Here is a 42,856-nt window from a genome sequence, read left to right on the forward strand (position 1 = left end):
CGTCAACAGCAAGCGCGAGCAGTACGGCAAGGCGCTGAAGGCAATCGTTCCGCCGCTGGCGCTGATCCTGGTGGTGTTGGGCTCGATCTTTGCCGGTGTCGCCACACCGACCGAATCCTCCGCGTTGGGCGGCGCCGGAGCGCTGCTGCTGGCACTGCTCTACCGCCAGTTCAGCTGGAAGATGGTACTGGATTCAGCGACCGAGACGGTCAAGGTGACGGCGATGGTGTTTGCCATCCTGCTGGGCGCCACCGCGTTTTCAATGGCATTTACCTATACCGGCGGCGACTACATCGTCGAAGAGGTGTTGTCCGACCTGCCGGGCGGCCAGATGGGCTTCCTGTTGCTGTCGATGCTGGCGATCCTGGTGTTGGGCTTCTTTATCGACTTCGTCGAGATCAGCTTCATCATCGTGCCGATCCTGGCGCCGGTGGCCGATGCGCTCGGTATCGCGCCGCTCTGGTTCGCGATTCTGATCGCCATGAACCTGCAGACCAGCTTCCTGACCCCGCCGTTCGGCTTCGCGCTGTTCTACCTAAAGGGGGTGGCGCCGCCGCAGGTGCGCACGGTCGATATCTACCGCGGGGTGATGCCGTTCATCCTGATGCAGGTGGCGATCGTGGTGTCGATCCTGCTGTTCCCGGACTTCTACGGACTCAGCTGAGGACGACACTCGAAAGGGCATGGGGGCGAGAGCCCCCGGCAGGCGGTCGCCGATCAGGCTGGCGCTCGCCATCGGAAGCCGGCAAAGCGGCAGCCATGCCGGCCTACCCAACTCCTTCCATCATCAATCTGGTGAAACCCTGCCTTCAAAGGCGGGGTTCTTTTTTTCAAAGCAAACAGTTAACCGTTTGGAGCTGTCAGTGCTCCCGTAGGCCGAGATTTTGGCTGGCTGCGATTCTCGGGCCTGCTCTGCAATGCTCATCACATTTTGTGGGCGTCCCGTCCGGGTGGCCCGGCACCCTGGCAGCAATTGCTCACTCGCGTTAGGTTGGGATGAAGGACGAATCCCGACATTCGTATCGGTCGAAGCCTTGCTAAACACTAACGCTTGAAGAGGTCGCTGATGAGAAATCAGGCCAGCGCGGTCAATACCTTCATCAACCCGGCCTGTTTCAACAGCGTGGCCTGCTCGTCATTCTTGACCAGCAAAGCGCCGACATAGCCCAGCGCATTAACCGAGATCCCTTGGTAGGCCTCGGCGCAACGCGGCACCATCAGCATCCATTCGCGGCTCAGCAACAGGTTGTAGGGCGGCATGGCACCGTCGCTGCCGGGCTGCAGTGCCAACCGGTCGCACAGCTGCCGGTAGTCTGACAGCAGTCGGTCGGCGGCCGTGGCCGGATCGTCGAACAGCTGCTCCGGCAACGCCAGCGCGCCGTGGCAAAAGGGTAGGGCGGTTAGCCGTTGCGGTTCAGGGCTGTCCAATTGATTGAGCTGCGGCGAGAACGGCAGTGGTCGGTCGGCAAGCATCGGTAGCGGGATCAGCTGCAGGTGCTTGTGCGGCTGGCTAGCGCCGGCCAAAGGGCCGCCGTTAAAGAACATCAGCGCATCACCCTGCTGCAGGCAGAGTGCCACCGCCTGGAAGTCGGCGCGGTTGAGCGGCGCCAGCTGGGATTCATACTCGCGGGTGACCAGCAGCAGATGTTGCTCCAATACATAGAATTTGTTCAGCAGGCAGAGGTGGTCCGGGCCGAGTTCACTGACCAGCAGCGCCGGCTCATGGGGCTTGAACGGATTCCGTCGGGTGTCACCGGCCTGTTTCAGCCGATTGTGCGCCTGCTCCTTGTGGCGCAGGCTGTCGAGGGTGCGTAGCAGGAACCGGCAGCCGCCGTCCCGCAACTGCTCGCAGCGGGTCTCGATCGGTAGCAAGGCACCGCTGGCCAGCGCCTGCCGGCTGCGCTCACGGGCCTGCTGCCAGATATTGTCGGTCATCTTGTCATCCATTGCGTCAATGCTGATTAGCGGGCCATATCCGTATTACTACGCAGATCGCCCTATCGGCCGGGCTTATTGGGTATTATTGAACAGATCATAATAATAGCGTTGAATCCATGTGGCCCAACCAGACACTGTCCCTGAAAACCAAGATCCTGCTGCTGGCGATCCTGCCGCTGATCCTGGTGACCGCGGTAAACACCCTGATCAGCCAGAAGCAGGCGCAACTGCTGTCCGAGCAGGAGATCCGCACCTTCGAAGAGAACCTGCTGGCCTCCAAGCGGAATGAGCTGCAGAACTATGTCTCGCTGGCGATGACCTCGATCGCCCACCTGGTGGCCGAGGCCGACCCGCACGACCGCTACGCCCAGCAGGAAATCAAGCGGGTGCTGGACGGCCTGACCTACGGCGAGGACGGCTATTTCTTCGTCTACGATCGCAACGGCGTCAACCTGGTCCACCCCAAGCAACCGGAGCTGGTCGGCAAGAACCTGTACGACATGCAGGACCGCAACGGCGACTATGTGATCCGCAATCTGCTGCGGCTGGCCAGCGAGGGCGGCGGTTTTCACCGTTACCTGTGGCGCAAGCCCTCCAAGCATGATCTGGAGGACAAGCTGAGCTACGTGGTGCAGATCCCGAAGCTGAACTGGATGATGGGCACCGGGCTCTATATCGATGATATCGCCAGCGAAGTGGCGGCGATCCGCAATGATGTCCGGCGCAATATCCGTAATACCTTCTTCACTGTGCTGGCAATCGTGTCGGGCGCGGTGCTGCTGGTGGTGATGATCGGTATCGCCATCAACGTGCATGCCAGCCAGTTGGCCGACGCCCGCTTGCGCGAGCTGGCGCAGAAGTATGTCCAGTTCCAGGTGGCCCAGCGGCGTCGCTTCGCCCGTGAACTGCACGACGGCATCAACCAGCTGATGGTGTCGGTCAAGTTCCGCATCGAGCTGGCACTGGAAAAGTTCGGCAGGCAGGATCAGAGTGCGGTGGCGGATCTGGACAAGGGGCGTGAGGTGTTGAATCGGGCGATCCAGGAAGTGCGCCAGATCTCCCACGACCTGCGTCCCAGCATGCTGGATGATCTGGGGTTGGAGGCCGCCCTGCAGGGCATGGCGGAGGACTTCGCCGAACGCACCGGCATTCAGGTCAGCCAGCGGCTAAGGCTGCCGCCCGAGCGTTTGCCGGACGATATCGAGATTACCCTGTACCGGCTGGCCCAGGAGGCGTTGACCAACGTGGAACGCCATGCCGAGGCCGACCGGGTGCGGATCGGTATCTGGCCACAGGACGGGCTGATCTGGCTGGAGGTCGAGGATGACGGTCGGGGCTTTTCCGCCCCGGGGCATGACGGGCCGCAGGGGATCGGCCTGATCAATATGCGGGAGCGAACCGAACTGCTCAGTGGCAGCTTCGAGCTGGTCAGCAAGCCTGGCCAGGGTACCCTGGTCCGGGCCGGCTTTGCCTGGATGGCGGACGCGGCGAAACATAACAGGAGGCGGGTCTGACGATGACGGAAACCAAGGTGATCCGGGTATTGCTGGTGGATGACCACCCGTTGGTGCTGGAGGGGATCAACGCCCGGCTGGAGAGTGAAGAAGGCATCGGCGTGGTGGGCTGTGCCGGCAACGGTCAGGAGGCGCTGGAGGCGGCCAAACGGTTGCAGCCGGATGTGGTGCTGATGGATATCTCGATGCCGGTGATGAACGGGCTGGAGGCGGCGCAGCGGTTTCACACCGATTACCCGCAGATCCGGGTGTTGATTCTCAGCATGCACGACAAGCGCGAGTATATCGTCAAGATGATCCAGAGTGGCGCCGCCGGTTACGTGTTGAAGGATGTCTCCTCCGGCGAGCTGATCAACGCCATCAGAACGGTGCACAACGGCGGCACCTACTTCAGCGCCAGCGCCTCGCAATCGCTGTTCAGCAGTTTTGATCAACCGCCGGCGGAAACCGTCTCCGAGGACAAGCTCACCCAGCGCGAACAGACGGTATTGAAGTTGCTGGCTGAGGGCAGCAGCAACAAGGAGATCGCCCGAACGCTGGATATCTCGGTACGCACCGTGGAAACCCACCGCCAGAATATCAAGCAGAAGCTGAACATCCAGACCGCCGCCGGGCTGACCAAATACGCTATCGAGCACCGGTTGGTGGAACTTTGATTTTTTAATCCTCTGCCGGCGAAACTTAACGCTGCTCAGGCTCTCGCGGGGTGCGGATCGGGGCAGGCGCCTCGCAGCGGTATTTTGCTATAATCGCCTGCTTGGTTCAGCGTGGGTGAGGGTATGAAAGAACGTTTTAAGGTCCACTCCAAATTTGACCCGGCCGGCGATCAGCCCGAGGCGATCAACCGGTTGGTCGATGGTATCGAATCCGGCCTGGCGGCTCAGACATTGCTCGGGGTAACCGGTTCCGGCAAGACCTTCACCGTTGCCAACGTGATCGCCCAGGTGCAGCGGCCGACCATCGTGATGGCCCACAACAAGACCCTGGCCGCCCAGCTGTACGGCGAGTTCAAGGAGTTCTTCCCGGATAACTCGGTCGAGTATTTCGTCTCCTACTACGATTATTACCAGCCGGAAGCCTACGTGCCGGCGTCCGATACCTTTATCGAGAAGGACGCCTCGATCAACGAACATATCGAACAGATGCGGCTGTCCGCCACCAAGGCGCTGCTGGAACGGGACGACGCCATCATCGTCGCCACCGTGTCGGCGATCTATGGCCTCGGCGATCCCAAGTCCTACCTCGGTATGATGCTGCACCTGGATCGCGGCGACCAGGTTGACCAGCGCTTTCTGCTGCGCCGGCTGGCGGAGCTGCAGTACACCCGCAACGACGTTGAGCTGCATCGCGGCACCTACCGGGTGCGCGGCGACGTGATCGACGTGTTCCCGGCCGAATCCGACAAGGAAGCACTGCGCATCGAACTGTTCGACGAAGAGATCGAACAGCTCAGCTATTTCGACCCGCTGACCGGCGAGGTGCTGAAGAAGATGCCGCGCGCCACCATCTACCCGAAAACCCACTATGTGACGCCGCGCGAGATCCTGGTCGAGGCGGTCGACTATATCAAGGCGGAACTGAAGGAACGGCTTGAGCAGCTGCGCAAGGCTGACAAGCTGGTCGAGGCGCAGCGGCTGGAGCAGCGCACCATGTATGACATGGAGATGATCATGGAGCTGGGTTACTGCTCCGGCATCGAGAACTACTCCCGCTACCTGTCCGGCCGCCAGCCCGGCGAAGCACCGCCAACGCTGTTCGATTACCTGCCGGACAATGCGTTGCTGGTGATCGACGAGTCCCATGTCACGGTGCCGCAGATCGGCGCCATGTACCGTGGCGACCGGTCGCGCAAGGAGACCCTGGTGGAATACGGCTTCCGGCTGCCGTCGGCGCTGGACAACCGGCCGATGAAGTTCGAGGAGTGGGAGCGACAGGCGCCGCAGATGATCTTCGTGTCGGCAACCCCGAGCAAGTACGAAGCGGCCAGCCAGCAGCAGGTGGTCGAACAGGTGGTGCGGCCGACCGGACTGGTCGACCCGGTGGTCGAGGTGCGGCCCGCCTCGACCCAGGTGGACGACCTGCTGTCGGAGATCCGTAAGGTGGTCGCCAACAAGGAGCGGGTGGTGGTGACCGTGCTGACCAAGCGGATGGCGGAGGACCTGACCGAATACCTCGACGAGCATGGCGTACGGGTGCGTTATCTGCATTCCGATATCGATACCGTGGAACGGGTCGAGATCATCCGCGACCTGCGGATCGGTGAGTTCGACGTGCTGGTGGGGATCAACCTGTTGCGTGAGGGGATCGACATGCCGGAGGTGGCGCTGGTGGCGATCCTCGATGCCGACAAGGAAGGCTTCCTGCGGTCAGAAACCTCGATGATCCAGACCATTGGCCGTGCCGCCCGTAACGTCAATGGCCGTGCTATCCTCTATGCAGACCGGGTGACCGGCTCGATGCAGCGGGCGATCGATGAAACCGAGCGCCGCCGCCAGAAGCAGATCGCCTTCAACGAAGAGCACGGCATCACGCCGCAGGGGATCCGCAAGTCGGTCGCCGACATCATGGAAGGCGCCTCGACGATACCGGGACGCAAGGTTTCTCGCACTGCCAAGAAGGTGGCCGAGCAGGCTGGCGAATATCGGACCGAAGAGCTGCAGGCGATGTCGGCCAAGGAGTTGGCGCGGGAGATCAGCAAGCTGGAAGACCAGATGTACCTGGCGGCCAAAAATCTGGAGTTCGAACAGGCGGCGCACTATCGGGATCAGCTGCAGCAGCTTAAGCAGCACGCATTGGTGGAGTAACTGTTTCATACCGGCCTGAGATGCCGGGTTTAAACAGGGGGCGGTCGTCATCTGGCTGATTTGAAACGGGTTTCAGATCAATAGTTGGATGGGGGGTTATGGCCAGGACAAGGGCCGGTGGTGTATAACGGGTTACACAGACATCGGCGGTAAGGATACGCGCAAGGCATGAAAACACGCATCATTTTACTGTTGCTGGCCTTGCTGACCTGCCTGACGGCAGGGGTCAGCGCGCTGTTTTATTTCTATCATGCCGCCGATGCGGCCTCGCGGGATGCGCTGCAATCGGTTGAGCGCCATGCCCAGCAGGTCGCTTCAAAAGTGGAGATTGCGGCACAGTACCATAGCCGTACCGCCGACGCCTTTGCCAAATTACCGCAGGTAATCGATTTCTTTGAACGGCCCGGTTCAAGTGCACCACAGCAGCTGGCCAAGCTGCTCAACCCTCTTTGCGGTGCGATCAGTGCCGACGTCTGCTATCTGATGGACCTGGAAGGCCAACTGGTGGCTGGCGACAGCTCGACCCTTGAACTGAACATCCTCGACAATAACTTCAGCTTCCGGCCTTATTTCCAAGACGCCCTTCGTCAGGGGCGCGGACTCTATCTGGCCCAGGGGGTGGCGACCCAAAAGCGGGGCGTTTATTTCAGTCACCGGGTCGATGACGCCGATGGGCGTCCTCTCGGGGTGGCCGTTATCAAGATGCCGCCGCGAATGGCGGGCCTGGAGTTGGCAGGGCTGAGCGGGACGGCATTGTTGCTGGCGCCCAATGGCGTGGTGTTTGCCAGCAACCGGCCGGAATGGGTGCTCAAGCCGCTTTGGAAGACCGAGTTGCCACAGCGACGAGCGCTGTCCAACAGTCGTCAGTTCGGCGACCAGATGGGCGACGGATTGGGCTTCCAGGCGATCGACCAGAGTACCCTGCGGTCTGGAGATAACCAGAGTTTTCTTGTCGGCACGGGTTGGATTACCGCATTGCCCGGTTGGCAGGTGCTTTATCTGGAGCCGGATCAACCGCACGGCGTTCCGTTGGCCGAGAGTTGGGCTGCCTATGGTTTTGGGGGGATGTCGCTGGCGATGCTGGTGGCGGTAGTGCTGCTGTACCGGGCCGGCCGCGAGGATCTGTCGCGTCGACGTCATGCTGAACTGGCGTTGCGGGAGTCCGAGAACCGGCTGCGACGGTTGACCGAACTGTCCAGCGAGGCGATTGTTATCCACTGCCAGGGGCAGGTGGTCGATGCCAATGGTGCCGCTGAAGGGTTGTTCGGCTACAGTCGGGATGAGCTGCTGCAGATGCAGGTCTGGCAGTTGCTGGATGAGCTGAGTGTGGCCACTGCCCAGGCCCGTTACCGGGAAGGCTATGAGCTGCCCTACGAGGTCACCGGCCGGCGCAGCAATGGCCAGCATTTTCCGTTGGAGATCATCGCCAAGGGGACGGTCATGGACGGCCAGGAGGTCAGGGTTTCCTGTCTACGCGATATTTCCAAACGCAAGGACCAGGAAGCGCACATCCGTTACCTGGCGATGTTCGACGGCCTGACCCAGTTGCCCAACCGTCACCATCTGCTCGACAAGCTGGATCAGGCGATCCAATCCGCCACGGAATCGGGTACCGGCCTGCATCTGATGTTCATCGACTTGGACGATTTCAAGAAGATCAACGATACCCTCGGCCATTCCGCCGGCGACCGCCTGCTGGTGGCCGTGGCGGCCCGGATGCGCCAGTTGGTGCAGGCGCAGGAGTTGTTGGCACGTTACGGTGGCGACGAGTTCCTGGTGCTGCTGACCGACAGACCCGAAGAGCGGGTTCAGCAACTGGCCGACCAGATTCTTAATGCTCTGCGCCAGCCGTTCGTGGTGGACGGAAACACCTTCTATATCTCCGGCAGTGTGGGTATCGCCCGTTACCCCGAACATGCCTCCAATACCTCCGAACTGCTGCAGCGGGCCGATACCGCGATGTACTCCTCGAAGGAGGAGGGGCGAAATACCTACAACTTCTTCGAAGAGACGATGAACCGGTTTGTCGCCGAGCGGGTGGAGATCGAGCGGCATCTGCGTGGCGCGCTGATGCGCAAAGAGCTGCATCTAGAGTACCAGCCGGTCTGTTTTGCCGAGGACGGCACGGTGATTGGCGCCGAAGCCCTGCTGCGCTGGAACAACCCGACCCTGGGCCGGGTGGGGCCGGACAAGTTCATTCCGGTAGCGGAGGATACCGGCATGATCGAGGAGATTGGTCGCTGGGTGCTGGAGCAGGCCAGCCAGCAGGCCAAGCGGTGGCTGAACTATGGCATCGAACCCTTCTACATCAGCGTCAACCTGTCACCACGCCAGTTCCGCGATCCCAGCCTGATCAGCTATGTGCAGGGGATCCTGCTGCAGACCCACCTGCCGGCCAGTGCCTTGGTGTTCGAGATCACCGAAGGGGTGTTGGTGAAGAATGACACTGCCACCGTGCAGGTGATGAACGACCTGTCCGAGCTGGGCATCGGCCTGGCGATGGATGATTTCGGCACCGGTTACTCGTCGCTGAGTTATCTGAAGCGTTTTCCGTTCAACACCATCAAGATTGACCGTGAGTTCGTTCGCGACCTGGAAACAGATCCCGGCGACCAGCAGTTGATCGTCGCCACCATTGCGATGGCGCGCGGCCTGGGGATGCGGGTGGTGGCCGAAGGTGTGGAGAACCGGGAGCAACAGGCCTTCCTGAAGGATGCCGGGTGTCATTATCTGCAGGGTTATCTGCTTAGCCGGCCACTGCCGGCGGCGGAGTTTCAAGCGGCTTTCGTCGAGCCGGTCCGTCAGGAAGGCCGCAGGAGTGAAACAATGGATACGCTGTTGGAGTGGGAGTAATGGTACCGCTGCTAACCTGCCGGGCAGTTTTTGACGGATCGTTATTTATTACGATGGAGCGATCTGCCGTGGCTTGATAGGCTAGCAGCCTTTCGGGCTTGGCCGATCGTAGCGAGGGAAAGACGTTTTGAGCCAGGTTTTATGCTCTTTTGAGGCGAATAGTAGTTCTGTTTTACGCAGAAGAGCTTAAAAATGGCCAAAATCGGCTTTTCCGCAGTAGGTCAGTGCTAAGTCTGACAGGCTGCTAAATCGCCGCATTATCGACAACTCGAACTGTCGGAGACCGGAGTGAAGCTTTCAATAACCGCTGTCGCACTATCCATCGCCAGTCTGGCGTCCTCGTTATCGTTTGCCCGGACACCGATCGAGCAGCTCACCGGTTTGGTAAATCAGGGCAGCATGACTGAAGCCTATGCGCTGGGTCAGCAGTTGCTGGACCGTTACGAGGGCGAGCCGGCCTTCGATCTGCAGTATGGCATCGCGGCAATCGACAGCGGCCATATCGATTTTGGTATGTTTGCGCTGGAGCGGGTGTTGATCCTGCAGCCCGACATGCACGTGGCGCGGCTGGAGCTGGCGCGGGCATATTTCCTGAAAGGTGACGATCAGCGGGCGCGGCAGGAGTTTCATGCGGTGCTGGAAAAGAATCCGCCGCCGCAGGTGGTGGAGCAGATCCGCACCTTCCTGGCGCTGATCGACCAGCGCGCCTACCAGAGCCCCTGGGCCGGCAGCGGTCGCTTGCAGTTGGCCTGGGGCTACGATGACAATATCAACTCCTCCCCCGATGGCCAGACCTCGCTGGTGACCCTCAATGAAGCCGCGCTGGGACGTGGCGACCAGTTCGGGTTGCTCAAGCTGAATGGCGAATTCAGTTATCGGGTCGATAAAGCGCGATCCTGGTATGGCAACGGTGGTCTGGAAACCCGCGGCTATCGGGACGAAGACCAGCAGAACTTCCAGAACTACAGCCTGGCCGGCGGCTCTCGCTGGCAGTTGGGTGCCCACCGCCTGCAACTGGGGCTGAACGCTCAGCACTATGTGCTCGATAACGAGGACTATCGCGACAGCTACGGCATCGCCGGCGAGTGGACCTATGGCCTGAGCCCGACTAGCATCATAACGACAGCCCTGAATTACAGTCAGCTCGATTACGATGCCATCGACTGGAAGGACAGCGATCAGCTCAGCCTCAGCCTGAGCATGGTCAAAGCAGGCAACGGACGCTGGTCCCCTCTTTATTTCGCCGGAGCCTTCATTGGCCGAGAGAAGCCTGACACAGCGGGCCTGCTGGCCGATGCCGGTGTCGACCGGCACTTCTACGGCGGTCATATCGGGCTGCGGTTGCAGCCGACAGCGCAGTTGCAGGTGACCTCGACGCTGGTGGCGCAGCTAAGCGACTATCAGGGTGAAGACTGGTTGTACGGCATCAAGCGTAGCGACGACTACCTGTCGCTGGCGGTCGATTTGAGCTGGCAGTTCGCGAACGCCTGGAGTGCCATTGCCGGGTACAGCTATACCCGCAATGACTCCAATATCGAGCTCTACGACTACGATCGCAACCAGTTGCGCCTCGGCGTGCAGTACCAGTTTTAAGGACAGGGAGAGATATGATGCGCCTGTTAACCGCTCTGGTTACTTTAATTACGGTACTGGCCTCCCTGCCGGCCTCGGCAGCTGAAAGTGTCGGCAAGGTCATCCTGAGTTTCGGCAAGAACCTGGCGATATCGCCCGACGGCGAGCGCCGCCGCCTGAAGCGTCAATCCGATCTGTACTCCGGCGAAACCCTGCAGACCGGCGGCAAGGGACGGCTGCAGGTCCGTTTCAGTGACGGGGCGATGCTGTCTCTGAAACCCAATACCTCCTTCGAGATCTCCGACTACCGCTTCGAACAGGGCAAGGCCGAAGAGGGCCGTGCGTTCTACAAACTGATCGAGGGTGGCATGCGGACCATCAGCGGCCAGATCGGTAAGGTTGACCGCGACGACTACCGGCTGGAGACGCCGGTTGCCACCATCGGTATTCGCGGCACCGCCTTCGAGATTTTCCAGTCGCCGGAAGGGATGTGGTTCGCGGTCAGCGAAGGGGCGGTCTATGCGGTGTCGCAACAGGATGCCCAGCTGATCGAGGCCGGCGGTTACGCGTTTGTTGCCAATGACGGTAATTTGCAGGTTCTGGAGGAGCGCCCGGCGGAACTGGATAGGGATACCTCCAGCGAGGATGATTCGGAGGAATCGTCTGACGAGAGCGGTAGAGAAAACGGCAAAGATAAAAGCAAAAAACAAAACAAAGACAAAGGTAAAAAGGACGACGATAAAGAGCAGGGTCAGCAGCAGGACGGCCAGGATGCCGACGATGAACAGTCGGAGGAGGCTGCCAGTGACAAGGATAGCCACAGCAATACCGGATCCCGCAAGAGTACGGCTGGCAATCGGTCGGGTGATGACAGTGCCGCTCAGCAGGACGCCCCGGTTGATGACGGTGCTGGCAGCTTTGCCGCCGCAGATGATGATGCTGCCGCATCGGATGACGAAGCTGTAACCACGACCGGCTCTGATGCCGAGACTCAGTTCGCCACGCGGAGTGAGACGGAGAACGAATTTACAGCCGGTGATGGGGCCCTGTCGGGCGGGGTTGCCGAGTCGGATGCCAAATTGGCGAGCGATGGAACCAGCACGAACAGCGAATTGACGGTGGCCACGGGCACCACCGTCACCAGTACCGAACTCAGCCTGTTGGCCGATGCCCGGATTGCCGAGCAGAATTTCGTACCGGCCGGTGACCTGACCCAGGAAACGGTGCAGACGACCGATCAGCAGATTGTCGTTGATGATGGCAGCGATGCGATAGACGACAGCACCGATAGTAGCGATGGCGCCGATAGTATCGATGGCGGCGATACAACCACTGGCGGCGATGGCACCGATACCGCGGACGGCTCCACCGACGGCACCGATAGTACTGGTGATACCGGCAATACCGATGGCACAGATGCCACTGACGGTACCGATGTGACAGACGGTACCGATGTCACGGATGGTACCGATGTGACAGATGGTACCGACGTCACGGACGGCACCACTGACGATACCGCCGGTACCGATAACGGCAGTTCGAGCGGCGGTAGTTCGGGCGGCAGTAGTGGTGGTTCCAGCGGCGGTAGTTCCGGCGGTAGTTCTGGACCGGCCTTTACCGGCACCCAACTGCCGGATGGCGGCCGGGTGCAGATCGCCTACCAGTCGGATCAGGGCAGTGGCCTGCAGGCCGCCGGCCTGACGGTTGAGGCCAGTGGTAGCGGCAGCCGGATCTATCTGCGCAGCGGCGCGATCGAAGGAGTTGATGCCAAAAGCAGCGGCCTGAGCGACGGCAATGCCTGCAGCGGCGACTGCCTGATCGACACCGGCGGTTCTCCGCTCGAAGCGGTGGCGCTGACCGGTGATCCGGACAAGGCGGTCTATTATGGCATCTGGCAGAGTGGGGCGATCGAGCGCTTCACCGATGGCGGCAGTGCGATGACCAAGCCGTCCTTCCTGCACTATATCTACAGTGACAAGCTGACCCCCAGCGCCGCCCTGACGGTTAAACGCGGAAGCTATAGTTACGAATTCCTGCAGGGCAGCAGCATCACCACCGAGACGCCGACGGTGTCCGGCGAGATTCTCGAAGGTGGGGTGGAGATCGATTTCGATAGCGCCAGCGTGGCCAGTACCTATCTGTCGATGGGCAATTTCACCGATGGCCGAACGCTAACATTATCCGGCAGTGGGGAGTCGCTGAACGATCTGCTGAACGGTACAGTGCTGCGGCTACACCTCGGGATCGGCGGCCTCTGCAGTAACGGCGGCTGTGACGATAGCGGCTCGCCGACTTCGGTCAGCGGCGCCATGGCGATCGACTTCGTTGGCAACGACGCTGACCGGTTGATCTCCAGCTTCTGGCTGGAGGAGGACGGCTCGCTGCTGGATCTGGCCTTTGTCGGTACCGCGGTGTTCGACAGCCTGTATGTCGCCAACGGCAATGACTGGCCGGCGGGAACCAAGGTTCGGCTGGCATCGTTCGACAGTGACGGCGACCGCGGCGTCATCCAGGTAATGCGCGATGATGACAGCATGATCGACATCATCGTTGACGACAGCGATTCACTGAACCCCCGTTTCGTCGGTTACTTTATCACCTCCCATCACGGTTTCCTGTCGGCCGCCGTGCCGGGATGCAGCGGCTCGCAGCCCTGTACACTTGGCCTGACCGGCAACCTGGCGGACGGTGCCTTTGGCAGTGACGGTGAGGTCTGGTACGGCCGCTGGAACACCGATGCGCTGGAGTACGCCAACGAGGGGGGCGACAGTCTGGCGGCCTCGGCGCCGATCCACTACGTGATGAGCGATCTGCTCAGCGGCAGCGATGTGGTGACCGCGCGGCGCGGCGTGTATCGGTTCGACTTGAGCGGCGCTACCGTGCCCACCTCGCTGAACAGCGATAACAGCCTGGCGGAGGGCACCGTCGATAATGCCAAGCTGATTATCAACTTTGGTAGTCAGGAGGTCACCGACGCCTACCTGGGGCTGACCATGAATGATGGCCGGGTGCTGGTGATGGAGCTGGCTGCGCCGTTTGCGATGAACCTGTCCGGCCAGGACACCGCGCTGAACCTGTCCGGCAACTGTACCGGCGGGCTCTGCACCGACAGCTCCGGTACGCCGCTGTACACCGAGATCGCGATGGAGGGCGTCTGGGCGTTCGATCTGGTCGGCCGCTTCGATACCGGCAAGCAGGATGGCGCCAGCAACCCGATCTATGCCGGCGCCGACCAGGCGATGGCCGAATATACCCTGCATGAAAAGGACGGCGAGTCGGTCGTATTTACCGTCAACGGGGTAACCGTGCTGGAATCCTCTCCGGCGCCGTCGATGGTGATCGGCTTTATCGAGGACGATCCGGATCAGCTGACCGACGAGACCAATACACCGGTCACCGACGCCAATGGCGACCCGGTGATCGCCGGGATCGAGGGGGAGGCCGGTACCGCTCAGCAGGATGGTCACAACACCCAGATCCAGACCGTTCAGGAGGGTGGCATCGATGTGATCAGCCAGGTCTCGGTCGCTGATGACGACTGTGTGCCCAACTGCTCATTCGACAAGGGCGATGCGACACTGGTGGAACCGGCATCGACCACCACGGTCGGCGGCACCACGGTCAACTGGGGACGCTGGGATATCGAGGGTAGCACCGCCCAGCTGGTGGATGATGGTCAGACGCTGACCACCAAGGGTCCGCTGCATTTCATCTTGACCACGGACCTGACCCCTTACGATGTGGTGCAGGCCAAGACCGGGGCGGTGACCTACAGCTGGGACAGCGGTACTATCCCGACCCTGTATGACCGCAGTGGCAGCGGCGTTATCGATGGCACCGTGAATTCGGCCTCCATCGATGTCGATTTCGATACCCAGGCTGTCACCAATGCGGCTCTGTCGCTGCAGTTCATCGACGGCGGGACCATTTACGATGTCAATGCCGCGATGGCCGGCGGCAGTCAGCCGCTGGAGCAACTGCTGTACGGCGCTGGCGATATCAAGCTGGACGGTACGCTGGATATCACCTCGCTGCCGCAGGCGCAGATGCATGGCCATATGTCGATGGATTTCGTCGGCGCCAACGCCGAGGGGATCGTTACCGGCTTCGGCCTGCAGGAGGCGATAGACCCCAGCACCGTGGCACCGACCTCCAATATCGGTGTGACCGGCGCCGGCCTGTTGAAGGCGCCTTGATAATAAATAGACAACGCCCGGCCGGTCAGGCCGGGCCAGACAACCAGGATCTGGCTGATCAATGACCGCAGATATCTCCACCCATACCGACCAGTTCTACGCCCGGTTGACGGCCATTCTGAGCAAGATACACGAGTTCAAGGATTTTACCGCCGCCTTTCCGGTGGTGGAGAAGGCGATTCTGGCGCTGTTCGGGGCCGAGCGGGTCACGGTCTACCAGCGTAACCGGCACAGCGGCGATATCGTGTCGCGCTACAAGACCGGTGACGATGTGCGCGAGATCCGGGTGCCGATCAGTACCTCGTCGATCGCCGGTTTCGTCGCCTTCAGCCGGCACGCCCTGCTGTTGAAGGACGTTCGGGACCATGCCGAACTGAAGCAGGCACATCCCAACCTGCATTTCGACGACAGTTACGAGAAAGGTATCGAGTTCAAGAGCCACGCGATGGTGGTGGTACCGATCGAGCACAAGGGGGTACTGCTTGGCGTATTGCAGATTATCAACCGGCGTGATGGCGGCCATTTCACCGAAGACGACCTGAAACGGGCGGAGCAGTTCGCTGCCCTGGTCGGCCAGAAATTCCGTTACGATTTCGGCTGTACCGAAGGTCCGTTCGAGTACCTGGTCGACAGCGGTCTGCTGGATGGCCAGACGCTGGCAAGGCTCGAACAGAAGGCCAGCGACAAGCTGCCGATGACCCGCTTGCTGAAGGAGCATGCCAAGATCAGTTCGGCACAGCTCGGCAAGTCGCTGGAGTGCTACTACCAGGTGCCGTTCCTGTCGTATCAACCGGATCGCTACTACACCCACCCGATTGCCGACCAGCTCAACAAGGCCTACCTGCGCAACAGCCGCCTGGCGCTGCTGACCGATGGCAAGAGCGACCGGGTACTGGTACTGATCGACGACCCGAATGACAGCCACCGGGTGATGGAGATCGAGAACGTGATCGGCAGCCGGCACACCGAGATCTGTGTCGGCCTGCTGGACGATATCCAGCAGTACCTGGGGGTGACCGATCCGAATGGCGGCAGCGCCGGCAACCTGTCCACCATCGTCGATGAACTGGAGGATGACGGCGAGCTGCTGGAAGACACCCTGTCGGACTCCGAGGAGGTCAGTGAGGAGGACTCCACCGTGGTGCGGCTGGTCAACCGCGTCCTGCTGGATGCCCGCCGGTTGCGCGCCTCCGATGTGCATATCGAGCCGGGCCGGGGCCGCCTGCCGACCAACGTGCGGATGCGGATAGACGGCGTCTGCCAGGAGATTATCCAGATTCCGGCCAGCCATGCCCGCGCCACGGTGTCGCGTATCAAGATCATGTCGCGGCTGGATATCGCCGAGCGACGGATGCCGCAGGATGGCAAGTTCTCGGTACGCCTGCAGGGCCACCCGATCGACGTGCGGGTGGCGACCATCCCGACCGTCAACGGTGAAGGGGTGGTCATGCGGCTGCTGCAGTCCGGCGAACCGATCCCGTTCGACCAGCTGAATCTGTCCGAACGTAATATCACGGCGCTCAGCCATCTGCTCACCTTCCCGCATGGTATCCTGCTGGTGGTCGGACCGACCGGCTCGGGCAAGACCACCACCCTGCATGCCGTGCTGTCGCAGCTGAATACGCCGGACCGTAAGATCTGGACCGCCGAAGATCCGGTTGAGATCACCCAGCCCGGCCTGCAGCAGGTGCAGGTGCAGCCGAAGATCGGTTTCGACTTCGCCGCCGCGCTGCGCTCCTTCCTGCGTGCCGACCCCGACGTGATCCTGATCGGCGAGATGCGCGACCGGGAAACCTCCCATGCCGGTGTCGAAGCCTCGTTGACCGGTCACCTGGTGTTGTCGACTCTGCACACCAATTCGGCACCGGAGACGGTGACCCGTCTGCTCGACCTGGGCATCGACCCGGTCAGCTTCTCCGATGCGCTGCTCGGCATCCTGGCCCAGCGCTTGGTACGTACCCTGTGCGACAACTGTAAGGAGGCCTATACCGCTGACGAGGAGGAGGTCGCTTTCCTGCAGCGCCAGTTCGGCGAAGGGGCCGTAGAGGCGCTGGGACTGCAGGCCGGTCACAGCAAACTGTACCGTGCCAAGGGCTGCGATGAGTGCAACCAGACCGGCTACCGTGGCCGTACCGGCATCCATGAGCTGCTGACTACCTCCCACCGGATGCGCGAGCTGATCTATCGCAAGGCGACCGTTTCCGAGATCAAGCAGCAAGCGACGACCGACGGCATGCTGACGCTGCTGCAAGATGGCATCCTCAAGGTGGTCAAAGGGGATATCGACTTCCAGCAGTTGCGCCGGGTGACCGCCGAGTAGGCCGTTATGAAGCAGCGGCTGATCCGTACCCTGGTCGGGCTTGGCGTAACCCTGCTGGTGCTTTACAGCGTCTGGAACGGCAGCCGGCCGGAACTGGCCGAACGGTTCGAACTGGATCTGTATGACCTGCGCTTGAAGCATTCGCTGGTCAACGAGGTCGATCCGCGCATCGTTATCGTCGATATTGACGAGGCCAGCATGGCGGAGGAGGGGCGCTGGCCCTGGAACCGGCGCAAGCTGGCCCTGTTGCTGGAGCAGCTGGTGGATCACTACCAGGTTGCACTGGTCGGCTTCGATATGGTGTTCTCTGAGCCGAACAATCAGCTGGAACTGCCCGACCTGCAACAGGCACTTCGGCGGCGGGGCAATGCCCCGGTCGATGCCGGCGGTTTGCAGCAGTTGGCCGACAGTCTAGACCCGGACCGTCGCTTTGCCCGGGCGATCAGCGAGCGACCGGTGGTGATGGGCTTCGTATTCGACCGCGCCGACAGCCGGCTGAAAGTCGGTGAGCCCGGCAACGCGGTGCTGAGCGATGATCATCTGCAGTATCAATTGCCGATTCCACGCGCCAGCGGCGTGCTGGGTAACCTGGCCCAGCTGCAGCAGGCGACTCCCTGGGGCGGTTTCTTCGATAATCCGTTGGTCGACGGCGATGGTACCTACCGGCGGGTGCCGTTGTTGCAGCAATACCAGGAGCGCTACTACCCGTCATTGGCGCTGGGCATGTTCCTGGCATTGTTCGGCGAGTCCAGCGTGACGCCTATTCTGGAATCGGACAGTACCGGCAGTCACTGGGCGCTCAGTGCGGTGGAGGCTGGCGGGGTGCGGATTCCGGTCGACGAGCACAGCGCGGTACTGGTGCCCTATCGCGGTGGCATGGGCAGTTTTCCCTATATATCAGCTGCTGATGTGCTGCATGGCCGGGCTGACCGGGGACAATTGGAGGGCACCATCGTGTTAGTCGGCACCAGTGCCGCCGGCCTGCTCGATCTGCGGGTCACGCCGATGCAGAACCGTTATCCGGGGGTCGAGATCCATGCCAATATCCTGTCCGGTATGCTCGATGAGCGGATCCGCCACCAGCCGGATTACACCCGGGCGGTCGAGTTGGTACAGTTGCTGGTTACCGGCCTGCTACTGTCGATCCTAGTGCCGCATCTGTCGGTGCTGCGTGGCTCGCTGTTGGCCGCCGGCTGGGCGCTGTTGGTGGTGGTCGCCAATCTCTATGCCTGGAATGAGCTGCTCTGGGTGATCCCGCTCGGTTACACGCTGTTGCTGATTGTGCTGCTGTTCCTGTTCCAGCAGGTTACCGGCTATTTCTTCGAGACCCGTAACCGGATGCGACTGGCCAGCCAGTTCGGCCAATATATTCCGGCTGAGATCGTCGATGAGCTGAATGCCCACGGTAAGCCGGTGGCGTTGCAGGGTGAGAGCCGCGAGATGACGGTGTTCTTCTCCGATGTGCGCGGTTTCACCGGCCTGTCGGAGCAGCTGACACCGCAGCAGCTGACCCGGCTGATGAACCTCTACCTGACCCATATGACCCGCATCATCTACCGGCATCGCGGTACTGTCGATAAATATATCGGCGATGCGGTGATGGCGTTCTGGGGCGCGCCACTGGAGGATGACCAGCATGCCCGGCTGGCACTCGATGCCGCGTTGGCGATGGACCTTGAGATGCCGCTGATCAACCGCGAACTGGCCGACGAGGGGCTGCCGGCGATCAACGTGGGGATGGGGCTGAACAGCGGCCTGATGAATGTCGGCAACATGGGCTCCAGCTACCGGATGGCCTACACCGTGATGGGCGATGCGGTGAACCTGGGCTCGCGGCTGGAGGGGCTGACCAAGTTCTACGGTGTGCCGATCATCGTCAGCGGCGAACTGGCCGCCCGGGTACCGGAGTACCTGTTTTTGGAGCTGGATCGGGTGCAGGTGAAGGGGCGTAGCGAGCCGGTGACCCTCTATCAGCCGCTGGGGCTACGCGATACCGTTGCCGAATCTGTACAGCGGCAGGTTGAACAGGTCGCCGAGGCGATGGCGTCCTACCGCGAGCAGAATTGGGACCGCTTGCAGCAGCATCTGAACGAACTGGAACAGCAGGGCTTCAATGCGACCCTGATCGAACTGTACCGCTCGCGACTGGCGATCTACCGGCAAAATCCGCCGCCGGCCGACTGGGACGGCGTGTTCGTGCACACCTCCAAGTAGATCTTCTTTAGGATTCATCGCGCTGTACGGGCAGAGCCTCTACGCGTGGATTAAAGCGGTATAACCAGACCCGCGGTTGGCATGCGGGAGCTGCGGGCGTGTGGGAGGCGGGCCCCGCGGCGAGAGCCTTTTCCTGATCGTTGCTGTACTGAATAGTGCCAGAGGGCGGCCGGCCAGGTCGCTCAGGGCCGGCGCATAAGATTGTCGAGATCGGCCAAATGTATCCGCCGACCGGTGATTGATCAAGGGGGGCGACTATCAGAGGTGCAGCCCCGGCAGAGTGTTCAGCTCCACCTGATCGATCTGCTTGGCCGCCATATGCTGTTCGGCGTAGCGCAGGTAGGCGCCGCTGGTCACGAACAGGTTGAACAGCTCGCGGTCCAGCTTATTCTCCTCCACCATCCGGCCGATGATGGTCAGCGCCTGCGACAGCATCATCCCTTTCTTGTACGGACGGTCCGGCGAGGTCAGTGCCTCGAAGATATCGGCGATACACATGATGCGGGCCCGCAGCGACATCTGCTGGCCAGTCAGGCCGCGCGGGTAACCGCTGCCATCCATGCACTCGTGATGGTTGCCGGCGATCTCCGGCACGTTGGCCAGCGGTTTGGGGTAGGGCAGCGCTTCCAGCATATCGATGGTCACCAGGATATGGTCGCGCATGATATTGCGCTCATCGTCGGTCAGGGTGCCGCGTCGGATCGACAGGTTGGCGATCTCGTCCTCGGTCAGCAGCTGATGGCTGCTGCCGTAGCTGTCTGTCCAGCCGACCTTGCCGATCTCGGCGATACGGGCCAGCGCCTCGTCGGCCAGGAACTCGCCGCCGCGATTGGTGGTGCGCAGAAACGCCAAATCCTCGTCCAGCTGCCGGCAGCGATCCTCGTAAGCACGGCGTGCCTGACGAGCGGCGTTGTCGGACAGGCTTGGTAGTCGCTCCAACAGTTCGATATAGAGGTGCTGCTTAAGCTGGCTGAAGCGGGCGGCGACCAGTTCGAGCCGATCGAACATCGTCTCCAGCTTGGTGCCCTTGTCGATGATATGTTCCGGGGTGGTGATCTTGCCGCAGTCGTGCAACCAGGCGGCGATCTTCAGCTCGTACATCTGCTGCTCGGTGAAGCGGGTGTCGCCGAACGGGCCGTCGCTGGCCTCGCAGACCGCCTCCGCCAAGGTTAGCGCGATGGCCGGTACGTTTTCGCAGTGCTTGCCGGTCACCGGTGACTTGTGGTCGATCGCCCGGGCGATCATCTTGATAAAGGATTCCAGCAGCGCACGCTGGGAATCGATCAATTTGCGCTTGGTCAGCGCGGTGGCCGCCATTGACGATAGAGACTCGACCAGCTGCTGTTGCTCGGCGGAGAACGGCTGGATCTGGCCTTGGTCGTCCATCGCGTTGATCAGCTGCAGCACGCCGATCATCTCGCCCTCGTGGTCCTTCAGCGGTACGCACAGGAACGACTTGGAGTGGTAATGGAACTGCGCGTCGAACCGGCGGGTACCCGAGAAATCATATTGTTGGCAGTGGTAGGCGTCGGGGATATTGACCGTGGTCTGCTGCAGGAAGGTCTGCACCACCACCAGTTTCGAGGCTTCGCCGCGCCGGTCGAACAGGGCCACTGGGGCGAGGTCGGCTTCCGGCTCCTCCAATCCCAGGGTCCGGTTGCACATCAGTGTGAACGCCAGCGCGTCCGGATGGGTGCCGCTGAGGGTATAGAGGGTGCCGGCATCGGCATTGGTGAGTTCGATACAGCCCTGCATGATCTTGCTGAGCAGCCGGCGGTGATCTTTCTCGGCAGTCAGCGCCAGTGCCAACCGGGCCAGTTGCTGCACGATATCCTTATGGGAGCGGGTCGTCATCTGATACCTCTTGGTCCAACTGAGGCCGCTTGGGCAGCAGCGCCTGAATATGGGCTACATGGGCAAGCCTAGCCAGTCGGTCCTGTGCGTGCCAGCCACTCGTGTTCCGATTATGCCAGATGAATAGTTGTACCAGAACTGCGCTGTTTCTACGCAGTGTTCCGGATTGGATTTGTAACATATTGTTAATAAAGCGGTATTATATTTCTGGTAAACGGAAGATGGGCCGGTCGCAACAGCGGCAGGGGGCAAAGCCCACGCCAGGAAAGTGGAACAACTGATCGTGCTTTAACCAGTAAAAATTCTTTTGTAACAAGGGGTTGCACTGCCCGAAGAAATATCTATAATACGCAGCACGTTTTAGGACTATAGCTCAGTTGGTTAGAGCGCTACCTTGACATGGTAGAGGTCGGCGGTTCGAATCCGCCTAGTCCTACCAGAATTTTGAACAAAAACAGCCGCTTACGGGTCATGCCGAGTGGCTGTTTTTGTGTTGGGACAAAGCTGGGACAAAACCGGACACGAGCTGATTTTGCCCGATTTGCCATTAGAAGTGGACACCCAGCCGTTTTAATGGCAGTTCCTTAATTCCCACCTCAATATCTTCGATCTTGTGCGCTGTATAGTGGGGAACCGCGATCTCTCTGGCGCCAGCGTATTTATCTAAGTACAACCTTCATTCCAGGGCACGAGAAATCGATAGGGAGTTTGTTGTTCTGGCAGGCGCAGCAGGTCGAGAATGAAACCGGCGATTGATCAGACAATGTTGCTGGATAGCTTGCCAAATATGACCTATATTCAGGTCTTAAATTGGCTCCAGTAAAGGTGTGATATGCAACAGGTACTCGCTAACTGCTCTGCCAGCATCTCCGAACTGAAAAAGAACCCCACCGCTTTGCTGAAAGAGTCGGCCGGGGAGGCGATCGCCATTCTCAACCATAACAAACCCGCAGCCTATCTGGTTCCGGCTGAAACATACGAGTGGATGATGGAGCAGCTGGAAGATCAGGCGTTGGCGCAGCTGGTCGAACAGCGCCGCCAGCAGCGTGACCAGGCGGTCGAAGTCAGCCTGGATGACCTATAAGCTCAAATTCGTGCCCGCCGCCATGAAAGAGTGGCGTAAGTTGGCGCCCACGCTGCAGGCCCAGTTCAAGAAGAAACTGGCCGAGCGGCTGGATAACCCGCATGTGCCAGCCTCGCGCTTGCGCGGGTATGAGTCTGTCTACAAGATCAAACTGAAAACCGCTGGCTACCGCCTGGTCTATGAAGTGGTGGATGACGAGATCGTCATCTACGTGCTGGCGGTGGGCAAACGCGAAAAAGACTCTGTCTATAAAAAACTGGCGGCGCGGCGTTAACGCAACGCTGCACCACAACACATGGAAGAGGAACCGTCATGGCTGACAGTCGCGAACTGGCATTTCAGAACCACATCACCGCCGCCCTGCAGGCACAGGGATGGTAGGTGGGTCAGAGTCCAGTCAGTACGGCCGAGAGCCTTATCCCCGGAAGACCTGATCACCTATGTGCAGCAGACCCAGCCCGATTCCTGAGGGAAATTCTGTAAGATCTACGGCGCGGCACCGAGCATCATCTGCCGTACCAGCCGCTCCTTGCGCTCTTTCGAATAGCGCGCCACACAGCTTTAGCTTTCGTCCACCGCACAGGATTGATCGAATCAACTCACACGGTACCTCCTGACACGGCGGGTTTTCAACTTTGCCAATTCGCACCACCAGCTAATCTTCCGTTGGTGGAGAATGACTTCACGCACCATGCATGATTGATATTCACGACAACTATCAAGGCCTCGGGCCTGCACAAAAAGCAAACGGTTGACGATCTACTTATCTTCGTGTCAAGATAAATATATCTTGAATTCAAGGCAAAAGGAGATGGTGATGAAAGTTCTAGTACTCGGCGCAACAGGGAATATCGGTGGCCATATTCTGGCAGAAGCGTTAACACGCGGTCATGAACTGACCGTCCTCATCCGCGAGGCCAGTAAAGCCGAAACCTTGCCTTCAGGTGTGAAAGCCGTGGTCGGCGACATTGATACGTTGGACGCAAATGGCGATCTGCTCAGTCAACAGGATGTGGTCATTGCCGCGGTTCGGCCACCGCAAGGACAGGAGACGCTGCTGGTTGAGATGACCGACAAGCTGCTCAAGGTGACAGACAAGCACAAAGTGCGCCTGGTTCTGTCGGGTGGCGCTGGCGGCCTGCTGTCGCCCAAGGCGGATCAGCGACGCCTGATTGATGATCCGGATTACGTTGGCCCTGGCTGGAAAGAGATCGCCATTGCTTGCGCAGAGCAGCTGACCCATTGCCAGGATAGCGGGTTCTCGCACTGGACTTACTTAGCACCCGCTGCCTTTATTGGTGGTACGGAAAAACTAGGCCAGTTCCGGATCGGCACTGATACGCTGGTCACAGATGAGAAAGGGCAATCAAAGATTTCATTGCCAGATTTAGCCACAGCACTAATAGATGAAGTCGAGGTACCACAGTTTAACGGGGCCTGCTTCACCGTTGCTTATTAGGGTGCTGCCATCAGGGCAAGCTCGCCATGAGGCACAATAATAGATGCCAGTGCACTGCACTGGCTTTTTTGATTCGTCCGCAGACTTATCTGCGACGTCACCTGTCCATTCTTCATCGGCGGTGACCGCCGGCCAAGTCTTTCAATTGTGAACGAAGGTTAGAAACTTTTTCTGAGGTGCAAACTACGGCTTGGTTTGGTACAGAATCATAGCTACGGACCACAGCCCAATGGCTCCCAGTGGGCCGCTGAGCACCGTTGCCGGTGATGAGGCGATCGCCAGTATTCCTATAATAGGATGCCCCGAGGCCATGATGATCAGGCCCGGTCCGATGAATACCAGCAGGATCAGATATGCTCCTAAGTCCATGTCGCCCCTCTTGTTTGCAGGTTCAGTCAAGGTAGTGAATCTGTATAGCAGGAATGACTACTCAGCCAATATAGCTCGACGTCAATTGTCTTTTCGTCCTTCAATCTGGCCGACTCGCTGGTCGTTGATTCGGTCTCTCTGGACTGCTTACTCTGCCTTCGCCTGCCTCTGTTCAGCCCCGCCTCGCTAGTAAATGACACCTTGGTATGGTACTGGTAGTCGGGCATCGGCTGCGTTATTGAACACCTGTTCCGAGTAAGGTTTTAGGGCTGCGTCTTGCCATCCGTTCTGCCGCCGTCCGATGAGTGCGAATCCGATAGAGCCGTAAAGCCGAACTTGGGTGTGGGGCTGTCAGTATCAGTAGCGGACGCCTGCCCGATGTTGTAAGTCAGGAAGAGTGAAGTTTGTTCCCGAGAAGCATAATAACAACGTTGATACTCAAGGTCGTTGTGGCGGTCACGCTGACAATCGGCGTGGTGGGTTTTCTCTGGATAGAGAGCGAGTACGAGACGCTGGCCCGGGATAACCAGCGGCTTGCCGAGGAATATCATCAGGAACAGAAATGGTTGATGCGCGCCGAGGTACTGCGCGTGCGCGATCATCTGCTCCGCCAGAAAGTATCGGCGGAGGGGGAGTTGGAGGCACAGCTGCAGCGACGGGTATCCGATGCTTATGAAATAGCCATGGGGATCTATCGTCAGTACCGGGGCCAGCTGGCGGACGGGGAGATCCAGCAGCGTATCATCGATGCACTTCGCTACCACCGCCTCAGCGCCGAGCGCAGCTACTACTTTATCGATTCGCTGGACGGTGTCGGCGTGCTGTATCCGCCGAACCCTGCGACAGAGGGCCGTCCTATCGTTGAGTCCTTTGGCGACGACGGGTTGAGCCTGTTTGATGAGATGTGGCGGCTGGTGCAGCAGCGGGGGGAGGGGTTTATCCATTATGAGTGGCCCCGCCCCGATGGCGGCGATCGTCGCCATAAGAAGTACAGCTACGTCAAACTCTTCGAGCCGTACGGTTGGATCATTGGTAGCGGCGATTATCTTGAATCCTTCGAAAAAAAGATGCGTGAGAAGATCTTCCGGGATATTGCCCAGGTATCCTATGGCGCCAACAACGAAGGTTACTTCTTCATCAACTCCTATCAGGGAGATCTGTACCTGACCAACGGCCAGTATTTTGGCGGTAGCAAAAATATCTGGCACGTCGAGGACGCGCGCGGTGAGAAGGTGGTGCAGGAGAACGCACGTATCGCCCGTACGCAGCTGGGAGGGGGCTACAACCGCTATTTCTGGAACAAGCTAAACGGCGAAACGGCGGAAAAGATCGCTTTTGTGATCGGCATGGACGAGTGGCAGATATTTATCGGCACAGGGGCCTATCTGGACACCATTACCGAGGAGATCGCACGCCGTGATGCCGCTCTCCAGCAGCGGGTCCACGAGCGGGTACGTGCGGCCGTCGCCGTGTTGTTGCTGGCCTTTCTGCTGATCGGTCTGCTGGCCTATTTTATCGGCCGCAAATTGGCCGGGAACTTCCGCCTGTTCCAGTCCTCTTTCGATAGCGCCGTGGACAACGGTATCTGCATCGATGAACACAACGTCCATTTCGAGGAGTTCAAGCGCCTGGCACGCAGTGCCAACGGCATGATTAAGCGGCTGAACCGGCAAGCGGAGGCATTACGTCATAGTGCCAGTCATGATGCGTTGACGGCGCTACCCAACCGGGTTAACGGAACGGGCCATTTGAACGCGATGCTGCATCGTGCCGCTGATAAGAGATCCATGTTGGCAGTGCTGTTTGTCGATCTGGATAACTTTAAGGAGGTCAACGATACCTTCGGGCACGCGACGGGCGATCACTTGCTGCGCGAAGTGGCGGAGCGGCTGCGAAAAGTGGTTCGTGAGGAAGACCAGGTGGTACGCCTGGGCGGTGATGAATTTATTATTACCACCGGCTTTTTGCATCGCGCGCACGATGCTGAAGTGATTGCTGCAAAAGTGCAGGCTGTTTTTGCCAGCCCTTTCAGGCTGGCGCAGCGGAATTTTTACGTGACGGCCAGTATCGGTGTTGCGGTTTCGCCCGAAGGCGGTCGTTCTGCCGGGGCATTGCTGCACAATGCGGATGTGGCGATGTACCGGGCCAAGAGCCTTGGCAAGAACGCATACTTTGTTTTTGACAGTACCCTGGCGGATGACCTGTCACAGCAGCTGGAAACGACGGAGCCTTGAGAGTCTGGTTGGCCCGGGTGCTTATCTAATCGGGCAGTAGGAACTTTTGAGGTCGGGTGATAGACCGCAATACTCGGTGCTCAAGTGACCGGGGCGGTGATTGTCGGGCTGACTTCAGTTGGCTTGTGGCTGGGCGGTACGGTTTGCAGCAGTCAGATGTCGGTGGAGCGCAAGGCCGGTAACCAGCGCCGCGAAGCCCATCGCGATCGGTGTCGCCAGTGCTGCACCGTTCATACCGTACAGGGGGATCAGCCACAGCTTGCAGGCGGCATCGATCATTCGGGTAGCTGCGCCGATCAGAACCACCAGGCCGCCACGATTGGTATACTGCAGCCAGCTGGAGGAGAAGGCCGCCAGCGCCCACAGGCGCCGACGCTTAACTTTCCAAGCGCTCCCCTGTAGCAGCGGGCTCCGACCGCGACGGGTCGGTGTAGTCCGCCGCCTGTCGCCCGCGGAGCGGGCTGCTACGGCTGAATCCGCGGCCTTTTGCCGCTTGAAACTTACCGCTCGCAGTTCCTCTGTGTGGCAGCGGGCTGTTTGTCACCTGAATCAGGGCGCTATAACGCTTAAGCAACTGGTTCGAGGCTCTTCCCTCTAAAGCGCGATGATCCATAAAAAATCCATAAAAAAGGGCCTGTCGCTGACAGGCCCTTGTTGTTAGAACGTGGAAGCATGCGGTTTAGTTGGTCAGCTTGCCCTTGACGAAGTCGATGATCTGGTCGATCGCCACTTCGGTCTTGTCTTCGTCACGACGGCCCTTGTACTCCAGAGAGCCAGCCTGGATGCCGCGGTCGGAGATCACCACTCGGTGGGGAATGCCGATCAGTTCCATATCGGCGAACTTGACTCCCGGACGTTCCTTGCGGTCGTCCAGCAGCACGTCGATGCCGGCGGCGGTCAGTTCGGCGTACAGTTTGTCGGATAGCGCGCGTACTTCGTCGAATTTCTCGTAGTTCAGCGGTACCAGGGCGACGGTGAACGGCGCCAGCGCCTCCGGCCAGATGATGCCGCGCTCGTCGTGGTTCTGCTCGATGGATGCGGCCACTACGCGGGTGACACCGATGCCGTAGCAGCCCATATCCATCACCACGCTCTTGCCGTTCTCGTCCAGCACGGTGGCATTCATCGCTTGGGAGTATTTCTGGCCCAGTTGGAAGATGTGGCCCACTTCGATACCGCGCTTGATGCTCAGGGTACCCTTGCCGCACGGGCTCGGATCGCCATCTTTTACGCTGCGCAGGTCGGCCACTTTCGGGGTGGCAACGTCGCGCTCCCAGTTGATGCCGAAGTAATGCTTGCCTTCGATGTTGGCGCCGGCGCCGAAGTCGGACATCTTCTCGACGGTACGGTCGATGATGCACGGGATCGGCAGATTGACCGGGCCAAGAGAGCCGGGGCCGGCGCCGATCAGCGCGCGAATCTCATCTTCGGTCGCCATGGTCAGCGGCTCGGCCACTTCCGGCAGTTTCTCCGCCTTGATCTCGTTCAGTTCGTGGTCGCCGCGTACCAGCAGGGCGACGAAATCAGCCTCGCACTCTTCGGAGGCGCGCACGAACAGGGTCTTGACGGTTTTCTCGATCGGCAGCTTGAACTGCTCAACCAGCGCGGCGATGGTTTTGGCGTTCGGCGTATCGACCAGGGTCATCTCCTGGCTCGGCGCCGGGCGCTCGCCGGCCGGAGCCAGCGCTTCCGCCATCTCGACATTGGCGGCGTAATCGCTTTGGTCGGAGAAGGCGATATCATCTTCGCCCGAGGAGGCCAGTACGTGGAACTCCTGGGAAGTGGCGCCGCCGATCGAGCCGGAGTCGGCGATTACCGACCGGAAATCCAGCCCCATTCGGGTAAAGATGCTGGTGTAGGTCTGATGCATGACATCATAGGTCGCCTGCAGAGACTCCTGGCCTATGTGGAAGGAGTAGGCGTCCTTCATGATGAACTCGCGCGAGCGCATCACGCCGAAGCGCGGCCGGATCTCATCGCGGAACTTGGTCTGGATCTGGTAGAAGTTGGCTGGCAGCTGCTTGTAGCTTTTTACCTCGCGGCGGATCAGGTCGGTGATCACCTCTTCATGGGTCGGGCCAACGCAGAATTCGCGGTCGTGGCGATCGTGCATGCGCAGCAGTTCGGGGCCGTATTGCTCCCAGCGGCCGGATTCCTGCCACAGTTCGGCCGGCTGCACCGCCGGCATCAGGACTTCCTGGGCCCCGGATTTGTCCATCTCTTCACGGACGATGCGTTCGGCCTTGCGCAGGGTGCGCAGGCCCATCGGCAGCCAGGTGTACAGGCCGGCGGCCAGTTTGCGGATCATGCCGGCACGCAACATCAGCTGGTGGCTGATCACTTCCGCGTCGGACGGGGTCTCTTTCAGGGTGGAAATCAGGAATTGGCTCGCTCGCATAGATCCGGGGTCCCATCAATGGAATTACGAAAACCACACATTCTAGGCGCGGCCATGGCGCCGGACAAGTGTGGCAACTGCCGAAATGCGTCCTTTGCGGACGCTTAGCCGGCCTGCTTCAGGGTAACTTCACGCTGCGGGAACGGAATCTCCACCCCCTGGCCGCGGAATGCCTGATAGACGGCGCCGTTGACCTGGTATTGCAGCTCGAAATAGCGCTGGGTCGGCAGCCAGTAGCGGTAGCCGATATTGACCGAGGAGTCACCGAAGCCCTCGATGCCGATCTGCGGCAACGGCTCGCTGGCCACCTCGGGGGTATTGGCCAGTACCTGGCGGACCAGCTCGATCGCCAACTGCGGGTCGGCGCTGTAGCTGATACCGATGCTGGCTTCGACCACCTTGTATTGGAACGAGTTGGTGATCACCTCGCCGACGATATGCTTGTTTGGGATGGTGATCCGCTCGCCGTCCTCGCTGGACAGCACCGTGTAGGCCAGCCGGATCTCGTCGACCACCCCGGTCAGGCCGTTGATGCTGATGGTGTTGCCGATCACGAACGGGCGGGTCAACACGATGGTGAAACCGGCGCCGTAGTTGGAGAACACCCCCTGCAACGCCAACCCCACGCTCAGTGAGACTGCACCGATGGCGGCGACGAAGGGGGCGATGCTGATACCGAACTTGCCGAGGCAGATCACCAGCACCATGGCGATCACCAGCAGCCGCACGCAGTTGGCGATGAACATGCTGAGGGTGATGTCGATCTGGTTGCGCTGACAGATGCGCAGCGTCAGGTTGTTCATCCAGCGGGCGACGATCAGGCCGAGCAGGAAGATGATGATCGCGCCGATCACCTGAAAGCTGTAGTTGACGAAAAATTCGGTGATCAGCCTGTACAGGCGGGCGACGGTTTCCAGTTCCTGTTCCATCGGAAATCTCGGCTAGCAGTGGTTTGCAGGGCTCAGCCGGCGGCGGCCTCCTGGAGGTCGGCGTCCTGCTGCTCGACGAATTTGAACAGCGCATCCAGCTGGGTTTCGTTGAAGACCGGTATGCCGGCACGGATCAGCTCGCCGGCGGCCAGACCGCTGCCGGGCCGCAGTTGCTTGTTGAAGCTGCCGTCGTAGACGCGGTCGTTGCCGCAGGACGGGCTTTTGGCCTTCATCAGCGCGCAGCATACATCATTGCCGAGGGCGTATTCGAGGGTTCGTTCGGCACCGAGCAGAAATTCCGGCGTCACATCGGTACCGTCGGAGGTGGTGATCAGGATCGGGAACTGGGATTGGGTCTCGGCCGGGTTGCGTGGGATCGACAGGCCGCCCGCCATCTCCGGGCAGATCGCCAGCAGTCGTCCCTCGGCGCGCCACCGCTTGATGGTGGGGTGGTCGAGCAGGCTGTGCTGGCCGTCATAACGTACCGGTTCGCCGTCAAGGCATGCGCTGATCAGGATCTTCTTCATTATTGTTATTCTACAGTCTGCAGCGTTAAAAGGCGGGTAGCGGGCACACCCTGGCGCCATAGCAATCAGAGATGGGCGCCGGATACTGAACGAAGCCTGCTGACAGCTTCTCGCGATCCTGCGATTTCAGTGGGTCGGCCGGGCGTTACTCCATCTGCGCCCTGGCTCGCTACCTGAAAACGGCGCCCATTGTAATGTCTCCTCCCGTGGCCGCAACTGTTGCAGGTCAAAATTTAGTGCAGCAGCCGTTCGACCATCCGGCGTTGGCGCTGTGCCAGCTGTTCCGCCTGGCGGTTGATAGTCAGCGTATCGCCGGCCATCTCGGCGACCCGGTCGGCCACCGTGCTGATCGATTGGATCTGCTGGTTGATCGACTGGGTGGCGCCGCTCTGTTGCTCGACGGCGCTGGCGATACGCAGCGCCAACTCGCTGATCTGGTCGACGCCGGCGACGATGCCTTGCAGGCTGTCACCGGTCTGATTGATGCTGCCGATGCTGCGTTCGCTGATCTCGCGGCCTCGTTGCATCGCTTCGGTTATCCGGCCGGTTTCGTGGCGCAGGTTGTCGATCTTGAGGCCGATCTCCTCGGTGGAGGTCTGGGTGCGTTTGGCCAGTTGGCGCACCTCGTCGGCCACCACCGCGAAGCCGCGACCGTTTTCGCCGGCGCGGGCCGCCTCGATGGCGGCGTTCAGCGCCAGCAGGTTGGTCTGTTCGGCGATCCCCTTGATCACGTCGAGAATATCGCCGATCTCGTTGCTGCTGCGTTGCAGGTTGACCAGCCGCTGGTCGATCTGTTGCATCGCCTGGCCCATCTCGCCGACGCTGGTCAACGCCTGCGCCATGACATCCGAGCCGGCATGCGCCGTCTGCTGCATCTGGTTGGCTTCAATGGCGGCGGCGTGGGTATCGTTGGCCACAGCGGCGGTGCTGCTGGTCATCTGCTCGATTGCGCTGGCGATCTCGGTCAGTGCGTTCTGCTGGCGTTGAATCTCTGTACAGGTGCCCTCCATCACCGCCATCGAGCGGCTGGCGCTGCCGGACACCGCGCCGGAGGTGTCCTGGATACGGCGCAGGATGGCGTCCAGTTGCAGTTGCTGCATCCGCAGGGCCAGCTGCAGTTGGCCGATATCGTTGTTGCTGCCGATGTAGATCAGCTGCTTGATCGGATGGTCGACCAGTTGCCGGCTCTGTGCGACCAGTCGATTGAAACGACGGCAGATCAGCTGGACGCCCAGCGGCGTCAGCAGGCCGCTGACCGTTGCTGCGGCGACTCCGCTCCAGCCCAAGATCAGGGCGCCGGTTACCAGCCAGGGCAGCAGCATCAGCAACGACCACAGCTGAAGCCGGCCGGGCAGACTGATCTGCGGCACCTTCAGTTGATGGGGTGTGCGGCCCTGGTTTCGCAGCCGGTAGATAGCCTCGGCACGCTGCTGGGCGCCGCTGTCCGGCAGGCGGAAGATCCATTGCAGCTCCACCACCTTGCCCTGGTCGAGAATCGGGATTACGTAGCTGTCCAGCCACAGCGGCTGGCCGCCGCGAGTCTGCTGCATCAGCATGCCCATCCACGGGTGGCCCGCTCCGACGGTCTGGCTCAGGTCCTTATGCGGGCCATCGGGCATATCCTGATGACGCAGTTGGTCGACGGAGCGGACGGTCAGCTCGTCGGCGGAGTAGCCGCTAAGCCGGCAGTAGTCTTCGCTGGCGTAGCGGATTGCGCCGTCCGGTTCGGTGGCCAGGATCAGCGTCTGGTTGCTGTCTTGGCGATCTGATTGTTGAAGGCGGCTGTGTTGCTGCATCCGATAGTTTCCCTTTACTGGCTCCTTAAAGTGACAGCTGGTGTAGCAGGATTCGGGCCATGCCGCCGGGCCCTGTCGAGTGCCGATAATCCAGTGCCTTAGGGGCGTTCAGCGGCTTGGGTAGTTGATTATTTGCTGAATATTGCATGGGCCGGAAGCGGGCATGGTTGATCAATTGATTGACCGGCGGTTGCCGGACTATTAGACGGATTGCTTAGATAATTACGTTAACGTCAACGTAATTTATGGTTTACCTGTTGGGGCGAATCGGTTACAAATTGGGGTAAACCCTAATTCGGAGTTTCCCTAATGGATCTGTCCCTGACCGAAGAACAAAGCCTGATTCAGGAAACCGCCAAACGTTTCGCGGAAACCGAACTGGCGCCGGTCGCCGCCGAGGTCGATCGCAACGCCGACCACGGCATCGTTATCGAGAACTGCCGCAAGCTGGCGGAACTGGGCTTCATGGGCCTGAATATCGATGGTGAGTACGGCGGCAGCGAAGCCGGTGCGGTCTCCTTCAGCCTGGCCATTACCGAAATTGCCAAAGCCTGCGCGTCGACCGCGGTGTCGATGTCGGTGACCAACATGGTGGCCGAGGTGATCCAGGCCAAGGGCACCGAACAGCAGAAGCAACAGTACCTGCCGAAGATCTGCAGCGGCGAATATGCCGCCGGCAGCTTCTGCCTGACCGAATCGGGCGCCGGTTCCGACCCGGCGTCCATGCGCGCCCGTGCCGAGAAGACCGCCAGCGGCTGGAAGATCAACGGCACCAAGCAGTGGATCACCAGCGCCGAGTTTGCCGGCGTTTTCGTGGTCTGGGCGGTGAGCGACCCTGAGGCACCGAAAGGCAAGGGGATCACCTGCTTCCTGGTGCCGGCCGATGCCAACGGGATCAGCGTGGCGCCGGCCGAGCACAAGATGGGCCAGTGCGGCTCGGCCACCAACGAGGTGCATTTCGAGGATGTCGAGGTGCCGGACGACGCGGTACTGGGCCAGGTCAATGACGGCTTCCGGCTGGCGGTGGCCGAACTGGCCGGCGGTCGGATCGGTATCGGCTCACTGGCGCTGGGTATCGGTTTGGCGGCGATGGACTACGCCACCGGTTACATCCTGGAGCGCAAGCAGTTCGGCAAGCCGCTGGCTGATTTCCAGGGCCTGCAGTGGATGCTGGCCGACCGCTGCACCGAGCTGGAAGCGGCCCGTTTGCTGCTGATGAGTGCCGCCGATCGCAAGGATCGCGGCCTGCCGTTCGCCAAGGAGGCGTCGATGGCCAAGCTGTTCGCCAGCGAGAAGGCCAACCAGGCCTGCTACAGCGCGCTGCAGATGCTCGGCGGTTACGGCTATATGCGCGAGTACCCGCTGGAGCGGATGAGCCGCGATGTGCGAATTACCTCGATCTACGAGGGTACCTCCGAGGTGCAGCGGTTGATCATCGCCCGCGAAATCCTGCGCGAGCACGGTTGAGTCTAATTGGGAACCTGAATATGCAACCACTGGCCGGACTGAAAGTTCTCGATCTGTCGACCCTGCTGCCGGGGCCCTACGCCAGCCTGTTGCTGGCGGATCTGGGCGCCGAGGTATTGCGGGTCGAATCGCCGTCGCGGCCTGATTTGGTGCGAGAGATGACACCGCGGATCGACGGCCAGTCGGCTGCCTTCGGTTACCTGAACCGCGGCAAGCGGTCGCTGGCGCTGGATCTGAAGCATCCTGACGCCAAAGCGGTGATCCAGCGACTGGTGGCGGAGTACGACATCCTGGTCGAGCAGTTCCGGCCCGGCGTGATGGCGCGGTTGGGGCTGGATTACGACAGCCTGGCCGAGCTCAACCCGAAGCTGATCTACTGCTCGATCACCGGCTACGGCCAGAGCGGGCCCTACCGTGACCGGGCCGGACACGATATCAACTTCCTGGCGCTGTCCGGTGTCGCCAGCCATATGGGCCGTAAGGCGGAGGGACCCGCGCCGCTCGGTATCCAGGTGGCCGATGTTGCGGCCGGCTCCCATCCGGCGGTGATCGGCATCCTGGCGGCGGTGATCGAACGTGGCCGCACCGGCTGCGGGCGGCAGATCGACATCTCGATGGCCGACAATGCCTTCGCCCTGCAGGCGCTGCTGGCGCCGGGCGCACTGAACGGCGAGCCTGATCCGCAGGCCGAAAGCCATTTCCTCAACGGCGGTGGTTTCTATGACTTCTATCGAACCCGCGACAACCGCTATATGGCGGTGGGCAGCCTGGAACCGCATTTCCGGCAGCGGCTGATCGAGGCGCTCGGCCAGCCGGAGCTGGCGGTGCTGAATGATGCCGAACTGAAAACGGCGCTGGCCGAGCTGTTCGCCCGGCAGGATTTCGATCACTGGTGCCGTTGTTTCGCCGAGGTCGACGCCTGCGTCGAGCCGGTGCTCGGGATCAGTGAGGCGGCGCAGCACCCGCAATTCGTTCAGCGGGGGCTGATCGGCACCGGTGCCGGTGGTGAGCGCCAGATCGGCTGTGCAATTCGTTTTACCGATCAGCAGGAACAACCCTCTGAACCGGCTCCCAGGCTGGGGCAGCATAACGACGAAGTGATGCGCCAGCTGGGCTATACGGCGGCCGAAATAACGGAATTTAGCAGTGCGGGCCTGTTCGGTTGAACCGGCGCACAGCACGAATAACAAGACGAATAACAACGATAACGGATGAGAGAACAAGCGATGACGACACAGAACTATCAGCAATTCTACGATCAGTTCGAGCCGGCCATGATCGAGCAGAAGCTGCTCGGCTCGCTCGAACAGGGCTTCAATGTCTGCGAGGAGATCTGCGACCGTTGGGCTGAAGATGAAAGCCGACTGGCACTGCGCTATGAAGGGGTCGAGCGCGCGGCATCCGACCATACCTTTGCCGAGCTGAAGCGTCGTTCCGCCCAGTTCGCCAACTTCCTGACCAGCCAGGGGATCGGCAAGGGCGACCGGGTCGCCGCGCTGCTGCCACGTACCCCGGAATTACTGGTAGTGATCCTCGGCACCTTGCGTGCCGGTGCGGTCTACCAGCCGCTGTTCACCGCCTTCGGTGCGGGCGCCATCGAATACCGGCTGGGCACCGCCGGTACCAAACTGGTGCTGACCGATCCGGCCAACCGCATGAAGCTGGATGACGTCAAGGATTGCCCGACCAAGCTGCTGGTCAACCGTGATCAGGCTGACGCCAAGTACGCCGGTGATCTGGATTTCGAAACCGAGATGGCCAAGCAGTCCGACCAGTTCGAGCCGGTACGGATCGGCGCTGAAGAACCGTTCCTGCAGATGTTCACCTCCGGTACCGTCGGCAAGGCCAAAGGCGTGGCGGTGCCGGCCCGTGCCTTGCTGTCGTTCTATGTCTACATGCGTTACGCGATCGGCCTGCGGCCGGACGACACCTACTGGAACGTCGCCGATCCGGGCTGGGCGTACGGCCTGTACTATGCGGTGGTCGGCCCGCTGCTGCTGGGTAATACCACCCACTTCAACGAGCACGGCTTCACGCCGGAATCCACCTACATGATGCTGCGCAAGTACCACATCACCAACCTGGCGGCGGCGCCGACCGCTTACCGGATGCTGATGGCCCATGACGACATCCTGTCGGACGGCGATAAGTTCGATCTGCGGGTGGCCAGCTCCGCTGGTGAACCGCTGAATCCGGAAGTGATCAGCTGGGTCGACAAGCGACTGGGCTGCCCGGTGATGGACCACTACGGCCAGACCGAGACCGGCATGACCGCCTGCAACCATCACGAGCTGGAGCAGAGCGTGGTGCGGGTAGGCTCGATGGGCTTCTCGATGCCGGGTCATCGGGTGGTGGCGCTGGATGGCGACTACAACGAGGTGGGTGAGGGCGAAACCGGCCAGCTGGCGGTGGATGTCGATAACTCGCCGCTGTTCTTCTTCCAGGGTTATACCTGGGGCGAGAAGAACCCGTTCCACGGCAAGTACTACCTGACCGGCGATGTGGTGATCAGCCACGGCGACGGCGGCTACTCCTTCGCCGGCCGTGATGACGATATCATCACCACCGCCGGTTATCGGGTCGGTCCGGCCGATGTCGAAAGTACCCTGCTGGAGCACGAAGCAGTGGCCGAATCCGGCGTGATCGGCAAGCCGGACCCGGAGCGCGGCTCGGTAATCAAGGCCTACGTGGTGCTGAAGTCGCAGTTCGACCCGAGCGACGAGCTGGCCGCCGAGCTGAAAACCCTGGTGCGCGAACGGCTGTCGACCCACGCCTTCCCGCGTGAGATCGAGTTCGTCCCGGAGCTGCCGAAGACACCGAGCGGCAAGATCCAACGCTTCATCCTGCGCAACAAAGCGCGCGAAGAAGCGGATTCCTGAGCGGGACGAGCGGATGGAGACGCTGAATCCCGAGTATGAAACGGAGGTGCGCCGGGTTTTTTCCGGTGCACCATTCATCCAGTCGCTGGGTGCCGAACTGGTCGAGTTCGCGCCCGGCTACTGCCGCAGCCGGATCCAGATCGACCCGCATCATCAGCAGCAGGATGGCTTCATTCACGCCGGCGTGCAGGCCACCCTGGCCGATCATACCGCCGGCACCGCTGCGGCGACGTTGATTCCGGCCGGCAAGCGGGTGCTGACCGCCGAGTTCAAGATCAACCTGCTGCGTGCCGCGCAGGGGCGCTTGCTCTGTTGCGAGGCGACGGTATTGAAGCCGGGCCGTACGTTGATCGTCGCTGAAGCGGAGGTGTACGCTCAGCAGGCGCAACGGCAACTGGTGGCCAAGGCAACGGTGACCCTGGCGGTGGTCGATGTGGAGCGAGGAGGGAAGTGATGGACTTCGAAGCGATGCAGGGCTTCCTGACGGAGCATTTTCCGCAGGGCGAGCAGTATGGCGAGCTGTTGCAGCTGGGTGACGGTTGGGCGCTGATGAAACTGCCGGTCGATGACCAGCATCTGCGGCCCGGCGGTACGGTGTCGGGCCCGGCGATGATGGGGCTCGCAGACGTGGCGCTCTATGCGGCGCTGCTCAGCAAAATTGGTCCGGTGCCGCTGGCGGTGACCACCAATCTGAATATCAATTTCCTGCGCCGGCCGCGACCGGATGCCGATCTGCTGGCGCGGGCCAAGATGCTGAAGGTCGGTAAGCGGCTGGGTGTCGGCGAGGTCTACCTGTTCTCGGAAGGGGCGGAGGATGACCCGGTGGCCCATGCCACGCTGACCTATTCGATCCCGGAACCGGGGGCGCGTTGATGAGTATCCATTGGCGTGACGAACGACTGCTGCTGGACGATGGCACCGAGATCGGCTGCCGGTTCGGTGAGCAGCCCGGTGGCGAATCGAAACCGACGCTGGTGCTGTTGCACGAGGCGCTCGGCTGCATCGCGATGTGGAAGCAGTTTCCGCAGCGGTTGGCGGAGCGCACCGGTTGCAACGTTTTTATCTACGAGCGGCGTGGCTACGGCCGTTCGTCGCCGATCAACTTGCCGCGGCCGGACGATTACCTGGTCGAGGAGGGCCGTGACTGGCTGCCGCAGGTGCTGGCAGCGGCGGGCCTGGAGCGGGTGGTGCTGATCGGTCACAGTGACGGCGGTTCGGTGGCACTGGTCGGTGCCGCTCAGCAGCTGCCCTCCGTGGCCGGCCTGATCACCATGGCGGCGCATATCTACGTCGACGAGCTGTGCATTGCCGGCATCGTCGAGACGGGGGCGCGCTACCACAACAGCGACCTGCCGCAGCGGCTGGCGCGCTATCACGGTGAGCGTACCGATCTGCTGTTCCGTGCCTGGCACGAAACCTGGCTGCGCGACAGCTTTCAGCAAGCGCTGAGGCTGGAATCCTGGCTGGGCCGGATTCGCTGCCCGGCGTTGATCATGCAGGGCAGCGACGATCAATACGGCCTGCCAAAGCAGGTCGACGATATCTGCAGCGGCATCGGCGTGACAGCGAGCGGACTGTTTCTGCCCGGCTGCGGCCATATCCCGCACCTGGAGGCCGAAGCGGCCACGCTGGACGCGATCGAAACCTTCCTGGCTCAGCAGAACCTGCTGGGCTGAGCTAGCAGCCTGTCGGACTTAACACTAATCCACTGCGGAAAAACGGATATTGGTCATCTTTTCCGAACGATTTCGTTAAATAGCTCGCTATTCGCCTCAATCGTTCGAAAAATCTGCCTCAATCCCGCTTTCCCTCGCTACGATCGGTCAAGCCCGACAGGCTGCCAGGTTGATCAGTCGAGCCGGGTCGCCTTGTGGACCAGTTCCGGCAGGCTGTCGGCGCGCATCTTGCTCATTACCCGGGAGCGGTGCACTTCCACCGTTTTCGGGCTGATACCCAGCTCCTCGGCGATCTCGCGATTGGCCTTGCCGGATACCACCAGCGTCATCACCTCTTTTTCGCGCCGGCTGAGGGAGTCGTAGCAATCCAGGATGCTTTGCAGCTCCTGCTGTTCGCCGTGCATCGAGCGAGCCCGCTCCAGCCCCTGCCGCACCAGCCGCAGCAAGACTTCGTCGTCGAACGGCTTTTCGATGAAGTCCAGCGCGCCGTTCTTCATGGCGCTGACCGCCATCGGAATATCGCCGTGGCCGGAGATCACGATGATCGGCAGTTGGATGCCGCGCTCGTTCATGATCTGCTGCAGCGCCAGGCCGTTGATCTCCGGCATCCGCACATCCAGCAGCATGCAACCGACTTCGCCCCGGTAGCGGTCGAGAAATTCATGGGCGGAGCTGAAGCCGACCACGTTCAGGTCGTCGGACTCCAGCAGCCACTGCATGGAGTCACGAAAATCGTCATCGTCATCCACGATGAAGACGGTTCCTGACGGATTTTGCACCTTGATTGATCCTTTTTACTTATCTTTTAGCGGCAGTTTCAGATGGAACTGGGTACCGGTCTTGCCGTCGCTTTCCGCCCATAGCTGGCCGCCATGGGTTTCGATAATGGTCCGCGAAATCGCCAATCCCATACCGAGGCCGGTCGATTTGGAGGTGTAGAACGGCTCGAACAGTTTGGCCAGTTCCTCCCGGTTGATGCCTTTTGCTTCATCTTCGACGGAGATATGGATATATCCGCCGGCGTTGCGGGACGAAATGATAACTGGACGGTAGCGTTTATCACAATCGCTATACGCTTCGATGGCATTTCGCATCAGGTTGAGCAATACCTGCTCGATCTGGATCTTGTCGGCCAGCAGCTTGGGATCGCTCTCGTCGAGCATGAATTCGAAGCTGATATTGTGGTCGATCGCCTCCTGGTACAGGAACCGGCTGACCTCGCGGCAGGCCTCGTTGACCGGGAACTCGATCCGCTGGAACTCGGTTTTCTTCACGAAGCTGCGCATCCGCCGCACGATCTCGGCTGCCCGCTTGGCCTGGCGGGTGATCAGCAGCATCGAGTTGGCGACGGTGTCGATATCGGTCAGCCCCTCGTCCAGCCGGCGCTGGGTGCCGCGGCAGTAGTTGAGGATCGCCGCCAGCGGCTGGTTGATCTCGTGCGCCAGCCCGGTGGCCATCTCACCGACCGACAGCAGGCGCGACATATGGGCCATCTCCAGCTGGTGCCGTTTGGCCTCCTCTTCGGCCTTGCGCTTGAGGGTGATATCGCGGCCGATGATCGAGTAGTACTCAACCTTCATGTTTTCGGTACGGTTGCGGTGGGCGATGATCTCGCGTACCTCGGCGGTCCGCTTCGGATTGGTGGGGATCTGCAGCGGGATGCTGCCGTACCAGGTGCCGTGATCGGCGGCGTGACTCAGCGCCGGCCGCACCAGCGAGGCCAGCAGTTCCTCGTCGAACAACTGGTCGAGGTAGAACACCACCGGGTTCTCCTTCTCGGTGCCCAGGGTGATATAGGCGGCTTCGTTCATGTAGGTCAGCTGCAATGTTTCGTGCTTGCAGAACATGATCATGTCCGAGGAAGCTTCCACCACCCGGGCCAGTCGGCGGGTGGCCTGCTGGGCCAGTTCGCGTTCGGTGACGTCGCGCGATACGCAGATGATCTCGACCGGCTCGCCGTGCTCGTCGCGGATCGTGCGGCTGGTGGTTTCCAGCCAGATATAGTGGCCGTTACGGTGGCGGTAGCGATAGACGTTGGTGTACATGCCGTGCCGGTAGCGCACCGACTTGGCCCGCTTGACCAGGTTATCGGCGTCTTCCGGGTGGAACAGGTCGTAGCCGGGGGTGCCGATGATCTCGTCGACGCTGTAGCCCAATACCCGTTCGACTGCCGGGTTGACGTCGATGTAGGTCCATTCGGGGGTGGCGGTATGGCGCGAGATCATATCGGTGGACTGCTCGGCCAGCAGCCGGTAGCGGTCGGCCTCCTCGCGGCAACGTTGCAGTTCGCTGTTAACGTCTTGATTCATGATATGTGCCTGTCGGGCACCGGCTGAGCCGGGTACGTCGGGTTTGTTATTGTTCAGTGATGGATTATCCAGGGCGCACTGTTGTGGAGGGTCCGGAACTGGCTAAGGGAAAACCCATCCTGTTGTTTGTTCCATGTCATCTTATGACTTTAGGCTAGGTTGTTTAATAAGGGGAAATACTTAGTATAGGTTTTGTCGGAGCTTAGGGAACCTGTGAATAAGTCCCTTATGTTCTCTGCGGGCTCTAGAACGGTCAGATGCACGAAAGGCAGCGCAGCGGAATGACGCGTCCTTTCCAAGCTGCCTGACAAAGCAGATGGCCGTTCTAGAACCCGCCCTCCGGGGCTGTCGGAGCAATCAGAGCTCTGCGTTAACGATTTTCGACGGACAACCAGTACGCCTGTAATCGTTGCCTTGATCTCTGATCGCTCCGACAGCCAGAGGCCCAAGGGACTTGTTCACAGGTTCCTTAGGGAGTCTGCGAATGAGTCCCTGGAGTCCGCGCAGGTCAACAACAATCCAGCAAAGGAATAACAACATGAGTTCAGCACACCACAGCCCCTATGCGCTGGGATTGGACCGGAATGAGGCCAATTTCGCGGCACTGACCCCGCTGAGTTTCATCGCCCGCAGCGCGGCGGTCTACCCTGGGCGTACCGCTGTCGTTCACAACGATCTCCGTCGCAGCTGGGCGGAAACCTATGCCCGTTGCCGTCGGCTGGCCAGCGCACTGCAGGCCAACGGCGTCGGTCAGGGTGAGACGGTCTCGGTGATCGCCCCCAATCTGCCGGAGGTGTTTGAAGCCCACTTCGGGGTGCCGATGGCCGGGGCGGTGCTGAACGCAATCAACATCCGGCTCGATGCCGAGGCGATCGCCTTTATCCTGCAGCATGCCGAAAGCAAGGTGGTGATCGTTGACCGGGAGTTTTCCGAGGTGGTTGGCCGGGCGCTGAAAATGCTGCCGCACAAGCCGCTGGTGGTCGATATCGACGACCCGAGCTATCAGGGCGGTGAACTGATCGGCGCGCTGGATTACGAGGCCTTTATTGCGCAGGGCTCGGCCGATTTCGACTGGCAGCCGCCGGCCGACGAGTGGGATGCGATCACCCTGAACTACACCTCCGGCACCACCGGCAACCCGAAAGGGGTGGTCTACCATCACCGGGGGGCGTACCTGAATGCGATGAGCAACATCGTCTCCTGGGATATGGGCCAGCACCCGGTTTACCTGTGGACATTGCCGATGTTCCACTGCAATGGCTGGTGTTTCCCCTGGAGTATCGCCGCGGCAGCCGGGGTCAGCGTATGCCTGCGTCATGTTCGCGACGAGGATATCTATAACCTGATCAAGTCCGAGCGGGTCAACCACTTCTGCGGCGCACCGATCGTACTGAATATGTTGAACAATGCACCGGACGAGATGAAAGCCGGTATCGAGCATCAGGTCAAGGTGATGACCGCCGGTGCGGCACCGCCGGCGGCGGTGATTCAGGGGATGGAAGCGATGGGCTTCTCGGTGACCCATGTCTATGGCCTGACCGAAACCTACGGACCGTCGGTGGTCTGTGCTTGGCACGAGGAGTGGGATGAGCAGCCGCTGGAGCAGCGTGCCCGGTTGAAGGCGCGCCAGGGGGTGCGGGCGCCGATGCTGGAGGGGCTGATGGTGGCCAATCCGAAGACCCTGGAGCCGGTGCCGCAGGATGGTCAGACGATGGGTGAGATCTTCATGCGCGGCAACCTGGTGATGAAGGGCTACCTGAAGAACCCGTCCACCACCGACGAATCGTTCGAGGGCGGTTGGTTCCACTCCGGCGACCTGGCGGTATGGCACGAAGACGGTTACATCGAGATCAAGGATCGCTCCAAGGATATCATCATTTCCGGCGGCGAGAACATCTCCAGCATCGAGGTGGAGGACGTGCTCTACCGCCATCCGGAGGTGATGGAGGCGGCGGTGGTCGCCAAACAGGATGACAAATGGGGCGAGGTGCCCTGTGCCTTTATCAAGTTGAAACCGGGCTCAAGCGTGGATGAGCAGGCGATCATCCAGTTCTGCCGCGACAACATGGCCCGCTTCAAGGCACCGAAACACGTCGTGTTCGGCGAACTGCCGAAAACCTCGACCGGCAAGATCCAGAAGTTCGTGCTGCGTAGCCAGGCGGACCAGCCTGACGAGGGCTGATCGACAGGGTGGGGCGGTTTTGCTGTTTCGCCCGGCTTACCCGGCAATAGGCAAGACTTGTAGGGTGGGCACGTTTGTTGTGCCCACGCGGCGATCGTCACCTGATGTGGATGTTTCCCGCTAATCCGCGAAGAACCGAAAATAAAGGGCGCCTGGGCGTAATGCCGATCAGTTAAGCTCTTTAACTTGCTGATCAGGCAAGAGAAAATCCGGAATCCATGTTAAGGGTTCCGGATTTTTTTATGCATTTCAGTCAGGCAGTGGATGCCATCTCTCGCGTTT

29 protein-coding genes and 1 tRNA gene (1 of these 30 running past the window's edge) are annotated in these 42,856 nt (G+C 60.6%); 21 read left to right on the forward strand and 9 right to left on the reverse strand.

Features of this window, described 5'->3' with window-relative positions; translation table 11 throughout:
- Positions 1-664 carry the 3' portion of a TRAP transporter large permease gene (locus K6T12_RS06820; protein ID WP_222220785.1) on the forward strand. It extends 626 nt beyond the left edge of the window, so 664 of the gene's 1,290 nt are visible here — the last part of the coding sequence; its start codon lies beyond the left edge, outside the window; the stop codon is at positions 662-664.
- A gap of 410 nt (positions 665-1,074) precedes the next feature.
- Here K6T12_RS06820 and K6T12_RS06825 read toward each other — a convergent pair whose 3' ends face one another.
- Positions 1,075-1,935 carry an ATP adenylyltransferase family protein gene (locus K6T12_RS06825; RefSeq protein ID WP_222220787.1) on the reverse strand — a complete coding sequence of 287 codons (861 nt, stop codon included), beginning with the start codon at positions 1,933-1,935 and terminating at the stop codon, positions 1,075-1,077.
- A gap of 119 nt (positions 1,936-2,054) precedes the next feature.
- On the opposite strand from K6T12_RS06825, the gene K6T12_RS06830 reads away from it, so the two are divergent.
- The 8 genes from K6T12_RS06830 to K6T12_RS06865 all read left to right on the forward strand — a co-directional run bounded on the left by K6T12_RS06830 (position 2,055) and on the right by K6T12_RS06865 (position 19,411).
- Positions 2,055-3,452: a cache domain-containing protein gene (locus K6T12_RS06830; RefSeq protein ID WP_255611611.1), complete on the forward strand. Its 1,398-nt coding sequence runs from the start codon at positions 2,055-2,057 to the stop codon at positions 3,450-3,452.
- A gap of 2 nt (positions 3,453-3,454) precedes the next feature.
- The gene (locus K6T12_RS06835) at positions 3,455-4,108 is read left to right on the forward strand and encodes a response regulator transcription factor (RefSeq protein ID WP_222220789.1); all 654 of its coding nucleotides are present in this window, start codon (positions 3,455-3,457) and stop codon (positions 4,106-4,108) included.
- 123 nt (positions 4,109-4,231) lie between these two features.
- On the forward strand, positions 4,232-6,256 hold the full coding sequence (gene uvrB, locus K6T12_RS06840; RefSeq protein ID WP_222220791.1) for an excinuclease ABC subunit UvrB: 2,025 nt from the start codon (positions 4,232-4,234) through the stop codon (positions 6,254-6,256).
- A 168-nt stretch (positions 6,257-6,424) separates the two neighbouring features.
- On the forward strand, positions 6,425-9,109 hold the full coding sequence (locus K6T12_RS06845) for a bifunctional diguanylate cyclase/phosphodiesterase (protein ID WP_222220793.1): 2,685 nt from the start codon (positions 6,425-6,427) through the stop codon (positions 9,107-9,109).
- Positions 9,110-9,508: 399 nt separating this feature from the next.
- A complete protein-coding gene (locus K6T12_RS06850; protein ID WP_222220795.1) occupies positions 9,509-10,702 on the forward strand; it encodes a surface lipoprotein assembly modifier in 1,194 nt (397 codons plus the stop codon).
- A 14-nt stretch (positions 10,703-10,716) separates the two neighbouring features.
- A complete protein-coding gene (locus tag K6T12_RS06855) occupies positions 10,717-14,877 on the forward strand; it encodes a FecR family protein (RefSeq protein WP_222220797.1) in 4,161 nt (1,386 codons plus the stop codon).
- A gap of 61 nt (positions 14,878-14,938) precedes the next feature.
- Positions 14,939-17,197, forward strand: coding sequence for a GspE/PulE family protein (locus K6T12_RS06860; RefSeq protein WP_222220799.1), 2,259 nt, complete (start codon positions 14,939-14,941; stop codon positions 17,195-17,197).
- A 6-nt stretch (positions 17,198-17,203) separates the two neighbouring features.
- Entirely contained in the window at positions 17,204-19,411 is a 2,208-nt protein-coding gene (locus K6T12_RS06865) for a CHASE2 domain-containing protein (RefSeq protein ID WP_222220801.1), read from the forward strand.
- A 258-nt stretch (positions 19,412-19,669) separates the two neighbouring features.
- Here K6T12_RS06865 and K6T12_RS06870 read toward each other — a convergent pair whose 3' ends face one another.
- Positions 19,670-21,265, reverse strand: a complete 1,596-nt coding sequence (locus K6T12_RS06870; RefSeq protein ID WP_222220803.1) for an HD domain-containing phosphohydrolase — start codon at positions 21,263-21,265, stop codon at positions 19,670-19,672.
- A 362-nt stretch (positions 21,266-21,627) separates the two neighbouring features.
- Here K6T12_RS06870 and K6T12_RS06875 point away from each other — a divergent pair.
- The 5 genes from K6T12_RS06875 to K6T12_RS06895 all read left to right on the forward strand — a co-directional run bounded on the left by K6T12_RS06875 (position 21,628) and on the right by K6T12_RS06895 (position 26,411).
- A tRNA-Val gene (locus K6T12_RS06875) sits at positions 21,628-21,704 on the forward strand.
- Between the two features lie 393 nt (positions 21,705-22,097).
- Entirely contained in the window at positions 22,098-22,349 is a 252-nt protein-coding gene (locus tag K6T12_RS06880) for a type II toxin-antitoxin system Phd/YefM family antitoxin (RefSeq protein WP_222220805.1), read from the forward strand.
- Entirely contained in the window at positions 22,339-22,623 is a 285-nt protein-coding gene (locus K6T12_RS06885; RefSeq protein ID WP_222220807.1) for a type II toxin-antitoxin system RelE family toxin, read from the forward strand. Before K6T12_RS06880 ends, K6T12_RS06885 begins: the two co-directional genes overlap by 11 nt.
- A gap of 543 nt (positions 22,624-23,166) precedes the next feature.
- Positions 23,167-23,808 carry an NAD(P)-dependent oxidoreductase gene (locus K6T12_RS06890; protein WP_222220809.1) on the forward strand — a complete coding sequence of 214 codons (642 nt, stop codon included), beginning with the start codon at positions 23,167-23,169 and terminating at the stop codon, positions 23,806-23,808.
- 800 nt (positions 23,809-24,608) lie between these two features.
- Positions 24,609-26,411 carry a sensor domain-containing diguanylate cyclase gene (locus K6T12_RS06895; RefSeq protein WP_222220811.1) on the forward strand — a complete coding sequence of 601 codons (1,803 nt, stop codon included), beginning with the start codon at positions 24,609-24,611 and terminating at the stop codon, positions 26,409-26,411.
- 114 nt (positions 26,412-26,525) lie between these two features.
- Here K6T12_RS06895 and K6T12_RS21920 read toward each other — a convergent pair whose 3' ends face one another.
- The 5 genes from K6T12_RS21920 to K6T12_RS06920 form a co-directional block, all read right to left on the reverse strand.
- Positions 26,526-26,690, reverse strand: coding sequence for a hypothetical protein (locus tag K6T12_RS21920; RefSeq protein ID WP_449288529.1), 165 nt, complete (start codon positions 26,688-26,690; stop codon positions 26,526-26,528).
- A 400-nt stretch (positions 26,691-27,090) separates the two neighbouring features.
- Positions 27,091-28,809, reverse strand: a complete 1,719-nt coding sequence (locus K6T12_RS06905; protein ID WP_222220813.1) for a proline--tRNA ligase — start codon at positions 28,807-28,809, stop codon at positions 27,091-27,093.
- A gap of 104 nt (positions 28,810-28,913) precedes the next feature.
- Complete coding sequence (locus tag K6T12_RS06910) at positions 28,914-29,738, reverse strand: mechanosensitive ion channel family protein (RefSeq protein ID WP_222220815.1); 825 nt, start codon at positions 29,736-29,738, stop codon at positions 28,914-28,916.
- A 32-nt stretch (positions 29,739-29,770) separates the two neighbouring features.
- The gene (locus K6T12_RS06915; RefSeq protein ID WP_222220817.1) at positions 29,771-30,265 is read right to left on the reverse strand and encodes a DUF523 domain-containing protein; all 495 of its coding nucleotides are present in this window, start codon (positions 30,263-30,265) and stop codon (positions 29,771-29,773) included.
- A 233-nt stretch (positions 30,266-30,498) separates the two neighbouring features.
- Positions 30,499-32,061, reverse strand: a complete 1,563-nt coding sequence (locus K6T12_RS06920) for a methyl-accepting chemotaxis protein (protein ID WP_222220819.1) — start codon at positions 32,059-32,061, stop codon at positions 30,499-30,501.
- A gap of 309 nt (positions 32,062-32,370) precedes the next feature.
- Between K6T12_RS06920 and K6T12_RS06925 the strand changes: the two genes are divergently transcribed.
- Genes K6T12_RS06925 through K6T12_RS06950 form a run of 6 tightly spaced genes read left to right on the forward strand, consistent with a single transcriptional unit; the run spans position 32,371 to position 38,083 of the window.
- The gene (locus K6T12_RS06925) at positions 32,371-33,528 is read left to right on the forward strand and encodes an acyl-CoA dehydrogenase family protein (protein ID WP_222220821.1); all 1,158 of its coding nucleotides are present in this window, start codon (positions 32,371-32,373) and stop codon (positions 33,526-33,528) included.
- Positions 33,529-33,548: 20 nt separating this feature from the next.
- Entirely contained in the window at positions 33,549-34,694 is a 1,146-nt protein-coding gene (locus K6T12_RS06930; RefSeq protein ID WP_222220823.1) for a CaiB/BaiF CoA transferase family protein, read from the forward strand.
- Positions 34,695-34,754: 60 nt separating this feature from the next.
- Entirely contained in the window at positions 34,755-36,407 is a 1,653-nt protein-coding gene (locus K6T12_RS06935) for an AMP-binding protein (RefSeq protein ID WP_222220825.1), read from the forward strand.
- Between the two features lie 13 nt (positions 36,408-36,420).
- On the forward strand, positions 36,421-36,861 hold the full coding sequence (locus tag K6T12_RS06940) for a PaaI family thioesterase (protein ID WP_222220827.1): 441 nt from the start codon (positions 36,421-36,423) through the stop codon (positions 36,859-36,861).
- Positions 36,861-37,280, forward strand: a complete 420-nt coding sequence (locus tag K6T12_RS06945; RefSeq protein ID WP_222220829.1) for a PaaI family thioesterase — start codon at positions 36,861-36,863, stop codon at positions 37,278-37,280. The genes K6T12_RS06940 and K6T12_RS06945 overlap by 1 nt, the downstream gene beginning before the upstream one ends.
- Positions 37,280-38,083, forward strand: coding sequence for an alpha/beta fold hydrolase (locus tag K6T12_RS06950; protein WP_222220830.1), 804 nt, complete (start codon positions 37,280-37,282; stop codon positions 38,081-38,083). The genes K6T12_RS06945 and K6T12_RS06950 overlap by 1 nt, the downstream gene beginning before the upstream one ends.
- A 173-nt stretch (positions 38,084-38,256) precedes the next feature.
- On the opposite strand, the gene K6T12_RS06955 is transcribed toward K6T12_RS06950, so the two are convergent.
- Positions 38,257-38,862 (reverse strand): response regulator transcription factor, encoded by a 606-nt coding sequence (locus tag K6T12_RS06955; RefSeq protein ID WP_222220832.1) that lies wholly within the window; start codon positions 38,860-38,862, stop codon positions 38,257-38,259.
- Between the two features lie 15 nt (positions 38,863-38,877).
- Positions 38,878-40,392: a PAS domain-containing sensor histidine kinase gene (locus K6T12_RS06960; protein WP_222220834.1), complete on the reverse strand. Its 1,515-nt coding sequence runs from the start codon at positions 40,390-40,392 to the stop codon at positions 38,878-38,880.
- 538 nt (positions 40,393-40,930) lie between these two features.
- Between K6T12_RS06960 and K6T12_RS06965 the strand changes: the two genes are divergently transcribed.
- Positions 40,931-42,574: an acyl-CoA synthetase gene (locus tag K6T12_RS06965; RefSeq protein WP_222220836.1), complete on the forward strand. Its 1,644-nt coding sequence runs from the start codon at positions 40,931-40,933 to the stop codon at positions 42,572-42,574.
- The last annotated feature ends 282 nt before the right edge of the window (positions 42,575-42,856 follow it).

Source organism: Marinobacterium arenosum (assembly GCF_019795155.1).
Lineage (GTDB): Bacteria > Pseudomonadota > Gammaproteobacteria > Pseudomonadales > Balneatricaceae > Marinobacterium_C > Marinobacterium_C arenosum.

Coding starts and splice junctions, on each gene's coding strand:
- K6T12_RS06825 (WP_222220787.1), bottom strand. CDS start 1,935: ATGACCGACAATATCTGGCAGCAGGCCCGTGAGCGCAGCCGGCAGGCG.
- K6T12_RS06830 (WP_255611611.1), top strand. CDS start 2,055: ATGTGGCCCAACCAGACACTGTCCCTGAAAACCAAGATCCTGCTGCTG.
- K6T12_RS06835 (WP_222220789.1), top strand. CDS start 3,455: ATGACGGAAACCAAGGTGATCCGGGTATTGCTGGTGGATGACCACCCG.
- uvrB (WP_222220791.1), top strand. CDS start 4,232: ATGAAAGAACGTTTTAAGGTCCACTCCAAATTTGACCCGGCCGGCGAT.
- K6T12_RS06845 (WP_222220793.1), top strand. CDS start 6,425: ATGAAAACACGCATCATTTTACTGTTGCTGGCCTTGCTGACCTGCCTG.
- K6T12_RS06850 (WP_222220795.1), top strand. CDS start 9,509: ATGACTGAAGCCTATGCGCTGGGTCAGCAGTTGCTGGACCGTTACGAG.
- K6T12_RS06855 (WP_222220797.1), top strand. CDS start 10,717: ATGATGCGCCTGTTAACCGCTCTGGTTACTTTAATTACGGTACTGGCC.
- K6T12_RS06860 (WP_222220799.1), top strand. CDS start 14,939: ATGACCGCAGATATCTCCACCCATACCGACCAGTTCTACGCCCGGTTG.
- K6T12_RS06865 (WP_222220801.1), top strand. CDS start 17,204: ATGAAGCAGCGGCTGATCCGTACCCTGGTCGGGCTTGGCGTAACCCTG.
- K6T12_RS06870 (WP_222220803.1), bottom strand. CDS start 21,265: ATGACGACCCGCTCCCATAAGGATATCGTGCAGCAACTGGCCCGGTTG.
- K6T12_RS06880 (WP_222220805.1), top strand. CDS start 22,098: ATGCAACAGGTACTCGCTAACTGCTCTGCCAGCATCTCCGAACTGAAA.
- K6T12_RS06885 (WP_222220807.1), top strand. CDS start 22,339: ATGACCTATAAGCTCAAATTCGTGCCCGCCGCCATGAAAGAGTGGCGT.
- K6T12_RS06890 (WP_222220809.1), top strand. CDS start 23,167: ATGAAAGTTCTAGTACTCGGCGCAACAGGGAATATCGGTGGCCATATT.
- K6T12_RS21920 (WP_449288529.1), bottom strand. CDS start 26,690: ATGATCGATGCCGCCTGCAAGCTGTGGCTGATCCCCCTGTACGGTATG.
- K6T12_RS06905 (WP_222220813.1), bottom strand. CDS start 28,809: ATGCGAGCGAGCCAATTCCTGATTTCCACCCTGAAAGAGACCCCGTCC.
- K6T12_RS06910 (WP_222220815.1), bottom strand. CDS start 29,738: ATGGAACAGGAACTGGAAACCGTCGCCCGCCTGTACAGGCTGATCACC.
- K6T12_RS06915 (WP_222220817.1), bottom strand. CDS start 30,265: ATGAAGAAGATCCTGATCAGCGCATGCCTTGACGGCGAACCGGTACGT.
- K6T12_RS06920 (WP_222220819.1), bottom strand. CDS start 32,061: ATGCAGCAACACAGCCGCCTTCAACAATCAGATCGCCAAGACAGCAAC.
- K6T12_RS06925 (WP_222220821.1), top strand. CDS start 32,371: ATGGATCTGTCCCTGACCGAAGAACAAAGCCTGATTCAGGAAACCGCC.
- K6T12_RS06930 (WP_222220823.1), top strand. CDS start 33,549: ATGCAACCACTGGCCGGACTGAAAGTTCTCGATCTGTCGACCCTGCTG.
- K6T12_RS06935 (WP_222220825.1), top strand. CDS start 34,755: ATGACGACACAGAACTATCAGCAATTCTACGATCAGTTCGAGCCGGCC.
- K6T12_RS06940 (WP_222220827.1), top strand. CDS start 36,421: ATGGAGACGCTGAATCCCGAGTATGAAACGGAGGTGCGCCGGGTTTTT.
- K6T12_RS06945 (WP_222220829.1), top strand. CDS start 36,861: ATGGACTTCGAAGCGATGCAGGGCTTCCTGACGGAGCATTTTCCGCAG.
- K6T12_RS06950 (WP_222220830.1), top strand. CDS start 37,280: ATGAGTATCCATTGGCGTGACGAACGACTGCTGCTGGACGATGGCACC.
- K6T12_RS06960 (WP_222220834.1), bottom strand. CDS start 40,392: ATGAATCAAGACGTTAACAGCGAACTGCAACGTTGCCGCGAGGAGGCC.
- K6T12_RS06965 (WP_222220836.1), top strand. CDS start 40,931: ATGAGTTCAGCACACCACAGCCCCTATGCGCTGGGATTGGACCGGAAT.